The following is a 42388-nucleotide window of genomic DNA, read 5'->3' on the forward strand; positions in this document are numbered from 1 at the left end:
CCCCCCCCGGGGGGGGGGCCCCCCGGCCCTCTTCGTTGCGCACGGCCTGCCGCGCGGCGGCCAGGGGTCAGTGCTTCTGCTGGTTGCGGTGCTTGCCCTTGCCGGCCGCCAGGGCGTCGTCCTCGGCGTCCTGGGCCACCTGGCCGGGGTCGGTGACCGGGGTGACGGCGGGCTCGCCGCGGTAGGCGTCCGCGCTCATCCCGGCGCTCGGCGGCATCGCGGTGCCCTCGTCGGACTTCCACTCCGCGGCGTCCGCCTTGCGCTGCCACCAGACCCAGCCGGCCACCGCGCCGATGGCCAGCGCCAGGATCAGCACCAGGACGTTCTTGCGGGCCTTGTGCTGCTTCTTCTTGACGATCTTCGCCATCTCGGCGGACGTCACATCGCCGCGCAGCGCCATGACGGCCGCCTCGGCGCGCGAGCGGGCCTCGGCCACGACCGGCTCGCCGGCCTCCTTGGCGGCCAGGGCGGCGTGGTTGACGCGCGGCATCACGTCGTCCTGCATGCGCTGCTTCGCCGAGTCCATGGCCTGGTGGGCGCGCGGGCCCACGGCGGGTGCCACGGTGTCCCGGCCGAACGCGGCCAGCTTCAGCCGGGCGGCCTCCAGCGCGGGCATGACGCGGTTGCGCGTGGTGTCCGCGGCCTGCACCCGCACCACGGCCAGGCGGTGTTCCAGGCGCGGTGCCGCCCAGTCCCGGGCGTCCGCGGCGTAATGCACCGCGGCATCCCGTGCGTGCGCGGCGCGTGGTGCGATCCAGACCACGGTCCGGCCACCAGCATCGCGTGCCTGCTCCAAGCGGGTCACGACAGCCTCCTCCTCGGCGGGTTACATCCGCTATGTGTTCCCGAGGCGGCGTGGATCATGCCTGGATTGTCATCTCATATCCTCTTGGTCCATTCCTGGGGGCGTCGGCCCGGGACCGAGGCGGAGGACATGGCCGTTGCTGCCGCGGGCATTTGGGCGGCGGGCCCGCGGCCATGCGAGGATTCCGGGGACCTCGTCACACACGAGACAGTCCGAACGACCGTCATGACCGCAGGGAAGGTTCATCCGTGGCCGAGAAGCTGTACGCCACCCTCAAGACCAACCACGGGGACATCGTGGTCGAGCTGTTCCCGAACCACGCCCCCAAGACGGTGGCGAGCTTCGTGGGGCTGTCCGACGGCACCCGTGAGTGGATCGACCCGGCGACCGGCGAGCCCGGCCAGGGACCGCTGTACAACGGCGTCGTCTTCCACCGGGTGATCAGCGGCTTCATGATCCAGGGCGGCGACCCGACCGGCACCGGCCGCGGCGGCCCGGGCTACAAGTTCGCCGACGAGTTCCACCCGGACCTGGCGTTCAACAAGCCCTTCCTGCTGGCGATGGCCAACTCGGGCCCCGGCACCAACGGCTCGCAGTTCTTCATCACGGTCGGCGAGACGCCGCACCTGAACCGCCGGCACACCATCTTCGGCGAGGTCGCCGACGAGGCGAGCCGCCAGGTCGTGAAGGCCATCGCGGCGACCGAGACGGGTCCCCTGAACCGCCCGGTGAACGACGTGGTCATCGACGAGATCGCCATCGAGAAGCGCTGACGCCGCGTTGAACTCCATCCACGGCGACGGACCGGCCGGATCCCCGCAGGGGCCGGCCGGTCCTCCGGTGTGCTACCGGCACCCGGGTCGCGAGACGCACATCCGCTGCACCCGGTGCGAACGCCCGGTGTGCACGGACTGCATGGTGAGCGCGTCGGTCGGCTTCCAGTGCCCGGACTGCGTCCAGGCCGGCGGCCGCACGGTGCGCGAGGCGCGCACCATAGCGGGCGCCCGGGTGCGCAACACCGACGGCAGCGCCGGCGCCACGGGCGCGGTCGTCACCAAGACGCTGATCGGCCTCAATCTGGCCGTGTGGATCCTCGTGCTGGTGGTCGGCGACAAGGTCGTGGACCGCTTCATACTGCTCGGCCGCGCGGTGGTCGGCGGGCAGTGGGCCGGCATCGCGGAAGGCGAGTGGTACCGGCTGTTCACCGCGGCGTTCCTGCACCAGGAGCCGTGGCACATCCTCTTCAACATGTTCGGGCTGTGGATGCTCGGCCCGCCGCTCGAGGCGATGCTGGGCCGGGTCCGCTTCCTGACCGTCTACCTGGTCTCCGCCCTCGGCGGCAGCGCGCTGTCGTACCTGATCGCGGCGCAGAACCAGGGTTCGCTGGGCGCGTCCGGCGCGGTCTTCGGGCTGTTCGGCGCGGCGCTCGTGGTGGGCCGGCGGATGAACGCGGACCTGCGGCCGCTGATCGCGCTGCTGGTGATCAACCTGGTGATCACGTTCCTGAACGTGAGCCGGATCGACTGGCGCGCACATGTCGGCGGCCTGGTGGTCGGCGCCCTGGCCGCGGCGTGCATGGTGCACGCTCCCAAGAACCACCGGGTGGCGTTCCAGGTGCTCTCGATCGCGGGCATCGTCGCGGTGCTCGTGGGGATCGTGCTGTTCCGGACGTCCCAGCTCAGCTGATCGGTTACACTGAGGATATGCGGATTGACCCAGCGTGATGAATTGCTGGTGAGGGGCGTTTCGAACGCCCGCGTCGGGGGCCTGGCGCGCTAGAGTTATCCACAGGCTTTGCCTCGTTATCCCCATTGTGGATAACTCTGTGGATGCCGCCGTGGAAAACGCGCGCAGGCGCCCCGCCGACCGGGTCGGATCCCTGCTCCCGCAAGGGGAGAAGCACTACTGGTGCCGCCGTGCGTCTAGAGCTGCAGCACTACTTCCACTGCGTGGAGACACCGAAGCCGGCGGCGATGAAGCCGAAGCCGACCACGATGTTCCAGTTGCCCATCGACTCGACGGGGAAGTCGCCGTTGGTCACGTAGTAGACGACGATCCACAGCAGGCCGATCAGGAACAGCGCCAGCATGAACGGCGCGATCCAGCGGCGCGTGTCCAGCTTTATCGCCGTCTTCTTGTCCGGCGGCGGCGTGAAGTCGGACTTCTTGCGAATCCGGGACTTCGGCACGAGAGTCTCTCCTGTCGATGCTGCCCTGGGCCTACTGCTTCCGGCGCCGAGCACCGGGCTTCGGCGCCCCTGCCGTCGGCGGGGAGTGTAGGGACGCGACACGACCTGCGACGTGTCGGTTAGCGTAGTCGCTGTCAGGTCCGGATGGAGGGTACGACAACGTGCGTTTGCCCGGTGTGCGCTTGCCTGGTTCCCCGGAGGGAGCTGCCGGCCGATCCGGATCGGCCTGGCGAGCGATCGTACCCCGCTCACTGGCTCTTGTGGTCTTCGGTCTTGCCGGTCTCCTCTTCTGGATCAGCGCCAATACCTCGCACGGCACCAACCTGCGCAACGACAGCCAGTCGATGGAGTACCGGGACCTGGTCCGCAAGCAGGGCCAGCACAACGCCGAGGTCGACCGCGAGGTCATCGAACTGGGCGACGAGGTCGACGCGCTGCGCCGCGCGCAGGTGGACGACCCGGCCGCGCAGGCCCGCATCGACGCGCTCAACGGCCCGGCCGGGCTGGCCCCGCTGAGCGGCGCCGGGCTGACCGTCACGCTCACCGACGCCCCGCCGGACGCCACCGCGCGCATCCCCGGCATCCGCGAACCCACCGCCGACGACCTGGTGGTGCACCAGCAGGACATCCAGGGCGTGGTCAACGCCCTGTGGGCGGGCGGCGCGCAGGGCATCCAGATCATGGACCAGCGGCTGGTGGCCACCAGCGCGGTGCGCTGTGTCGGCAACACCCTGATCCTGCACGGCCGGGTGTACTCGCCGCCGTACGTCATCACCGCGGTCGGCAATGTGGACAACCTGCGCCGGGCCCTGGACGACAGCGACGCGGTCTACAACTACACGACGTACGTCGACGCCTACGGGCTCGGCTACAAGGTGGAGGACCGCAAGCAGGTGAATCTCCCCGGGTACACGGGCCCTCTCGATCTGCAGTATGCGAAAGTCTCCTGAGCCGCCCACCGACCGCCGCCGCCTGCTGCCGAGCGACCGGCCACGAACGCAAGACAGTGAATAAGAGGGGAGCCGGGAGACCGTGCGCACCGCGATCCGCGGACTTGGTGAGGCGTTCATCACGCTCGGCGTGCTGATCCTGCTCTTCGTGGTCTACCAGCTCTACTGGACCGGCGTGCTGGCCCGCGAGGCCCGGGCCGGCGAGCTGGACGAGCTCGACAAGAAGATGAAGCAGAACCTCGCCGCCCCGGCCCAGCCGGGTGCGCCGGTGGCACCGCAGGTCCCCGGCCCGCCGCCGGAGTACAAGGACGGCAAGAGCTTCGCGGTCATGTACATCCCGCGCTTCGGCTCGGGCTGGAAGTGGACCGTGCTGGCGGGCACCGCGACGGACACCCTCAAGAAGGGCCTGGGCTGGTACGACACGTCCGCCAAGGCCGGCCAGGAGGGCAACTTCGCGGTGGCCGGGCACCGCAAGACCTACGGCGACCCGATGCTGCACTTCCCGAGCCTGCGGGTGGGCGACAAAGTGGTCATCAACGACACGGTCAACTGGTACGTGTATACGCTCGACAAGCCCCTCGTGAACGGTGCCGCCGACAAGGCGGTATACAAGACGCTCCCGGAAGATGTCGGGGTCGTCGCACCGGTCCCGGCCAAGGCGTACGACAAGCCCGGCAAGTACCTGACTCTCACCACCTGCGACCCCGAGTACGGCAGTTCGCACCGACTGATCGCCTGGGGTCACCTCGAATCGGTCCAGCCGTTGTCCGCCGGCGAGCCCGCGGCGCTGAAGGGAGCCTCCTGATGTACGCCTTTATCTGGCGCCATCTGCCGGGCAACGTGTGGGTACGCATCGCCATTTCGCTCGTGCTCGTGCTGGCGATCGTCTACGCGCTGTTCAACTGGATCTTCCCGTGGGCCGAGCCGATGCTGCCGTTCGGCGACGTGACCGTCGACCAGGGCAACGTCCAGGACGTCCAGCCCAGCGGAGGACTGCCCGGATGACCGCCCGGATCCTTGTCGTGGACAACTACGACAGCTTCGTCTTCAACCTCGTCCAGTACCTCTACCAGCTCGGTGCGACGTGCGATGTGCGGCGCAACGACGCGGTGACGGTGGAGGACGCGCTCGGCTACGACGGCGTGCTGCTGTCGCCCGGACCCGGCACTCCGGAAGAAGCCGGGGTGTGCGTGGACATGGTGCGGCACGGGGCCGGCCGGGTGCCGGTATTCGGCGTGTGTCTGGGGATGCAGTCAATTGCCGTCGCCTACGGCGCTACGGTTGGCCGGGCACCGGAACTTCTGCACGGCAAGACGAGTTTGGTCGAGCACAAGGGTGGCGGCGTCTTCTCCGGACTCCCGTCGCCCTTCACCGCGACGCGCTACCACTCGCTCGCGGTTGACCCGGATACGGTGCCGGCCGAATTGGAGGTGACCGGATGGACGGAGAGCGGCGTGATCATGGGGATGCGCCACCGCGACCTTCCGGTCGAAGGCGTGCAGTTCCACCCGGAGTCGGTGCTGACCCAGGACGGCCATCTGATGCTGGCGAACTGGCTGGGGACCTGCGGGTTCCCGGAGGCCGCCGGGCGCGCCGCCGGGCTGGCGCCGGTGGTGGGCCGGTCGGGGATGGGGGCATAGCCGGCCCGGCTCGGATAGCCGGCGGTCCGGAGTCCGAGCAGGCCCGCGAGGACGTGTTCGATCCCGGCTTCGGGGACCGGACCGCGGAGTTGGTGGTGCCGTCCCGGGCCGACCTGGACCGCAGGGCGGCCCGGCGGGCCGCTCGGGAAGCCGCTCCGGCCGCCCTCGCCCTGCCCGCCGGGGGCTCTTCGGGCCCCTCGGGCGCTTCGGACGGCGACGCGGACCCGCCCGCACCCGGCGGCCGCGCGGCCCGCCGCAAGGCCCTTCAGGAGCAGCAGAAGTCCGCTCGGCGGCGCGGTGCAAAGCCCGGTGCCAAGCCTGGCGCCGCAGTGCCCGAGGGAGCGGGCCGCGCGGCCCGCCGCAAGGCCGCCAAGCCGTCGACGCGCTCCCGGGTGCTCACCGCGGTCGCCACCGGCGTCGGCGAAGTCGCCATGACGCTGGGCCTGGTGCTGGTCCTGTTCGTCGTCTACACGCAGTGGTGGACGAACGTGGTCGGGGACCGCAATGCCGCCCGCGAGACCAAGCAGCTCCAGGAGCAGTGGGACAAGGGCCAGACGGGCGAGGCGCCGCTGCCCGCGCCCGACCCGCGCCAGCCGGACGGCTTCGCGCCGGGCATCGGGTTCGCGGTGCTCTACATACCCAAGCTGAGCGTGAAGGTCCCGGTCGCCCAGGGCACCGACAAGTACAAGGTCCTCGACAAGGGCCTGGCCGGCCACTACACCGACCCGAAGACCGCGATGCCGTGGGACAAGCAGGGCAACTTCGCGGTGGCCGGGCACCGCAACACCCACGGCGAGCCGTTCCGCTACATCAACAAGCTGGGCAAGGGCGACTCGATCGTCGTCGAGACCGCGACCATGTACTACACGTACGCGGTCACCTCCCAGCTCCCGGAGACCTCGCCGAAGAACATCGGGGTGATCGACCCGATCCCCAAGCAGAGCGGTTTCAAGAAGCCCGGCCGCTACATCACGCTCACCACCTGCACCCCGGACGGCGCCTCGACCTACCGGCTGATCGTGTGGGGCGAACTGGTCGAGGAGCGGCAGCGCAAGGACGGCAAGCCGGATGCATTGGTCGCTCCGGGGTCCTGACCCAGGAGCTTGCTTGTGCCAAGCTGTCGACCCATGGGCGTCGTGCGCAAGGTCATCCGCGGCACTGCGGAGATCGTCTTCACCATAGGCCTGGTCGGACTGCTGCTGTGCGTCCACCAGTTGTGGTGGACCAACATCGAGGGCCGCGCCGCGGCGCAGGAGAGCCTCGAGGAGCTGTACGAGTCCTGGGAGCAGGAGCCGACCGCCGACGAACCGGCTCCGGAGGCCTCGCCGATCGCCGGCATCCCGGAGGACGAAGGACCCCAGGACGTCGGCACCGACGGGCAGAAGGACGGCACCGCGGCCGCGCCCGGCGGGGCGATCCGCGGCGAGGCGTTCGCGGCGCTGTACATCCCGCGGCTCGGCAGCGGCTACAAGAAGCCGATCGTCGAGGGCACCAGCGCGCAGTCGCTCCGCAAGGGGGTCGGGCACTACACGTACGCCCCGTACACCGCGCCCGGCCAGGTCGGGAACTTCGGTATCGCGGCGCACCGCAACGGCAACGGCGAGCCCTTCCGGCACCTGAACAAGCTGGTGGCAGGCGACTTCGTGGTGGTCCAGACGAAGACCGAGTGGTACACGTACCAGATCGTGCGCGGGCCCTTCATCACGAAGCCGGACAACGGCGAGGTGCTGGCCTCCAACCCGCCCATGCTGGGACTGCCGGGCGGCCAGCGGCTCATCACGCTGACCACGTGCGATCCGGAGTTCACCTCGAAGAACCGGATGATCTACTGGGGCACTCTGGTGGCCACCGACGTGAGCCGGCCCGGGTTCGTGCCCGCGGCGCTGAAGAAGTAGCCGGACGTACCAAGAGGCTGCCGGACGTTCGAAGAAGCAGCCCGGGCGCACCGGAAAGACCGAGGGCCTGGCCCGGATCAGTGATCCGGGCCAGGCCCTAGAACGTTGCGCGTGCGCCCTGCGGGCGACCGGGCCGGCCCGGGGCCGGCCGCGGCGTCACCAGTTGCGCGGGTCGAACGGATTCGCCTCGTCGTCGTTGCTGCCCGGGCGGTTGTTGCCGCCGTTGCCGCCGTTCGACTGGCCCGTCGGGCTGCCCGTGGGGCTCCCGGTGGGCTGCTGCGTGGTCGGCGGCTGCTGCGTGGTCGGCGCCGGGGACGGGCCCTGCGAGACCGTCAGCTGGACCGAGTTGCCCTCGATGACCTGGTCGCCCTTGGGCACGCTCTGCGCGATGACGATGTTGGCCGGCTTGTCCGGGCTGTACTCGAACTTCGCGGTGACCTTGACCTTGAGCTCGGCCTCGAGCCGGCTCTTCGCCTCGGCATAGGTCTTGCCCACCACGTCGATCATCTCGGCGGACGGCTTGCCACTGTTGATCTTGAGGACGACCTCGGAGTTCAGCGGCAGCTCGGTGTTCGCCACCGGGTCCGTCGCGCAGACCGTGTCCTTCTCGCACTTGTGGTCGGTGCTGCGGTCGGGCCGGGCCTTGAAGCCGGCCTCGGTGATGAGCTTCGTCGCCTGGTCTTCCTTCATCTTCGCGACGTTGGGGACCTTGCCGAGCGCGGGACCCGAGGACAGCACGACGGTGACGTTGCTGTCCTTCTCGACCTTGGTGCCCTCGGCCGGGGTCTGCGTGCAGACCGTGTCCTTGGGCTGCTCGCAGGCCTTCTTCTCCGGCGACACGGTCAGCTTGAGCGTGCTGGAGTCGATCATCTGCTGGGCCTGCGCCTGGGTCTTGCCGACCAGGTTCGGGACGCTCTTGAGGTCGCCCTTGGCATCGTCGCCGCCGAGCAGCGTCTTGCCCACGAAGAAGGCCGCGACCAGGACCGCGACGCATGCCACCGCGAGCAGCGCCCACGCCCAGCCGCGCTGCCGGGGCGGCTCGTCGTCGTCGTAGTCGTCGTCCGGGCCCAGGTCGTACTGCTGCTGGCCGTGCTGGGTGCCGTACGCCGAGGACGCCTGGGTGGACGGCCCGGGCGTCGGCGGCAGGTACTGGGTGGCCGCCTCCATGGGCGCCATCACGGCCGGCGCCGCGATCGGCATGCCGTGCAGGGCACGCTCCAGGTCGGCGCGCATCTCGTCGGCGCTCTGGTACCGGTTGTCCGGGTGCTTGGCGAGCGACTTCAGCACGATGGCGTCGATCGTCGGCGAGACCTCGGGGTCGTACGCGCTCGGCGGCAGCGGGTCCTCGCGGACGTGCTGGTAGGCCACCGCGACCGGCGAGTCGCCGACGAAGGGCGGGCGCTCGGTCAGGAGTTCGTAGAGCAGGCAGCCGGTCGAGTACAGGTCCGAGCGGGCGTCGACGGTCTCGCCGCGGGCCTGCTCGGGGGAGAGGTACTGCGCGGTGCCGATGACCGCGGCGGTCTGCGTCATCGTCATGCCGTTGTCGGCCATGGCGCGCGCGATGCCGAAGTCCATCACCTTGACGGTGCCCTGCCGGGTCAGCATGACGTTGGCGGGCTTGATGTCGCGGTGGATGATGCCGTTGCGGTGGCTGTACTCCAGCGCCTGCAGGACGCCCGCGGTCATCTCCATGGCGCGCTCGGGCAGCAGCCGCCGCCCGGAGTGCAGAAGCTCGCGCAGCGTGGACCCGTCGACGTACTCCATCACGATGTACGGGATGGAGATCCCGTTGATGTAGTCCTCGCCGGTGTCGTAGACCGCGACGATCGCCGGATGGTTCAGCGATGCGGCGGACTGCGCCTCGCGCCGGAACCGGGCCTGGAACGACGGATCGCGGGCCAGGTCGGCACGGAGCGTCTTGACCGCGACGGTACGCCCGAGACGGATGTCACGGCCCAGGTACACCTCGGCCATGCCGCCGCGGCCGAGGACCGCACCGAGCTCGTACCGGTCGCCGAGGCGACGCGGCTCTTCCATAGCTTCCAGCCTTTCCCTTACCGGTCCTCGACCCTGAACGTCCTCGGACACGGTACCCGGGCCGAGGCATGCGCGGTTGTCACGGACTGATCAAGTCTGCGCGGCCCGATCTGTGGGTTCTCACTTGCCGAGCACCGCCTTCATGATGGCGACGGCGGTGGGGGCGGCGGTCTTGCATCCGCTGATGTCGTTCCGCTCGACGTCCGCTTCGGTGTCCTCGACGACCACGGCGACCGCGACCTTCTTGCCGTCCAACTCCGCGAACGACACGAACCAGGCATACGGCCGCTTGTCGTTCGCGAAGCCGCGCTGCGCGGTGCCGGTCTTGCCGCCGACCTTGACTCCCGGGATCTTCGCGGACTGGCAGGAGCCTTCCTCGACCACGCCGACCATCATGTCCTGCAACTGGCCGGCGACGTTCGGCTCGACCGCCTGGCTGAGCTTCTTGGCGCTGGTCTGCTCTATGGTCTCCAGGCTCTGCGAGCGCAGCGAGTCGACCAGGTACGGCTCCATCAGGGTGCCGTTGTTGGCGATCGCCGCGGCCACCATCGCCATCTGCAGCGGTGTGGAGGTCACGCTCTGCTGGCCGATCGCGGCGCGCATGGTGGCGCCGCCCTCGTCGTTGGCCGGGAAGTTGCTTGCGTTGACGCGGGTCGGGATGTCCAGGTTGTTCTTGGTGTCCGAGCCGCCCTTGGTGAAGTCGTACTTGCCGAAGTCGTTGAAGCCGAACTTCTCGGCCTGCGCCTTGATCGCGGCGTCGCCGAGCTCCATGGCGATGCCCGCGAAGACCGTGTTGCAGGACTTCTCCAGCGCGACCTTGAGGGTGCTGCCCTGGCAGGCGGCGGGGCCGGCCTGGTCCTTGAGGCCCAGCAGCGAGTTCGGGTAGGGCATCGGCGACGGGAAGTTCGTCACCGTGTCCCAGTTGTACTTGCCACTGGCGATCGCGGCCGCGGCGGTGACGAGCTTGAACGTCGAACCGGGCGCGTAGGTGTAGCGGATGACCCGGTTGTCCATCGGCTTGGTCGGATCCTCGTTGAGCGCCTTCCAGGTCGCGTCCTGGGCCTTCTTGTCGTTGACCGCGAGCTGGGCCGGGTCGTACGACGGCGTCGACACCATCGCCAGGATCTGGCCGGTCGTCGGGTCGATCGCGGCCGCCGCACCGGTCTTGCCGTTCAGTCCCTTGAAGGCGGCCTCCTGGGCCTTGGCGTTCAGCGTCAGGTCGACGTTGCCGCCGCGCCGCTCCTTGCCGGTGACCACGTCGATGACGCGGCGCACGAACAGCCGGGAGTCGTCGCCGCTGAGGATGTCCTCCTCGACGTTCTCCAGCAGGTTGCTGCCGTAGAACTGCGACTTGAAGCCGGTGACCGGGGCGTACATCGGGCCGTTGAGGTAGGTCCGCTGGTACTCGAACTTCTTGCTGTCGGTCTTCTCCGAGCCGGTGATCGGCTTGTCGTCGACCAGGAAGTCGCCGCGGGGGTGGGAGTACGACTCGTACATCGCGCGCTTGTTCTCGGGGTGGTCCGCGTACTCGTCGGCCTTGACGACCTGGATCCAGTTGGCGCGCAGCATCAGTGCGGCGACCAGGACCAGGCAGAAGATGGACACCTTGCGCAGGGGCTTGTTCACTTCCGACCAATCCTCACTGGCTGTGTCCTCTCGGTCCCGCCGGTCCGCCCGGCCCGCTCGCTCCTCCTGCGCCGCCGCCCGGCGGCGGTCCGGCCGGTCCGGGCGGGGTGCCCGGCCGCGGCGGCACGCCCGGCACTCCGCCGGGCACCGTCAACGCGTCCGGGGGCGACGAGGGTTCCGCGGGCGTGCCCGCGGAAGCGATCGGGGTGAACTCGGTGGCGGCGTCCGCATCGACGCGCGGCCGGTCCGGCACATGGCCGCCGGACAGGTCGCCCAGCGGCGAGCCCTGCACCGGCGTCGGCTCGGCCAGCTCGTCGGCGTCCGCGGCGTCCAGCGCCTGGTCCTCGAAGCCGGTGCGCCGGGCGCGGCGGCCGCCCCGGCTGTTCTGCGTCGCGGAGACCTCGCCGGCCACCGCGGGCGGCGCGGGGCGCCGGGCGGTGTGGCTGACCACGATGAGTATGGCGACCAGGATCCAGTTGGTGATGACCGACGAACCGCCCTGGGCGAGGAACGGCATGGTCATACCGGTCAGCGGGATCAGGCCGGTGACGCCGCCGGCGACCACGAACACCTGCAGCGCCATGACGACCGAGAGGCCGGCTGCGAGCAGCTTGCCGAAGGGGTCGCGGGCCGCCAGCGCGGTACGCAGGCCGCGCTCGATGAGCAGCGCGTACACCATGAAGATCGCCATCATCCCGGCCAGGCCCAGCTCTTCGCCGACCGTGGTGAGGATGAAGTCGCTGCGCGCCGCGAAGCCGATCTCGTTCGGGAAGCCCTGGTTGAGGCCCTTGCCGAGCAGGCCGCCGTCGCCGTAGCCCATCAGGGCCTGGGCGAGCTGCTCGGAGCCGCCGCGCGGCGGGTTCGTGCCGTAGATCGCCATCGGGTCGAGCCACGCGTCCACGCGGCCCTTGACGTGCGGTTCGACGGAGCCGACCAGGGCCGCGCCGCCGATCGCCATGACGAGGCCGAAGATCAGCCAGCTGACCCGCTCGGTGGCGATGTAGAGCATCACCACGAACATGCCGAAGAACAGCAGCGAGGTGCCCAGGTCGCGTTCGAAGACCAGGATCATCAGGCTGAGCAGCCACACCACCACGATGGGGAAGATGTCCCGGCCGCGCGGCAGGTACAGGCCCATGACCTTGCGGCTGGCCAGCGCGAGCGCATCGCGCTTGACCATCAGGTAGCCCGCGAAGAACACGGTCAGCACGATCTTGGTGAACTCGCCCGGCTGGATCGAGAACGGGCCCAGCCGGATCCAGATCTTGGCGCCGTAGGTGTCGCCCGGGAACGGGATGGGGGAGACCAGCAGCACGAGGGCGACGAGCATCGCGATGTACGTATAGCGCTGCAGCAGCCGGTGGTCGCGCAGGAACACCACGACGCCGACGAAGAGCGCGACGCCCATCGCGGTGTACATCAGCTGGGTGGGCGCCGCCTTGCGGGTGAGGTCCAGGTCCAGGCGGTAGATCAGGACCAGGCCCATGCCGTTGAGGAACGTGGCCAGCGGCAGCAGCAGCGGGTCCGCGTACGGCGTGAACTTGCGGACCACCAGGTGCGCGATGCCGGCCATGAAGCCGAGACCCAGGCCGTAGGAGACCAGTCCGGCCGGCAGCCGGCCGTCGCCGGCCAGGCCTACGTTGGCGTACGCCAGCACCGGTACCAGGACCGCGAACCCGAGCATCATCAGCTCGGTGTTGCGGCGGTTCGGAGCGGATTGCGGGGTGATCGTCGTGTTACTCATGCCACCGCCTCGCTACGCTCGGCGGCGCATTCGCAAAACGCATCCCCCTTATTGGTTCGCTCGCTGCGCTCGCTCACGGCGTTCCCCCTCCTCAACTCGAGCCGACGGGCTGTACATCGCACTTGGCGATGAGCGGGGTGTCCTCGCCGAGGTCGATGGCCGGACCTGCCGTCGGAGTCGTGGTGGGTGCCGCGGTCGGCTGCGCCGCCGCCGGGGGACTGGCCGCGGGCTGGCCGGTGCCGGGTGCGCCGGTGGCCGGGCGCTGTGCGGCGCCGGTCGTCTTGACCGGGTCGGGCGTGGCGCGCTTGGTGGAGCGCGAGACCGAGTCGGTGCCCGGACGGCCGCTCGCGGTCGCGGTCGGGGTGGGCGTGCGCATGGGCGCAGCCTGCACCGACGCGGGCGTGGTCACGTTCTCGCCTCCCGGGCTGCCGGTACCCGGGGTCTGCGGTTGCTCCGGGGTCTGCGGTACCGAAGGAGAGACGGTGGGCGGGTGCTCCTGGTTCCAGGCCAGCACCTGGCTGCACACCGTGGCCTGGCGCTGCAGCTTGTCCACGTAGTCGCGCGCGTCCGAGAGGCTGGCCGCGTCGTAGCGGACGTCCAGGCTCTTGCGGTACTCGGCGCCGATCAGGTCGGTCTTGACCGCGCTGTACTGCTTGTACGGGCTGGACAGCGAGATGCCGAAGATCTGCGCGTCGATGCCGCGGTAGATCGCGACGTGGTCGCCGTCGCGCGCCACGTAGTACTGCGTCTGGGTCCACCAGTACGCGCCGCCGAGGGCGGCCAGCACCAGCACGGCCGGTCCCCAGACCGGGAGCGTGCGGCGCCAGGCGGGCTTGGGGCGGCGCCGGCTCGGCGGCGCCGCGGCCTCCGGCACCAGCGCTTCATTCTCGTATTCGCCCGCGGTCAGTTCGCGGGCCCGGGAGGCCGGCGTGGTGGGCAGCGTGGCGGTCTCGCCGGCGAAGTCGTCGGCGACCGCGCCGACCACCACGGGGATGTCGGACGGTGTCTCGTCGACGTCCACGATGTCCGCGACGATGCAGGTGATGTTGTCCGGGCCGCCGCCGCGCAGCGCGAGCTGGATCAGCTCCTGCACCGCGTCGCGCGGGTCGGCGAGGGCGAGCAGGGTGTCCTGCATCGTCTCCCGGCTGACCACGCCGGACAGGCCGTCGCTGCAGACGAGGTAGCGGTCTCCGGCGCGGGCCTCGCGGACCGCCAGGTCCGGCTCGACCTGGCCGCGGCCGTCGAGTGCGCGCATCAGCAGGGAGCGCTGCGGGTGGTGCCCGGCCTCCTCCTCGGTGATGCGGCCCTCGTCGACCAGGCGCTGCACCCAGGTGTGGTCCTGGGTGATCTGGTCCAGGACGCCGTCCCGCAGCAGGTAGGCGCGCGAGTCGCCGACGTGCACCAGGCCGAGGCCGTTGCCGGTCCACAGCAGCGCGGTGAGCGTCGTCCCCATGCCCTCGAGGCCGGGGTCGTCGTCGATCATCACGCGCAGCCGGTCGTTGGCGCGGTCCACCGCGAGGCGGAGGGTGTCGCGCAGGTCGGCCCCGGGCAGGTCCTCGTCGAGTTCGACGATGGTGGACAGGACCTCGGAGCTGGCCACTTCGCCCGCGGCGGCGCCGCCCATGCCGTCGGCGACCGCGAGCAATCGGGGGCCGGCGTAGCCGGAGTCCTCGTTGCCCTCGCGGATCATGCCTTTGTGCGATCCGGCGGCGAAGCGGAGAGAGAGGCTCATTCAGGCTACCTGCGCAGCTCGATAACGGTCTTGCCGATGCGGATCGGCGCTCCGAGGGGTACGGGGGTCGGTCCGGTCAAGCGCGTGCGGTCCAGGTACGTGCCGTTGGTCGAGCCCAGGTCCTCGACGATCCAGCTGCCGTCCGGGGCCGGGTAGATGCGCGCGTGCCGGCTCGACGCGTAGTCGTCGTCGAGCACGATCGTCGAGTCGTGCGCCCGGCCGATGGTGATCTGCTGGTCCGTCAGATTCATCGTGGTGCCGGTGAGCGAGCCTCCGGTGATCACCAGCTTGGACGGCGCACTGCGCGGCGCGGACGCGCGGCGCGGGCCGCGGGCCTGCGGGGGAGGCGCCTGCTGGGCGACCGGCGGAGGCACCGCTGCTGCGGGGGCTGCGGCCGCGGCCGGCGCACTGCGCCGGCGCATCGGCCGCTGGGTGACGCGCGTGCCGAACAGATCGCTGCGGATCACCTGGACCGCGACGATCACGAACAGCCACAGCACGGCGAGGAAGCCCAGCCGCATGACGGTGAGGGTCAGCTCAGACATGCGCCCGATGTCACCCCTCGGTTTGACGGAACACGACAGTGGTACTGCCCAGCACGATCCTCGACCCGTCGCGGAGAGCGGCACGCTGGCAGTGCTGCCCGTCCACGACGATCCCGTTCGTCGAGCCGAGGTCGGCGATCGACGCCGGGGGGCCGATCTTGATCTCGGCATGGTGCCGCGACACGCTCGGGTCGTCGACCCGCACGTCCGCGTCGGTGCTCCGGCCCAGTTTGGCGGCCGAGGCGGTGAGTTCGTGGCGCATTCCGTTGACCTCGACCCACGTGCGCAGTGCCGCCGGGGGGCGGTACGGCGCGGGGGCCGGGCCGGGCGGGGGGCCCGGCGGACGCGGCGGCAGGCCGGCACCCGGTCCCGGGGGACCGGCGGGCGGCATGCCACCCGCCTGCGGGTAAGCGGGCGGGCTGTGGAACTGGGGCGCGGGGCCTTGGGGCGGTTGCCCGGGCTGCGCGTACTTCGGGTCCGGGTAATGCGGATGCGCCGACGCTACAGGTTCGGGCGGCCCGTACCCAGGGGCACCCTGGGACTGGCTGCCGGCCAGCGCCTGGCTGCGCACCCGGTAGAGCCCGGTGTCCAGATCGTCGGCCTGCTCGAAGTGCACCTCGACGGGCCCGATGAACGAGTAGCGCTGCTGCTGTGCGTAGTCGCGCACCATCGTGGACAGCTCGGCACCGAGCTGCTGGGCGTAGGGGCTGAGCCGCTCGTAGTCGTGCGAGCCCAGTTCCACCACGAAGTCGTTGGGGACCATGGTGCGGTCCCGGTTCCAGATGGTCGCGTTGCTGTCGCACTCGCGTTTGAGCGCGCTGGCGATCTCGACAGGCTGGACATCGGACTTGAACGCCTTGGCGAAGGCGCCGTTGACCAGGCCCTCAAGTCGTTGCTCGAACTTCTTCAGGACACCCATGGGCACCTCCTTCCCTGTCAAGCGTCGCCGTCGTCGCCCGGGGCACGGGCGAGCCGAACCGGGCATGCTCCGGTCCGGCCGGTCCTACAGTCAGCTCACTGATCGTATCCACGCTCGGGAAACGGCCATGGTTCCCCGCCATGGTCACTGTAGGGAGTGTTGGCTCTCACAAGGACTCCTACACCCCGGCCCCTCGTTCCTGGCTCGCTTGTCGTAGTTGTGGTGTGACCAGGTGCGTCTACCCCGCAGTTGCCCCGTCCTATCCGGGCGGCGCAGGTCAAGCATGCCGGAGAGGACGGGGCGGCGGGGATGGCCCGGCACAAAGAAGAATCGGCTGGGTACTCGGGCCGGTACAGAGTGTGCACATCCGCGTGCTTTGAGTGTGGCGCGGACCACTGCCGGGTATTGATTTCAGTCGGCCCCGGATCGCGTGCTAACCTTCAGTCATTGCTCGCGCGGGTGGCGGAATAGGCAGACGCGCTGGATTCAGGTTCCAGTGCCCGAAAGGGCGTGGGGGTTCAACTCCCCCCTCGCGCACCGAGCAAGAGGCCCCAGGTCATCGACCTGGGGCCTCTTCTTTTATGTCCGCGGCCTTGGGGCCGGCGGCCTGTCGGGGTCAGGCGCGGGCGTCCAGGAAAGCGGCGACCAGCGGCGCGATCTCGGGGAGTTTGTCCTCCAGGGCGAAGTGGCCGGTGTCGAGGATGTGGAGTTCGGCGTCGGGCAGGTCGCGCAGGTAGGCGCGGGCGCCCGGCTCGGGGAAGAAGGGGTCGTTGCGGCCCCAGACGATGAGCGTCGGCGGCCGGTGCGTGCGCAGCCACTCCTGCCAGTCCGGGTACAGCGCGAGGTTGGCGTGGTAGTCGAGGGCGAGGTCGATCTGGATCCGGTCGCGGCCGGGCAGGTCGAGGAAGTGCTGGTCGGCGGTCCAGCCGTCGGGGGCGACGAGTTCGGGGTCGGCGGTGCCGCCTTCGTACTGGCTGCGGGTGACGGGGAGGGTGAGGATGCCGCGCACCGCGTCCACTGCGCCGGGCACGCCGGGCTTGTAGGACGTCATGGTGCGGGCCGCGTCGGAAAGGCCTTCGAGGTAGGCGTTGCCGTTCTGGACGACCAGGCCCTCGATCCACTCGGGGTGCCGGGTGGCGATGCGGAAGCCGACGGGTGCGCCGAAGTCGAAGACATATAGGGAGAAGCGGTCCAGGCCGATGGCGAGCAGGAAGCGCTCGATCACGTCGGCGAGGCCGTCGAAGGTATAGGTGAAGGCGTCCGGTGCCGGGGCGTCGCTGTGCCCGAAGCCGGGGTAGTCCGGGGCGACCAGGTGGTAGTCGGTGCCGAGTGCGTCGATCAGCCGGGCGAACTGCCGGGAGCTGGACGGGAAGCCGTGCAGCAGGAGGAGCGTGGGGGCGTCCGCCGGGCCGGCCTCGCGGTAGAAGATGCGCAGGCCGTCGACATCGACGTGGCGGTGCCGGACCTGGGGGAGCGCGAGCGCGGGCATGGCGGACCTCTTTCACGGGAGGTGGGGGAGCGGGCGGTGCACTTCAGAGACTAATGGATTAATCACTTGGGATCCATTAGTTCTTGGAAGGGAATCGCCTTCCTGCGCATCCCGGGTGCGGGCGGGTCTGCCGCCTAGGATCGCTTTGTCCTGATTCATGACGTACATGACGTACATGGCATGCATGACGTGCATGGTTCGCATGGCGATACGAAGGAGCCCGGTGGTCTCGGTCGTCGTGGTGCTCGCACTCGTGGTGTCCTGGTACGCGCTGCGCGGCCTCGCGCCGGTGTGGCGCCCGGCGGACCGGCTGGTCGGGCGGCTTGCTCCGTGGACCGTGCGGCTGCGGGCCTGGGTGCTGTCCGCCCCGGCGGCCTTCACCTACATCGTGCTGTTCACCGCGGGCACTTTCGTGCAGAAGACCGCGCCGCCCAAGCTGATCGACCTGCTCACCAAGGTCGACAGCACGAACCTCTACCGGCTCGCCGACGACCCGGCGACGGTGCTGGTCACCAGCGCTCTGTGGGTGGCGGAGCGCGGGTCGGGCCTCACGCTCTATGTCGCGGTCTTCGCCACCGTCGTGGCGTGGGCCGAACGCCGGTACGGCACTCCGCGGTTGATCACCATCGCGGTGACCGCCCACGTGCTCGGCTCGCTCTGCACCGCTCGGGTGCTGCGCTGGGCGATCGACACCGGACGTGCGCCGCACAAGATGGTGGCGGCCACGGACGTCGGCGTCAGCTACATCATGGTCGGCTGCTGCGCGGCGGCCGTACTGGTCATGGCCGGACTGATGCGCTGGGCCGGGGTCGCGGCGCTCGTGCTGGTCGTGGTCGTCCCGGTGGTGGTGAGCCACACCATCTGGGACCTCGGGCACCTGTTCGCGACGCTGTTCGGGCTGGCCGCCGCCGTACTGGTCCGCCTCGCGGCGCCGATGCGGACCCCGCCGCCGCTGACCGAGCCGTGGCCGCGGGCGCCCGCCGTACCGGGATGATGCCGCGCCGCTTCGGCCCGGCGCCCGGTCAGCAGGCGCACGAGACACCGGAAACGGGCGCGGTCAGCGCGTCCGGCGCGGTGCGGGTGCGCACGCCGGCACCGTCCTCGACCTCGAAGCCCTCGCGGATCCAGTACTCGATGCCGCCGATCATCTCCTTGACGGAGTAGCCGAGCCGGGCGAACTCCAGGGCGGCGCGGGTGGCGCCGTTGCAGCCGGGGCCCCAGCAGTAGGTCACGACCGTGACGTCCTTGCCGATCAGCTGCGGGGCGAGTTCGGCGATCCGCGCCGTGGGGATGTGCACGGCGCCCGGGATGTGGGCCTGGTCCCAGCCGACCTGGCGGCGCGAGTCGACCACCACGATGCCGGGGGCGCCGGAGGCGAGGTCGGTGTGCACGTCCGAGACGTCGGCCTCGAAGGCGAGGCGGGCGGCGTAGTGCGCGGCGGCGGCCTCCGGGGTGGCGGCGGGCACGGTGTTGACGGCGGACTCGATGACGAACTCGGCGGCGGCGGACATCTGTTGCTCCTCGTGTGTGCGGTTCGCGGGGCTGTTCCCTGCTGACGAGAAGAATCCTGTCGCGGGACCCCCAGCCCTCGACAGTGGCGGCAACGACCCCTACCGCTAAGATCCCGCCATGCCTGTCATCGAGCTTTCGCCCCCGACCCTGCAGCCCGAGCCGCACTGCGGGACGGTCGCCGTTTTGGCCTTCGACGGCATGGCCCCGTTCGAGATGAGCTCGGTCGTGGAGATCTTCGGGATCCCCCGTCCGGAGCTAGGCATCCCCTGGTACAAGCTCTTCGTCTGCGGCGAGACGCGCGAACCGATGCGCATGGTGGGCGGCTTCTCGGTGCTGGTCGAGCACGGTCTCGACGTGCTGGCCGCGGCCGACACCGTGATCGTCACGGCGGTCCCGGACGTGCGCGGCGACATGTCGCCCGCGCTGGCCGAGGCGCTGCGCAGCGCGCACGCGCGCGGGGCGCGCATCGTCTCGATCTGCTCGGGGGCGTTCGCCCTGGCCGGCGCCGGACTGCTGGACGGCCGCACCGCCACCACCCACTGGAAGTACGCCGACCTGCTCGCCGAGCGCTTCCCCGGGGTCACCGTCGACCCCGATGTGCTGTACGTCGACGACGGGCAGATCCTCACCAGCGCGGGCAGCGCCGCCGGCCTGGACCTGTGCCTGCACCTGGTGCGCAAGGACCACGGCGCCAAGGTGGCCAACTCGGTGGCCCGACGCCTCGTCATCCCCCCGCACCGGGAAGGCGGCCAGGCGCAGTTCATCCAGGCCGCGGTCGGCGAGGTGGACGGCGACGACGGCATCGCCCGCTCGATGGCGTGGGCCCTGGAGCACCTGGCCGAGCCGATCACGGTGGCCGACCTGGCCGCGCAGGCGCTCGTCTCGCAGCGCACCTATCTGCGCAAGTTCTCCGCGCAGACCGGCACCAGCCCCGTGCGGTGGGTGCTCGCGCAGCGCATCGCGGCCAGCCTGGCCCTGCTGGAGGAGACCGCGGCCTCGGTGGAAGAGGTCGGCGCCGCCGTCGGCTTCGAGAGCCCGGTGACGTTCCGGCACCACTTCGGGCGCGCGATGGGCACCTCGCCGTCCGCGTACCGCAGGACCTTCCGTACGTCCGTGGCCTAGCGCGCGCCCGACCGTCGCGCCCGACCGTCGCGTCAGGCCCACCGGGGCGGTACCTTCGGGACGCTCCGCCGCACGGCGGGACGAAGGAGGTCGGTGGCCATGGCGTTCGCAGCTTCGTCCGAGGCCCCGGCCGCTCCGGAATCCGGGGCGGCCGCGGGCGGTTCCGACCCGTCCGGCGAAGAGCCCATGACGGGACGCGACTTCGCGGTGCCCGGGTTCTGCTCGCGGGGGGACCGGCCGGCTCGGGCCCAGGGCAAGGACCTGCGCAAGCAGGTTTCCCGCGCGGACCACGACCGGTTCGCGCCGGCCGCCGACCGTCCTGCGGTGATCGACGTGGTCGAGCAGGCGAACGAAGGCCGCCTGCCGCACCTGGTGCCGCTGCGCATCGGGCGCATGGTCGCCACCCCGTTCGCGTTCCTGCGCGGTTCGGCCGGGCTGATGGCCGCCGACCTCGCGAACACCCCGGTCACCGGCGTGCACGCGCAGATCTGCGGCGATGCGCACGCGGGCAACTTCGGCCTGTTCGGCAGCGCCGACGGGCGCCTGGTGATGGACGTCAACGACTTCGACGAGACCGTGCCGGGCCCGTGGGAGTGGGACCTGAAGCGGCTGGCCGCCAGCCTGGTCGTGGCCGGCCGGGTCGGCGGCGCGGCCGAGGACGTCTGCCGGGCGGCCGCCCGGGACGCCGCCGAGACGTACCGGCGCACGCTCGCGCTGCTGGCCGGGATGCCGGTGCTGCAGGCCTGGCAGGCGATCGCCGACGAGTCGCTGGTGTGGCATGCCGAAGCGCACGACCTGACCGGGCACTTGGAGCAGGTCTCCGCCAAGGCGCGGAAGAACACCAGCGCCAAGGTCGCGGCCCGGTCCACTGTCGAACTCGAGGACGGCCGCCGCCGGTTCGTGCCCGACCCGCCGGTGCTGACCACGGTCGACGACGCCACCGCGGAGGCGGTCGCGCAGTCCCTCGCCGGGTACGTGCAGACGCTGTCGCCGGACCGCCGCCCGATGTTCGGGCGGTTCGTGGTCGAGGACGTGGCGTTCCGCGTGGTGGGCACCGGAAGCGTCGGCCTGCGCGCGTACGTCGTGATGCTCGAAGGCAGCGGCGACGAGCCCCTCGTACTGCAGGTGAAGGAGTCGCGGCGCTCGGCGCTGGCTCCGTACCTCGGGATAGGGGACGCCGAGCACGAAGGCCGCCGCGTGGTCTTCGGCCAGAAGGTGATGCAGGCCGTCACCGACACCCTGCTGGGCTGGACCACGGTCGGCGACCGGCACTTCATGGTGCGGCAGTTCCGCAACATGAAGGGCAGCATCGACGCGAGCACCCTGCCCGCCGAGCAGCTCGACGACTACGGGCGCATGACCGGCGCGCTGCTGGCCCGGGCGCACAGCCACTCGGTCGACCCGAAGCTGCTGGCCGGCTACTGCGGCAAGAGCACCAAGCTCGACGAGGCGGTGGCCGCGTTCGCGGTGGCCTACGCCGACCAGACCGAACGCGACCACGAGGAGCTGGTCGCCGCGGTCAAGGCCGGGCGCCTGCCCGCCGAGACGGGAGTCTGAGCCGCGGCCCGGCCGGGGAGTTCACCACCGGTCGGGCACGATGCGGAAGCGCAGCGCGCTGCCCGGCGCGGCCTGGGCGGCGTGCGGCAGGTCCGCCGGGTGCACGCACCCGATGACCGGATAGCCGCCGGTCGTCGGGTGGTCGGCGAGGAAGAGCACCGGCAGGCCGTTGGGCGGGACTTGCAGCGCGCCGGGCACCATGCCTTCGCTGGGCAGTGCGTCGCCGCCGGTACGCGGCAGCGCCGGGCCGTCGAGGCGCACCCCGATGCGGTTGCTCGCGGGCAGCACGGTCCATGCGTGCGCGCGCAGCAACTCCCAGGCGGCGGGCGGGAAGAAGCCGCTCCGCGGGCCGGGCGTGACGCGCAGCACCGGGCCGCGGGCCAGTCCCGGCGGCGGCGCCCCGGTGGCGTCCGGCGCAGCTGCGGCGGGACCGAGCGGCAGGACGGCGCCCGCGGCAAGCGGTGCGGGGCCGAGCCCGGACATCAGGTCGGTGGCCCGGCTGCCCAGCACTTCCGGTACCGCGATGCCGCCGCCGACGGCGAGGTACGAGCGGACCCCGGCGACCACCGGGCCCAGTTCGACGGTCTCGCCGGCGCGTACGAGGAACGGCGCGCCGAACGGCACCGCGCGGCCGCCCGCGGCGACCGGGCAGGGGGCGCCCGCGACCGCGAACCACCGGTCGGCGTCGGTGCGCACCGCGCAGCCGACCACGGTGGTCTCCAGCGTGGCGGCCGACTCCGGGTTGCCGACCAGCCGGTTCGCGAAGGCGTGCGAGCGCCGGTCGGCGGCGCCGGACCTCGGCACGCCGAGGTGCGCCTGGCCGGCCCGGCCGAGGTCCTGCACGGTGGTGAGTGCACCGGGCCGCACGACGGCCAGGTGCGCGGGCGCGGCGGGGAGCCCGGTCATGTGTCCGCCTCCCGGAAACGTACGCGGGTGCCCGGGGCCAGCAGTGCGGCCGGGGTCCGGGCGATGTCGAAGAGCACCGCATCGGTGGTGCCGATGATCTGCCAGCCGCCGGGGGAGCTGCGCGGGTAGACGCCGCAGTACTCGCCGCCGAGGCCGACGGCTCCGGCGGGGACGGACGTGCGCGGCTCGGCGCGGCGCGGGACCTGCAACTCCTCGGGCAATCCGGTCAAATAGCCGAAACCCGGGGCGAAACCGCAGAAAGCCACCGTGAATTCGGTGCCGCTGTGCCGCTCGGCCACCTCGCGGGCGGACCGCCCGCACAGCTCGGCGACCTCGGCGAGGTCGGGGCCGTCGTAGCGGATCGGGAGCTCGACGAGCGGGCCCGGGGCTCCGCCGCCGTCGGCCGCGGGGCGGAGGGTCGGCAGAAGAGCGGCGATGCGGCTGCGGGCTTTGGCCCCGGCGGCGGACTGACGGAATGTCACCAGCACGGTGCGGGCGGCCGGGACGACATCTTCGATGTCCGGTTCGTCGGCCCGGATGCCCTGCAAGGCGGCGTCCAGGGCGCGCACCTCGGCGGCCGAGGCGAGCTCCGCGAGGATGCCGAACGGCCCGGCGGCCAAGAGGTTCACCGGGCGGCCGGTTCGGTGCGTTGCGAGGACGCGCTGGATCGGCCTGCGCGCAGCGGCGTCATGCGAAGGGCTCCACCGCGACGCCGGCCTCCAGGAGCGCGGCCCGGACGGACGCGGCGAGCGCGGCGGCCCCCGGGGTGTCGCCGTGCACACACAGCGAGCGCGCGGCGATCCTGACCTCGGTGCCATCCGCCGCGGTCACCGCGCCGTCGCGGGCGATGCGGACCGAACGGGTCCGGACGTGCTCCGCATCGTGCACGACGGCGTGCGGTTCGCGGCGCGGCACCAGGGTGCCGGCCGCGGTATAGGCGCGGTCCGCGAACGCCTCGGGGACTGTGGCGAGTCCCCGTTCCCCTGCGATGCGGAGCACGGCCGAGCCGGGGAGGCCGAGGAGCGGCAGTGCCGGGTCGTACCGGCATACCGCCTCGACGACCGCCGCGGCCTGCACGTCGTCGTGCACGATGCGGTTGTACAAGGCGCCGTGCGGTTTGACGTACCGCACGCGGTCGCCCGCGGTCCGCGCGAACGCGTCCAGGGCTCCCAGTTGATAGAGCAGGTCGTCGGTCAGTTCGGCCGGCGCGTACTCGATGTCGCGCCGGCCGAAGCCGACCAGATCGCGGTAGCCGACCTGGGCGCCGATACGCACGCCCTTGGCGACCGCGGTGTCGCAGGTCCGCCGCATCGTCGAGGGATCCCCCGCGTGGAACCCGCACGCGACGTTGGCACTGGTGATGACGTCCATCAGTGCCTCGTCGTCGCCCAGGCGCCACTGCCCGAAGCCCTCGCCGAGGTCGGCGTTGAGGTCGATCCTGTGCTGCATCCCTGGAGTCCCGATGGCCGGTTCCGTCTTACGGAGGTGACGCTACCGGCCTTCGACGTGTCGCGGTGCCGCTCAGGCCTGCGGCTGTTTCACCGCGGCTATGGACTGGCGGGTGAATTCGACCAGGTGCTCCCGGCGGCGGGCCTGGGCCTGTTCGGACTCGGTCTCGGTGCCCAGGATGATGCGGGCCATCTGGGGCATCGTGGACTGCCAGGCGGCGACGCCGATGAGCGAGAACAGGAGCTGAGCCACGTCGGGGGTGGGCTGCACGCCGAGCTGCTCGGCGAACTCCTGCAGTTTGACGGCGTAGCTGGTGGCCCGCCGGTCCTCGTCGGGGATCGGCTCGTGACCGTAGTACAGCGCCTCCCAGAGGAGGAGCCGCAGCAGCTCGGGACGTGCGCAGTAGAAGTCGTAGATCTGCGCGACGTACTCGGCCGGGTCGTCACTGGACATCGTGACGACCGCGGTCAGCTCCTGCAGGGACTCGCTGAGGACGTGCTGGAACAGTTGTTCCTTGTTCCCGAAATACGCATAAATGCGCTCCTTGTTCACCCCGGCGCGCAGGGCGATGCGGTCGACGCGGGCGCCGGCGATGCCGTGCTCGGCGAACTCCGCTCGGGCGGCGTCGAGAAGTTTGGCTCGGGTGCGTGCGGTGTCGGGCGGCATGGCTGGATCTTATCCCCTCTAGCCAACTGCTTGGTTGGATCGACTGGCCAGGGACGGCCTGACCATGCTGCCCTAACACTTAGGCTGGCGTGGGCTGTTGTGCGTGATTTGATCTTCTCGACACCTAACGGTTTGTGCGGTGCGCCCCTGCCCGGCCGCCCGGCGATGCCGCCGAACCGACGGAAGAGGTCTGTGATGAACGACGGCATGGCGCCGGCAATGTGGACGGATCCGCAGGTCAGCGCCCTGGAGACCCAGGTCGCCGCGGTCGAGGCCGCCTTGTTGGACGCCGAGGTGGATGTCACCACGTTGCGCGTCGAACTGGACAATCTTGCGATCGTGCACCATCGCCGCCTCGGACCGCTCTACGAGCGCCTCGACGAGCTCGATGCGCTGGTCGCGGAGGCCGTCGCGGCGCGCAGCGGCGATGCCGACGACATCAGGCGTGCGCTGGAGGCCCGGGCCATCGTGGACCCGATGCCGGACATCGACGATCTCCTCGATGCGTTCGGGGGAGCCGAGGCCGGTGCGGCGCCCGAGGCGGAAGTGCGGCGGGTGAAGCCGAGTGACGAGGCCCGCCGCCTCTACCGCGAGCTGGCCCGCCGCGCGCACCCCGACCTCGCGCAGGACCCGGCGGAAAAGGACCGGCGCAGCGGCTTCATCGTGCGGGTCAATGCCGCCTACGCGGCCGGCGACGTGGCGACGCTGATGGCGCTCGACGAGGAGTGGGCGGCCGGTCCCGGGACCGCGCCGGCCGCGGCGGTGCCGGACCGCCTGGAGTGGCTGCGGACCCGGCTCGCGCTGCTGGACGCCCGGCGCACGCAGCTGGCCGCCGAGCGCGAAGCGCTGCTGGACAGTCCGATGGGCCAGCTCCTGGCGCTCGCCCCGGACGACCCGGACGGCCTGCTGGAGCACCTGGCCGAGCAGCTGCTGTCCCGCATCGACGACCGCGAGAAGGAACTCGCGGGCCTGCTGGGGTGAGCCGCACGCCGGGCCGCGCCTCGGCTACTCGTGGGGCTGCTTGCCGGGCCGCACATGGGGCCGGCCCGGTCCGGCCGGATGGGCGTCGGCCGGACCAGGCCGGGTCGGTGGGCCGAACCGCCTCGCGCGTGCGCCGGGTCGTTCAGCGATGAATCACAAGATCTACCTGCAATTCAGGCATATCAACGATTTTGCCCGCGTGTTGCCGCACGCGACCCGTTCAGCGCGCCCCGGCTGGGCCGATCGGGGGCTTTCCGCCGGGCGCCTGGGCCGATCGGCGGACCTTCCGGTTGCGGCGGGCCGCGGCGGCGGATGCCGGACAATGGCCGTCGGGCGCTCGGGGATCTCCCCGAGTCCCGTACCTGCTCCGCACGACTTCCCTGGAGAACCGATGCACATGTCGCCCCCGGCCGTCGGCGCCGCCGAGGTCCCCGCCGACGCTTTCGTGCTCGACGTCCGCGAGGACGACGAGTGGCAGGCCGGGCACGTGGACGGCGCCGTGCACATCCCGATGGGCACGCTGCTGGGCCGCCTGGAGGAGCTGCCGCAGGACACCCGCATGTACGTGATGTGCCGGGTCGGCGGCCGCTCGGGCCAGGTCGTGCAGTACCTCGGTGCGCGCGGCTGGGACGTCGTCAACATCGACGGCGGCATGATGGCGTGGGACGCCGCGGGCCGTCCGATGGTCTCCGACCTGGGCGGCGACCCGTTCGTGGCCTGACCCTCGGGCCGGCTCCGCGCGGGCGCCGCCGTGCGGTCAGCTCTGCGGGGCCGGCCCCGCGGCCGGCGCGCGGTCGGTCACGAAGACCGCGGTGGCCTCCGCGGTCACCACGCCGCCGGCCCGGATCTCCGCGGTGGCGAACGTCTTGCGTCCCACCCGCCGGTCGAAGCGCGCCGCGAGTTCGAGCGGCACGTCGTACGGCGTCGCCTTCCGGTACCTGATCTCCAGGCCCACGGTGAAGCCCGCGGGGCCGCTCGCCGATGCCGCGACGCCGAGGATCTGGTCCAGCACCGTGGCCACCACGCCGCCGTGCACCCGCCCGGGCGGCCCGCCGTGCTGCGCGGTCAGCGTCACGCGGCCGCGGATCTCGACCGGCTCGGGCGTCTCGCCCGGTTCCGGCGGCGTGGGCAGGTTCAGGTACTCCACGCGCGGGGCCTGCGGGTTGAGGCGGCCCGAGCCGGCCTGGGTGAGGTGCTCGTAGCGGCCGTTCGGGTGCCGGACGAGCTGGACGACCGAGTCCTTGGCGCGCTGCGCGGCGCGGAGGTCCTCGGTGACCTGCGCGATGCGCGCCGCCGCGGCGGCCCGGGCGGCCGGGTCGACATCGGTCAGCACCACGGCCTCGACCAGGTCGCGGACGCGTTCGGCCAGCTCGTAGGCCTCCGGGGCGATGTCCTCGGCGGCCGGCATGTCGGCACCGAGCAGGGCGGCGAGGGTCGAGGCGGACGGACCCGAGAGGGTCGGCGCGGTGGGCTCCGGACTCATCCAGGCTCCTCGTCTTGTGCGGGTCTTGTGCGGGCGTGCAGGTGTGCCCTGCGGGCGCGTGGCGCCGCCGGACTGAACGCGTGTCAGTTGACAGTGTCAACCATGCGGACACAATTCATCTGACGGTGTATCAGGAATCGGTCGAGGGAGCACATCCATGGTCACGATCGCCGAGCTGGTCCACGCCCAGGTGGGCGACCACCGCACCGGTCTGATGTTCGAGGACCGGACCTGGACGCACGACCAGGTCGCCCGGGCCGCCGCCGCGCGGGCCGCGCTGCTGGCCGACCTGCTGCCGGCCGGTGCCGCACCGCACGTCGGCGTCCTGCTCGACAACGTGCCCGAGTTCCCGATGTGGCTCGAAGGCATCGCCGTCGGCGGCAGCACCCTGGTCGGCATCAACTCGACCCGGCGCGGCGCCGAACTGACACGTGACATCACGCACGCCGACTGCTCCGTGGTGGTCACCGAGCGGGCGCATCTGCCGCTGCTCGAAGGCCTGGACCTGGGCCTCCCCGCCGAGCGCATACTCGTGGTGGACGACCCGGCGTACGAAGAGCTGCTCGCCCCCTACGCGGACGCGGCGCTGCCGGACCTCGACGTCGACGCCGCCACCCGGCTCCTCATCGTCTTCACCTCCGGCTCGACCGGCGCCCCCAAGGGCGTCATCTGCTCGCAGGGCCGCCTGGCCGGCGCCGGCACCGCGCTCACCGACCAGTTCGGCTTCGACCAGGACAGCGTCAACTACATCTGCATGCCGATGTTCCACGGCAACGCGCTGATGGCCAACTGGGCGCCGGCGATGCGGGCGCGCGGCGCGGTCGCGCTGCGCCGCAAGTTCTCCGCGTCCGGCTTCCTCGACGACGTCCGCAAGTTCGACGCCACTTACTTCACCTACGTGGGCCGGGCCATCTCGTACCTGCTGGCCACCCCCGAGCAGCCCGACGACGCCGACAACCCGCTGCGCAACGGCTTCGGCACCGAGGCCGGCACCGTGGACATGCGCCGCTTCGAGGCCCGCTTCGGCGCCAAGCTCACCGAGGGGTACGGAAGCTCCGAGGGCGGCATGAACGTCAACTGGCGGCCCGGCACCCCGGACCGTGCGGTCGGCCCCTGCCCGCCGAACGCCGCGCTGCTCGACCCGGAGACCGGCAAGGAGTGCCCGCGCGCGGTCTTCGACGCGGCCGGCCGCCTGCTCAACGGCGACGAGGCGATCGGCGAGCTGGTCAACCTCGGCCGCAACGGCTTCGAGGGCTACTGGCGCAACGAGGCCGCCAACGCCGCGCGTTCGCGGGACGGCCAGTACTGGACCGGCGACCACTTCTACCAGGATGCGGACGGATACCTCTATTTCGCCGCCCGGTCCGACGACAAGCTCCGGGTGGACAGCGAGAACCTGTCGGTCGCCACGATCGAGAACATCCTCTCCCGGTTCGACCCGGTCGAGACGGTCATCGTGTACGGCGTGCCCGACCCGGTCTCCGGCGACCAGGTGATGGCCGCGCTGCAGCTGCGCGCCGGCGCCGAGTTCGATGCGGAGGCCTTTGCCGCCTTCCTCGCCGGGCAGGAGGACCTCGGCACCAAGATGGCACCGCGCTTCGTGCGCATCGCCGAACGCATCCCGGTCACCGCCACCAACAAGGTCAACAAGGTCGGGCTGCGCCGCGAGGGGTTCCGCACCGCGGAGCCGGTGTGGTGGCAGTCCGAGCGCGGCGCGGCGTACCGACCGTTCGGTGCGGACGACCGCACCGCGCTGCTCGGCGTCTACGCAGCGCACGGCCGCGAGAACGCCCTCGACCTGTAGGCCGGGTCCGCCGGATCCGGGCCGACGTCCCCGTTCGGGCGGCGAAGCGGGTAGCGTGCGGCTGCCGCAACAAGGACGGGGAGGGGCATGCCTGCACAGGACAGCCCGGACATCGGGGTCGAACCGGAGACCGGCAGCGGTTCCGCCGGGGGGCCGGCCGCGGTTCCGGGACCGGCGCCGGCACCTGGATCGGCGCCCGCGCCGGGAACCGCGCCGATGCCGCCCGCCCCGGTCGCCGCGATCGATCCGGAGGACCCTGCCGCCCGCTCGACGCGCGTGCAGATGGCCGCCGCCGTGGTGGCCATGCTGATGCTCGTCGGCGTCGGCTTCCATCTGCTCTTCGTGACCTTGCACGTGGCACCCCCGAACCAGGCCTCGCGCAAGTACGCGGACGCCACCGACAGCTGGATCTACCCGCTGTTCGAGCAGAACTGGCGGCTGTTCGCGCCGGACCCGCTCAACATCAACGTGCGGGTCAACGCGCGGGTCCAGTACAAGGCGGCGGACGGCACCCGCACCGAGTCGGCGTGGTTCGACCTGACCGGCGACGACGTGGACCACATCCGCGGCAACCCGTTCCCCAGCAAGGCCGACCAGAACCTGCTGCGCCGCGCCTGGGACTTCTACAACTCGCATCACGCCGACGACGGGACGCGGACCGGCGGGCACGCCCTGCTGTCCGAGCAGTACCTGCGCCGGATCGTGATCGGCCGGCTGCAGGACGCGGGCCGGGCGGACGGCATCGTCGCGGTCCAGGTGCGCGCGGTGTCCACGCAGATCGCGCCGCCCGGCCAGGGGCCGATCGAGCCGACCGTGCGCGAACTCGTCTGGTGGGAGGCGAGCCCCGATGACTTCCGTTGAGTCGACACCCGGTACCCCCGGCGGGACGCAGGCCGCGGCGGTCCCGGGCCCGGCGCCCGGGCCGCAGAGCGGACCGGTGCCGCTCGGCAAGGCCCCCGCGGCGCGGCGCGTCCCGCTGGACGTCCGGATCGCCGACGGCCTTCTCGCGTTCCTCGGCCGGATCACCGGCCGGATGCGCGGCACCTACCAGGCCGCGCTGCTGCGCATCGGCTTCGGCTCGGTGTTCCTGGCCACGCTGCTGCGCGAGTTCCTGAACCGCCGGGAGATCTGGGGCGACCAGTCGCCCTGGTCCCCGGGCATGGCCCGGCAGCTGCTCAGCGGCATCGACGGCGTCAGCATCCTGCTGGTGCGCGACGACCGCTGGTGGTTCGAGCTCATGTACGTGCTCGCCGTCGCGGCCACCGCGATGTTCGTGCTGGGCTGGCACACCCGGGCGACCAGTGTGCTGTTCTGCGTGATGGTCGTGTCGTTCAACAGCCGGTCGATACTGATGACCGACGGCGGCGACACCGTCCTGCTGCTGATGTCCTTCTACTTGATGTTCACCGCGTCCGGCCGCGTGTGGTCGCTGGACGCCCGCCGGGCCCGGCGCACCGGTCTGGGCCGCTCGCCCGGCCCCGGCCAGGAGCTCGGCGTCTTCGTGGCGCTGTTCGCGGTGGTCGCGGTCGGCCTGCTGCTGCCCTGGTGGTACTCGCTGATCGGCGCCGCGGTGGTGCTCCTCGGCCTGTGGCGGCTGCCCCTCGAACTGGAGCAACTGCGCGTCGCAGTGGTCGCCGCGATGCACCACTGCGCGCTGTTCGTGATCGCCGCCCAGGTGTGCGTCGTGTACGCGGCGGCCGGGCTGTTCAAGGTGCAGGGCTCGCGGTGGCAGGACGGCACCGCGATGCACTACGCACTGAACCTGGAGTACTTCCAGCCCTGGCCGGTGCTGTCCGGGATCGCCGACGGCGGTGCCATCTGGGGCACGTTCATCGCCTACCTGACGGTGTTCACCCAGGTCGGCTTCATGTTCCTGGTGTTCGCCAAGAAGGCGAAGTACGTCGTCATCGCGATCCTGCTGGGCATGCACATGGGCATCGCGGTGCTCCTCGGGCTGCCCGCGTTCTCCGCTTCGATGGCGCTCGGCGACCTGGTGTTCCTGCCCACCGCCTTCCTGCTGTTCGTGCAGGCGCAGGGCGCAAGGCTCCGCCCGCGTACCCTCGACAGGTGATCGAGGAGCAGACCGACCCGCGCGGCGACGCGGCCGAACCCGAGCGCGAGGTGGGGGTGGGCCCCCACCCGGCGCCGTGGCCCGACGACCCGCGCTTCGACCCGGAGCTGCTCGCCGCCGGCGACCGCCGCAACGTCGTGGACCGGTACCGGTACTGGACGCACGACGCGATCGTGGCCGACCTGGACACGCGCCGGCACGACTTCCACGTCGCGGTGGAGAACTGGCAGCACGACTTCAACATCGGCTCGGTGGTCCGCACCGCCAATGCGTTCCTGGCCCGCGAGGTGCACATCGTCGGCAAGCGCCGGTGGAACCGCCGCGGCGCGATGGTGACCGACCGGTACCAGCACGTGCGCAACCACTCCTCGGTCGCCGAACTGGCCGCATGGGCGGCCGAGGAGGGCCTGCCGGTCATCGGGATCGACAACCTGCCCGGCGCGGTCCCGCTGGAGACCACGCAGCTGCCGCGGCGCTGCGTGCTGCTCTTCGGCCAGGAGGGCCCGGGGCTGACCGAGGAGGCCTGGGCGGCGTCGTCGCTGGTCTGCTCGATCGCGCAGTTCGGGTCGACCCGGTCGATGAACGCGGGTGCCGCGGCCGCGATCGCGATGCACACCTGGATCACGCAGCACGTGGCCGCCGAGGACCTGCCGCCGAGCGGGGTGTGACGCGGCGATGCGATTCGATGCGATCGTGGCGGCCGGCGGCGCGGCGCGGCGCCTGGGCGGCCGCGACAAGCCCGCGCTGCTGGTCGGCGGGCGCACGCTGCTGGACCGCGCGGTCGAGGCCTGCGCGGGAGCGGAGCGCGTGGTCGTGGTCGGACCGCGGCGGCGCACCGCGCAGCCGGTGCACTGGGTCCGCGAAGACCCGCCCGGCGGCGGACCGGTCGCGGCGCTGGCCGCCGGCCTGGCTGCCGTGGAGGCCCCGGTCGTGCTGGTGCTCGCCGCCGATCTGCCGTTCGTCACCGCCTCGGTGACGGACCGCCTGCTCGCCGCGCTGACCGGCGGAAACGATCCGGCGGACGGCGTGCTGCTGGTGGACGCGGACGGCCGCGACCAGCCGCTGCTGGCCGCGTACCGCACCGAGGCCCTCCGCTCCGCGCTCGCCGGACTCGGCGATCCGCACGGCGCGGCCCTGCGGGCCCTGCTCGCGCCGCTCGCGCTGCGGCGCCTGCCGGACACCTCGGACGCGGCGTTCGATTGCGACACCTGGCCTCAAGTACGTGCGGCCAGACACCGTTCCGGGAGTATGGAAACCGTGCTGGACGACTGGATCGAGGCCGTGAAGGCCGAACTGGGTGTGGACCTCGACGTCGACGTCGCAGGGCTGCTCGACATGACCAAGGTGGCGGCGCACAACGTCGTGCGCCCGGCCGCCCCGCTGACCGCGTTCCTGGTCGGCTACGCCGCGGCCCAGGCGGGCGGCGGCGCGGCGGCGGTCGCGGACGCACTGCGCCGCGCCGAGGCATTGGCCGCGGCGTACGAACGCCCCGCCGACGACAGCGCCGAGGGTGCCGGACCGTGACCGCAGACCACCACGATCTTCCGTGGCCGGACGCCCGTGCCCGCGCCCGGGCCGCGGGGCGTCCGCTGCCCGCGGTCTCGCGCACGCTGCACCATGCGCGCGACCACGTCCTGGCCCGGCCGCTGACCGCGCTGACCGACCTGCCGCCGTTCGACACCTCGGCGATGGACGGCTGGGCGGTGGCCGGTCCGGGCCCGTGGCGGGTCCGCGGCCGGCTGCTGGCCGGCGACGACGGCACCGGGATTGGCCCGCTGCGGGACGGCGACGCGGTGCAGATCGCCACCGGCGCCCGGCTGCCGCACGGCGCGACCGGCGTGCTGCGCAGCGAGCGCAGCAAGGTCGACGACCGGATGCTGTTCGGCGACGTGCAGCAGGGCGGCGACATCCGCCCGCAGGGCCAGGAGTGCCGTACCGGCGACGAACTGCTGCCCGCGGGCACTGTGGTCACGCCGGGCGTCGCGGGCCTGGCCGCGGCCGCGGGCTACGACGAACTGGTCGTGGTGGACCGGCCGCGTGTCGAGGTCCTGGTGCTCGGCGACGAACTCCTCGACTCCGGGCCGCCGCGGGACGGCCGGGTGCGGGACGCGCTCGGCCCGCTGCTCACCCCGTGGCTGCGCATGCTGGGCGCCGACGTGCGCCGGGTGCGCCGGATCGGCGACGACCTGCCGGCGCTGCGCCGCGCGGTCGACGGCTCGCAGGCCGACGTGCTGATCACCACCGGCGGCACGGCCGGCGGGCCGGTCGACCACGTGCACCCGCTGCTGCGCGACCTGCGCGCCGAACTCCTGGTGGACGGTGTCGCGGTGCGCCCCGGGCATCCGATGGTGCTCGCCCACCTGCCTGGCGACCGGCCGGGCAGCGGGCGGTTCCTGGTCGCCCTGCCGGGCAACCCGCTGGCCGCGGTGACCGGCATGCTCACGCTCGCGGTGCCGCTGCTGCGCCGGCTCTCCGGGCGTCCCGAACCCCGGCCGCGCCGGGTGCGGCTGGCCGCCGCGGTGACCGGGCATCCGCGCGACACCCGAATCGTGCCGCTGGTCGGCGATGCGCCGCTGCACTTCTCCGGGCCGGCGATGCTGCGCGGGTTCGCGGTGGCCGACGCGATGGCGGTGGTGCCGCCGGGCGGACTGGGCGCCGGGGACCGTGCCGAGGTGCTGCAGGTGCCGCGATGAAGACCGTGCGCACGCCGGACGACCAGCCGTCCGACCGCCGCGGGCCGATGGGTGCGCTGGCCCGGCCGATGCCGGAGATAAAGCGCCGGCCGGTCGACGACTCGGTCGGTCCGGGCGCGGCCGCGATCAGCATCCCGCGCGACCGGCCGGGACCGCTCAAGCAGGTGCTGCGGCGCTTCGCGATGGCGCTGGGCGTGCTGTTCCTGACCGTCGTGATCGTCTACCTGGACCGGGCCGGCTACAAGGACAACACCGGCTCCGAGCTGTCGTTCCTGGATGCCGCCTACTACGCGACCGTCACGCTCTCGACCACCGGCTACGGCGACATCGTCCCGGCCAGCGAGTCGGCCCGGCTGATCAACATCCTGGTCATCACCCCGCTGCGGGTGGTCTTCCTGATCATCTTGGTCGGCACCACCCTGGAAGTCCTCACCGAACGCACCCGGGAGCAGTGGCGGCTGTCCCGCTGGAGGTCCACGTTGCGAGACCACACCGTCGTCGTCGGCTTCGGCACCACGGGCTACAGCGCGATCCACACGCTGCTCGCGCAAGGCGTGCCCAAGGAGCGGATCGTGGTGGTCGACCCCGACCCGGAGGCCGCGGCGTACGCCTCCGAGCAGGACGGCCTGGTGGTGGTCACCGGCGACGCGACCCGCACCGAGGTGCTGCGCCGCGCGGAGTTCGAGCGGGCCCGCAACCTGATCGTCTCGGTGAACCGCGACGACACCGCCGCGCTGGTCACCCTGACCGCGCGCCAGCTCAACCGCCGGGCGTGGATCGTGGTGGCGGTCCGCGAGGACGAGAACTCCCCGCTGATCCGGCAGAGCGGCGCCGACTCGGTGGTCACCACGGCGAGCGCGGCGGGCCGCCTGCTGGGCGTGTCGATGCTCAGCCCGAACGTCGGCGAAGTGGTCGAGGACCTGCTGCACTACGGCGACGGCATGGACCTGATCGAGCGGCCGGTGGACAAGCGCGAGACGGGCAAGTCGCCGGCCGAGTGCCGCGACCTGGTCGTCGCGGTGGTGCGCGGGCACCGCATGCTGCGGCACGACGACCCGGAGGCGTCCAAGCTGGCGTCCGGGGACCGGCTGGTGGTCATCCGCAGCATCGGCCCGCCCGGCACTGCGGTGTCCCGGCCCGAGCACCATTAGCAGCACCAGAAGGAGCGAGAACTCTTGTACGCGATCACGATCGATTCCCCGGGCGGGCCCGAGGCGCTGCGCTGGACCGAGGTGCCGGACGAGGAGCCGGGCCCCGGCGAGGTGCTGGTCGAGGTGGCGGCCACCGCGGTGAACCGGGCGGACCTGATGCAGCGCCAGGGGTTCTATCCGCCGCCGCCGGGGGCTTCGGAGTACCCGGGGCTCGAGGCGTCCGGGCGGATCGCGAAGCTGGGTGCCGGGGTCGCGGGCTGGGCGGTCGGCGACGAGGTGTGCGCGCTGCTCGCGGGCGGCGGGTACGCGCAGTATGTGCGGGTGCCGGTGGGCCAGTTGATGCCGGTGCCGGACGGGGTGGACCTGGTCGAGGCGGCCGCGCTGCCCGAGGTGGCCGCCACGGTGTGGTCCAACGTGTTCATGGTGGCGCACCTGCGGCCCGGCGAGTCGTTCCTGGTGCACGGCGGCTCCAGCGGCATCGGCACGATGGCGATCCAGCTGGCCAAGGCGGTCGGGGCGCGCATCTTCACGACCGCGGGCAGCGCGGAGAAGTTGGCCCGGTGCCGCGAGTTGGGGGCGGACGTCGCGATCAATTACCGCGACGAGGACTTCGTGGCCCGCATCGCCGAGGAGACCGGCGGGGCCGGGGTCGACGTGGTGCTGGACAACATGGGCGCCAAGTACCTGGCCCGCAACGTCGAGGCGCTCGCGGTGAACGGTCGGCTGGTGATCATCGGGCTGCAGGGCGGGCGCAAGGCCGAACTGGACCTGAACCAGCTGCTGGTCAAGCGGGCCGCGGTGGCGGCGACGTCGCTGCGCGGGCGGCCGCTCGCGGAGAAGTCGGCGATCGTCGCGGCGGTGCGCGAGCACGTGTGGCCGCTGATCGCGGCGGGCCGGGTGCGGCCGATCGTGGACCGCGTGCTGCCGGTCGCCGAGGCGGCCGAGGCGCACCGGATCCTGGAGGCGAGCACGCACATCGGCAAGATCGTCCTGGCGATGCCGAAGGAGTGACAGAAAACGATCGCCGGTCGAATCCGAATGTCGGTTATTGAACGTATAGTCCGCTTTTCTTAGTGTTTGTCGCATCGCCGGAACGGTCCGGTGCGTGGACGCTGGGAAGGGTGGCCGTGGCCGAGCGGAAGCGGATCCGGGGCGTCGCGGCCTGCCTCATGCTGACCTCGCTGGTGCTGCCGGCCCGGCCGGCCCAGGCGGTCCCGGTGCCGGCCGCCTCGACCGGGCCGGCCCAGGCCGGACCGGCCGAGCAGCCGGGCCCGCCGGCGCCGTCCGCCGGGCCGTCGCTCGGCATCGCGCCGCGTGCCGGGCTGCCGGGGCTGCGCCCCGATCCGGACCTGCACCCGTCGACCGCCCCGGGCGGCGCGGCGGCGGAGCACGGGCACGGGGTCCCGGGCCGGTCGGGCGCCGCGCAGCCGTCCCGCGAGGAGCGCGACGCGCTGCTGGCCCGGCTCGCGCCGTACGGTGTCCGCCCGGTGCTCGACGAGGCGGGCGCGCCGGCCCTCACCGCGGACCGCGAACTCGTGCTGGCCGGCGGCCCGGAGGCCCTGGCGGCGATGCAGGCCGCGGGCGTCGAGCTCGCGCCGGGTCCGCGCGCGGGCGTGAGCGCGGTGCGCTCCGGGGAGCGCATCGTCGGGTGGTACGTCCTGGACGATCCGGTTGCTCCTGCGCCGCCCAGCGCGCCGCCGAACGTGCCGCCTGTGCCGTCCGGGGTGCCCGGTCCGGTCCCGGCCCAACCGCCGGCCGCGCCCGTGCTCCCGAAGACCGGCCCGTCCGGCACCTTCCCGTTGGCGGCGTCCGGCGCGGTGCTGCTGGCCGCGGGTGCGGTGTTCGTCCGCATCGCGGCGCGGCGGCGGGCGCGCGGCTGACCCTCGCGGCGTTCCTGCGGCCGGACTTCGCACAACCGGGCGGCGCGGATCCCGAACCGGAACGAACCATCCCGGATCGAACCGGTGCGCCCGCGGATCCGTGTCACCGTCATGTCGCGGTCCGTCCGCGGACGGGCACCACTGCCGGCCTCCGCGCGGTGGCGTCTGGTGCAACTCCCGAGAACAGTGCAGTCTCATCAGTGGCCTTGCGCCCGACGAGCGTCGGCAAGGCGGACACATCGGAGACGGCGGCACCGGATTCGCGATAGTTTCCGGCAGTGCCGCCTCGATCCCGGCCAGTGGCCGGGAACCGACGGAGAGGCCCCTCCGGGCCGGATCCCCGGCCGGACGGGGAGTGTGGACCCCCGTCGAGCGGGGAAGGGAGGCCGGGTGCGCAGAGTACGCGACCTCATCCGGCGTGTTCCGGTCGGCCCGGTGGCGATCGCCCTTGTCATGGTCGGCGTGCTGGTCCTGGTGAACCTCTACGGCAGCAAGGGCGCGCAGGACCGCGCCGCCCCGTCCCAGCCGGTCGGCATACCCCCGCAACTGCCCGCCGAGGAGCACCCGGTGCCCTCGACCCCGGCCGCCACGGAACCGCCGGCCGCGACGCCGCCGAGCGGCGTGGAGACCTCGATGCCCGCCCCGGGCGCACCGCGCGGCAACCCGGTGCCGTCCACGCCCCGGCCCACCGCCGCGGCCACCGCGGGAGCGGCGCCGCCGGCCGCGCCCCTTCCCACCGCGACGACCAAGAAGGACGCCGGCGCGCAGGGCGTGCAGGGCGAATCCACCGGCGGGCAGGGCGGCAGCGGTTCGTCGGGCCGCTTCAAGGTCGTCGAAGTGGTGCTCAGCAGCGACCACGGGCCCGGCTCGTACGTCCGCTGCAACGACCGCGAGGAAGTGGTGCTCGCCGCGACCATCAAGGTGGACGGCGGCGAGGGCGACATCGTCTACCAGTGGTTCTTCGAGCAGACGAAGTCGTGGCCGCCGGACCAGCTGCACTTCACCGGCACCGGGAAGCGCCAGCAGAGCCTGACGATCCCGTACAAGATCCCGCTCAAGTACAGCGGCTACCGGATCAAGGGCACCGTGCAGCTGCGCATCCTGCAGCCCGCGGTCAACGCCCAGACCCAGAAGATCACCATCGACGTGATCTGCGCCTGACCGCTCGCGCGGGTTCACAGGTCGCCTCTTCGGCACCACCTCCTGGCCGGATCGCGTGGCCCTCTTGTGGAATCGAGCATACTCGGTATACATACTCAGTATGTCTATCAAGCACGGGCTGCTCGCGCTGCTCGACCAGGGGCCCCGCTACGGCTACCAGCTCAGAGCCGAGTTCGAGTCCCGGACCGGATCGACCTGGCCGCTGAACGTCGGCCAGGTGTACACGACGCTGGGCCGCCTGGACCGCGACGGGCTCGTGGTGCCGGACGGCGAGGACGGCGAAGGGCACGTCTTCTACAAGATCACCGACGAGGGCCGCCGCGAACTGCGCGAGTGGTTCGACGAGCCGGTCTCGCGGGCCGGCCGGCCGCGCGACGAACTCGCCATCAAGCTGGCCATGGCGGTCACCGTGCCCGGGGTGGATGTCGCCGCGGTCGTGCAGAGCCAGCGCGCCCACACCCTGCGCGCCCTGCAGGACTACACCCGCCTCAAGGCGCGCGCCGCCGAGGACGACCTGGCCTGGCAACTCGTCCTGGAGAGCCTGGTGTTCCAGGCCGAGGCCGAGGTCCGCTGGCTGGACCACTGCGAATCCCGGCTGGCCCGGCGCGACCTGGTCGCCCCCGCCCCCGCGCCGCTGCCCGCGGACGCCGGCGGCGGCGCCGTGCCGCCGGACACCGACGACGAACGATCCGACGACCGTGCCGCACCGCGGCGCGGCCGCATCCGACGGGGGAACCGATGAACGCACCCGTGCTGGAACTGCGCGGACTGGGAAGGACGTACGGCACCGGCGCGGCCCAGGTGCAGAGCCTGATCGGCGTCGACCTGACCGTCGACGCCGGCGAACTCCTGGCCGTCATGGGCCCGTCCGGCTCCGGCAAGTCCACCCTGCTCATGCTGGCCGGCGGACTCGACACCCCGACCACCGGCATGGTCCTGGTGGAGGGCAAGGAGATCACCGGCCTGCCGCGCCGCAAGCAGGCCGCACTGCGCCGCCGCAGCGTCGGCTACGTCTTCCAGGACCTCAACCTCATCCCCGCGCTCACCGCCGCGGAGAACGTCGCGCTGCCGCTCGAACTCGACGGCACCTCGGTGCGCAAGGCGCGTACCGCCGCGCACGCCGCGCTGGAGGAGGTCGGCGTACGGCAGCTCGCCGACCGGTTCCCCGACGAGATGTCCGGCGGTCAGCAGCAGCGCGTCGCGATCGCCCGCGCGCTGGTCGGCGACCGGCGCCTGGTGCTGGCCGACGAACCGACCGGCGCGCTCGACTCGGCGACCGGCGAGGCGGTGCTGCGCGTGCTGCGGGCCCGCTGCGATGCGGGCGCGGCCGCGGTCCTCGTCACCCACGAGGCCCGGCACGCCGCCTGGGCGGACCGCATCGTCTTCATCCGCGACGGCCGCCTGGTCGACGACACCGGCCGCCAGGAGGGCGCCGAGTCGCTGCTGGCCGCGGAAGGCACCCGATGAACCTGTCCGGCTGGCGGGCCGCGCTGCGCATCGCCCGCCGCGAGGCCTGGCGCGCCAAGGGCCGCAGCCTGCTCATCACGCTCATGGTGGCGCTCCCGGTGTTCGCCGCGACCGCCGCCGACATCACCTTCCGCAGCCAGCAGTTGGACACCGGCGAGCGGCTCTCGCGCGCAATCGGGAAGGCAGACGCGCTGGTCTGGGCCGGCATGGACAACGGCACGCCCCTGGTCCAGGCCCCCGAGGACGGCGAGAAATACACGGTCCGCGAAAACGTCATGCCGTCGGGACCCGGGGTCTCCGTGGACATGGGGAACGGCGTCACCGTCACCAGGAGCCCTGCCGGACCGCCGCCCACGCCGCCCGACGTGCGCGGCTCCATCCCGCCCGGCGCCCAAGTGCTGACCATCGCGGACGCCAGTGTGTCGATCCGCAGCAAGCACGGCCTGGCCGGCGCCGGATTCATCGAGTTCGACTACGCCGCGGCACTCGCCGAGGGCATGGTGACGCAGACCCGGGGCCGCGCCCCCAAGACCCTCGACGAAATCGCGCTCACCGAGAAGATGATGTCCATCAGCGGACTCCGGATCGGCGACACCACGACCGAGTTCGTCACCGGCAAGACCTTCACGATCGTCGGCGCCGTCGAGGTGCCCGACACGCTCCGGGCCCGGTACATCTACGCGCTGCCCGGCGCCCTGCTCGACAACCTGCGCCAGAAGGCCCCGGGGACGTTGGTGCGGACCCGCTTCCTCGTGGATGCGGAACCCGGCGCGTACCGCTGGGACCAGGTCCGCAAGCTCAACGACAAGGGCATCGTCGCCACCTCGCGCGAGGCCGTGTACCAGGACCTCCCGGACAGCGAAGTCCCTTACCGCTCGGTCGACTTCGAGGAGGAGCGGTTCAGCGAGATCGCGATCGCCATCGGCGTGGTCGTGATCGGCATGGCACTGCTGGAGATCGTGCTGCTGGCCGGCCCTGCGTTCGCGGTCGGCGCGCGGCGGCGGCGCCGCGACTTCGGCCTGGTGGGCGTGGTCGGCGGCGACCACCGGCACATCCGGACCATCGTGCTGGCCGATGGCGTGGTGCTGGGCCTGCTGGCCGGCATCACGGGCACCGCTGCGGGGCTCGCCGCGTCGTGGTTCACCCGCGACTGGTTCGCGGACATGACCGGCAAGCGGCTCGGCACTTACGACGTCCGCCCGCTCGAACTCCTCGGCGTGGCCGCGCTCGGACTCGTCATCGGCGTGGTCGCGGCGGCCGTGCCGGCCTTCCTGGCGGCCCGGGACAGCGTCGTCGATTCGCTGACCGGCCGGCGCGGCGTGCGGCACGGCTCCAAGATCCTCCCGGTGGCCGGCCTGGCGCTCGCGGCGCTCGGACTCGGGCTCGCCTACTACGGATCGAACGTCACACCGGACAATTGGGTGCTGCTGGGCGGCTGCGTGCTCGCGCAACTCGGCGTCATCGCCTGCTGCCCGGCGCTGCTCGGCCTGGCCGGCCGGCTCGGCCGGTTCCTGCCGCTGACGCCGCGCATCGCGCTGCGCGATGCGGCCCGCAACCGGCCGCGCACCGCGCCCGCGGTCGCGGCGATCATGGCGGCCATCGCGGGCGCCACCGCGGTGGTCGCCTTCTGGGCCGGCACCGACCACGACAAGCGCGCCGAATACCTGGCGTACACCCGGCCCGGTCAGGTCGCCGCGATGGGCGGCGGTGATGCGATCACGGACGTCGAGCGCCGGACCAAGGCGATCGAGGAGACCTTGCCGGTGACCGGACCGGGCGTCGTCGACGGCTACCCGTCGGGGTGCAGCGGCCCGCCGGGCACGGTCTGCGTCGGGGTCTCGCTCGAGGTGCCGGAGCAGAACCGCTGCCCGCTGTACAGCCGGATGTCCCTCGACGGGCCGCCTCCGCAGCCGACCCCGGAGCAACTGGCCGCCGCAAGCAACGATCCGCGCTGCGCGGTGTCCGGGAAGAACCAGATCTATCGCGCTGAACTCCCGGTCGGCGACGCCGAACTGGCCAAGCGCTACAACGGCATGGACGACTCCCGGATCGCCGAGGGGCTCAAGAACGGCGTGGTGGTCTTCGACAAGAGCCTGATCGCGGACGGCAAAGCCACCGTGACGGTTCGCACCATGACGATGTACGACACCTCCTTGGGCCCGCCCCCGGAGAGCGAGCGCCGCCCGCAGGAGCGGACCGTCCTGCTGCCGGCCGTGTATGTCGAGCCGAACGGCACCACGTTCGCCCGTGCCATCATCGGTCGGGAAGCGGCCCGGGTCATCGGCATCGAGCCCAAGCCGGTCCAACTCCTGTACGACACCTCCCGGATGCCCACCGAGGCGGAGGAACAGCGGGCCCGGGAGGCACTGTCCGCGCTGGGCGGTGGGTACCTGGAGGTGGAGCGCGGCTACCAGGGCCGGCCGGGTGCGCAGACGCTCCTGCTGGCCGCCGCGACCATCGTGACCGCGCTGGGTGCCGCAGGGGTGGCCACCGGGCTCGCGCTCGCCGACGGCCGCCGCGACCTGGCGACGCTCGGCGCGGTCGGCGCACCGCCGTACGTACGCCGGACTCTGTCGGCCGGCCAGAGCTGGGTGATCGCCCTGATCGGCACGGGCCTGGGCGTGGTGGTGGGGCTCCTGCCCGCCGCGGCGCTGCGCTGGCAGGCGCGGACCATAGCGGAGGAGGATGCGGAGAGGTTCCGGCAGATGGGCGCCCTGGAGGACTTCGGCATCGACGTCCCGGTCATCATCCCGTGGGCCGAGATGGGCATCGCGCTCGTCGTGATCCCGCTGCTGGCGGCAACCGTCGCGGCGGTGTTCACCCGGTCGCGCGACGGGCTCCGGCCCCGGAGCGGCTGAGCCGCTGCTCCTCCCGTCGGGGGGGGGGGGCCCGGGGGGGGGCCCGCGCCCCCGGGG

40 protein-coding genes, 1 tRNA gene and 1 pseudogene are annotated in these 42388 nt (G+C 72.1%); 27 read left to right on the forward strand and 15 right to left on the reverse strand.

Annotation, left to right across the window (positions count from 1 at the left end):
* Positions 1 to 67: 67 nt before the first annotated feature.
* Entirely contained in the window at positions 68 to 805 is a 738-nt protein-coding gene (locus LZ495_RS04085) for a DUF5324 family protein (protein ID WP_235050494.1), read from the reverse strand.
* Between the two features lie 248 nt (positions 806 to 1053).
* Between LZ495_RS04085 and LZ495_RS04090 the strand changes: the two genes are divergently transcribed.
* Together LZ495_RS04090 and LZ495_RS04095 are read left to right on the forward strand one after the other, a co-directional pair.
* Positions 1054 to 1578: a peptidylprolyl isomerase gene (locus LZ495_RS04090; RefSeq protein ID WP_235050495.1), complete on the forward strand. Its 525-nt coding sequence runs from the start codon at positions 1054 to 1056 to the stop codon at positions 1576 to 1578.
* A gap of 142 nt (positions 1579 to 1720) precedes the next feature.
* On the forward strand, positions 1721 to 2491 hold the full coding sequence (locus LZ495_RS04095; protein ID WP_372498519.1) for a rhomboid family intramembrane serine protease: 771 nt from the start codon (positions 1721 to 1723) through the stop codon (positions 2489 to 2491).
* Between the two features lie 250 nt (positions 2492 to 2741).
* On the opposite strand, the gene crgA is transcribed toward LZ495_RS04095, so the two are convergent.
* Positions 2742 to 2993: a cell division protein CrgA gene (crgA, locus tag LZ495_RS04100; RefSeq protein ID WP_235050496.1), complete on the reverse strand. Its 252-nt coding sequence runs from the start codon at positions 2991 to 2993 to the stop codon at positions 2742 to 2744.
* A gap of 251 nt (positions 2994 to 3244) precedes the next feature.
* Here crgA and LZ495_RS04105 point away from each other — a divergent pair, with 251 nt between their 5' ends.
* The 6 genes from LZ495_RS04105 (at position 3245) to LZ495_RS04130 (ending at position 7478) form a co-directional block, all read left to right on the forward strand.
* Entirely contained in the window at positions 3245 to 3943 is a 699-nt protein-coding gene (locus LZ495_RS04105; RefSeq protein ID WP_235051063.1) for a DUF881 domain-containing protein, read from the forward strand.
* Between the two features lie 82 nt (positions 3944 to 4025).
* Positions 4026 to 4748: a class E sortase gene (locus LZ495_RS04110; RefSeq protein WP_235050497.1), complete on the forward strand. Its 723-nt coding sequence runs from the start codon at positions 4026 to 4028 to the stop codon at positions 4746 to 4748.
* Positions 4748 to 4948 carry a hypothetical protein gene (locus tag LZ495_RS04115; RefSeq protein WP_235050498.1) on the forward strand — a complete coding sequence of 67 codons (201 nt, stop codon included), beginning with the start codon at positions 4748 to 4750 and terminating at the stop codon, positions 4946 to 4948. Before LZ495_RS04110 ends, LZ495_RS04115 begins: the two co-directional genes overlap by 1 nt.
* On the forward strand, positions 4945 to 5583 hold the full coding sequence (locus LZ495_RS04120) for an aminodeoxychorismate/anthranilate synthase component II (protein WP_235050499.1): 639 nt from the start codon (positions 4945 to 4947) through the stop codon (positions 5581 to 5583). The genes LZ495_RS04115 and LZ495_RS04120 overlap by 4 nt, the downstream gene beginning before the upstream one ends.
* 53 nt (positions 5584 to 5636) lie before the next feature.
* Positions 5637 to 6677, forward strand: coding sequence for a class E sortase (locus LZ495_RS04125; RefSeq protein WP_235050500.1), 1041 nt, complete (start codon positions 5637 to 5639; stop codon positions 6675 to 6677).
* A gap of 33 nt (positions 6678 to 6710) precedes the next feature.
* The gene (locus LZ495_RS04130; protein WP_235050501.1) at positions 6711 to 7478 is read left to right on the forward strand and encodes a class E sortase; all 768 of its coding nucleotides are present in this window, start codon (positions 6711 to 6713) and stop codon (positions 7476 to 7478) included.
* Between the two features lie 156 nt (positions 7479 to 7634).
* Here LZ495_RS04130 and pknB read toward each other — a convergent pair whose 3' ends face one another.
* The 6 genes and pseudogenes from pknB to LZ495_RS04160 form a co-directional block, all read right to left on the reverse strand.
* A complete protein-coding gene (gene pknB / locus LZ495_RS04135; RefSeq protein ID WP_235050502.1) occupies positions 7635 to 9515 on the reverse strand; it encodes a Stk1 family PASTA domain-containing Ser/Thr kinase in 1881 nt (626 codons plus the stop codon).
* A gap of 120 nt (positions 9516 to 9635) precedes the next feature.
* On the reverse strand, positions 9636 to 11141 hold the full coding sequence (locus LZ495_RS04140; protein ID WP_235050503.1) for a penicillin-binding transpeptidase domain-containing protein: 1506 nt from the start codon (positions 11139 to 11141) through the stop codon (positions 9636 to 9638).
* A gap of 385 nt (positions 11142 to 11526) precedes the next feature.
* Positions 11527 to 12885 (reverse strand): annotated as a pseudogene (locus LZ495_RS04145) (FtsW/RodA/SpoVE family cell cycle protein); the annotation flags it as partial.
* Between the two features lie 91 nt (positions 12886 to 12976).
* On the reverse strand, positions 12977 to 14617 hold the full coding sequence (locus LZ495_RS04150) for a PP2C family protein-serine/threonine phosphatase (protein ID WP_235050504.1): 1641 nt from the start codon (positions 14615 to 14617) through the stop codon (positions 12977 to 12979).
* A 5-nt stretch (positions 14618 to 14622) separates the two neighbouring features.
* Complete coding sequence (locus LZ495_RS04155) at positions 14623 to 15162, reverse strand: FHA domain-containing protein FhaB/FipA (RefSeq protein WP_235050505.1); 540 nt, start codon at positions 15160 to 15162, stop codon at positions 14623 to 14625.
* A gap of 10 nt (positions 15163 to 15172) precedes the next feature.
* Positions 15173 to 16081: an FHA domain-containing protein gene (locus LZ495_RS04160; RefSeq protein WP_235050506.1), complete on the reverse strand. Its 909-nt coding sequence runs from the start codon at positions 16079 to 16081 to the stop codon at positions 15173 to 15175.
* A 453-nt stretch (positions 16082 to 16534) separates the two neighbouring features.
* On the opposite strand from LZ495_RS04160, the gene LZ495_RS04165 reads away from it, so the two are divergent.
* A tRNA-Leu gene (locus tag LZ495_RS04165) sits at positions 16535 to 16618 on the forward strand.
* 79 nt (positions 16619 to 16697) lie between these two features.
* Here the strand turns inward: LZ495_RS04165 and LZ495_RS04170 are convergent.
* Positions 16698 to 17570: an alpha/beta fold hydrolase gene (locus LZ495_RS04170; RefSeq protein WP_235050507.1), complete on the reverse strand. Its 873-nt coding sequence runs from the start codon at positions 17568 to 17570 to the stop codon at positions 16698 to 16700.
* 202 nt (positions 17571 to 17772) lie between these two features.
* Here LZ495_RS04170 and LZ495_RS04175 point away from each other — a divergent pair, with 202 nt between their 5' ends.
* Positions 17773 to 18564, forward strand: coding sequence for a rhomboid-like protein (locus tag LZ495_RS04175; RefSeq protein ID WP_235050508.1), 792 nt, complete (start codon positions 17773 to 17775; stop codon positions 18562 to 18564).
* A gap of 28 nt (positions 18565 to 18592) precedes the next feature.
* Here the strand turns inward: LZ495_RS04175 and LZ495_RS04180 are convergent, their stop codons facing one another.
* Positions 18593 to 19081, reverse strand: coding sequence for a rhodanese-like domain-containing protein (locus LZ495_RS04180; protein ID WP_235050509.1), 489 nt, complete (start codon positions 19079 to 19081; stop codon positions 18593 to 18595).
* Positions 19082 to 19199: 118 nt separating this feature from the next.
* On the opposite strand from LZ495_RS04180, the gene LZ495_RS04185 reads away from it, so the two are divergent.
* Both LZ495_RS04185 and LZ495_RS04190 read left to right on the forward strand, forming a co-directional pair.
* A complete protein-coding gene (locus LZ495_RS04185; protein WP_235050510.1) occupies positions 19200 to 20204 on the forward strand; it encodes a helix-turn-helix domain-containing protein in 1005 nt (334 codons plus the stop codon).
* A gap of 99 nt (positions 20205 to 20303) precedes the next feature.
* Complete coding sequence (locus LZ495_RS04190; protein ID WP_372498520.1) at positions 20304 to 21761, forward strand: DUF2252 domain-containing protein; 1458 nt, start codon at positions 20304 to 20306, stop codon at positions 21759 to 21761.
* A gap of 21 nt (positions 21762 to 21782) precedes the next feature.
* On the opposite strand, the gene LZ495_RS04195 is transcribed toward LZ495_RS04190, so the two are convergent.
* The 4 genes from LZ495_RS04195 to LZ495_RS04210 form a co-directional block, all read right to left on the reverse strand.
* Positions 21783 to 22667, reverse strand: a complete 885-nt coding sequence (locus LZ495_RS04195; protein WP_235050511.1) for a 5-oxoprolinase subunit C family protein — start codon at positions 22665 to 22667, stop codon at positions 21783 to 21785.
* Positions 22664 to 23296, reverse strand: a complete 633-nt coding sequence (gene pxpB, locus LZ495_RS04200; RefSeq protein WP_235050512.1) for a 5-oxoprolinase subunit PxpB — start codon at positions 23294 to 23296, stop codon at positions 22664 to 22666. Before pxpB ends, LZ495_RS04195 begins: the two co-directional genes overlap by 4 nt.
* 58 nt (positions 23297 to 23354) lie before the next feature.
* Positions 23355 to 24116: a LamB/YcsF family protein gene (locus LZ495_RS04205; protein ID WP_235050513.1), complete on the reverse strand. Its 762-nt coding sequence runs from the start codon at positions 24114 to 24116 to the stop codon at positions 23355 to 23357.
* A 72-nt stretch (positions 24117 to 24188) separates the two neighbouring features.
* Complete coding sequence (locus LZ495_RS04210) at positions 24189 to 24782, reverse strand: TetR/AcrR family transcriptional regulator (protein ID WP_235050514.1); 594 nt, start codon at positions 24780 to 24782, stop codon at positions 24189 to 24191.
* Positions 24783 to 24977: 195 nt separating this feature from the next.
* Here LZ495_RS04210 and LZ495_RS04215 point away from each other — a divergent pair, with 195 nt between their 5' ends.
* Positions 24978 to 25763, forward strand: coding sequence for a hypothetical protein (locus LZ495_RS04215; protein ID WP_235050515.1), 786 nt, complete (start codon positions 24978 to 24980; stop codon positions 25761 to 25763).
* Positions 25764 to 26154: 391 nt separating this feature from the next.
* Entirely contained in the window at positions 26155 to 26484 is a 330-nt protein-coding gene (locus LZ495_RS04220; protein ID WP_235050516.1) for a rhodanese-like domain-containing protein, read from the forward strand.
* A 36-nt stretch (positions 26485 to 26520) separates the two neighbouring features.
* Here LZ495_RS04220 and LZ495_RS04225 read toward each other — a convergent pair whose 3' ends face one another.
* Positions 26521 to 27246 (reverse strand): PaaI family thioesterase, encoded by a 726-nt coding sequence (locus LZ495_RS04225; RefSeq protein ID WP_235050517.1) that lies wholly within the window; start codon positions 27244 to 27246, stop codon positions 26521 to 26523.
* 157 nt (positions 27247 to 27403) lie between these two features.
* On the opposite strand from LZ495_RS04225, the gene LZ495_RS04230 reads away from it, so the two are divergent.
* From LZ495_RS04230 to LZ495_RS04290, 13 genes are all read left to right on the forward strand, one after another.
* Positions 27404 to 29050 carry an AMP-binding protein gene (locus LZ495_RS04230; protein WP_235050518.1) on the forward strand — a complete coding sequence of 549 codons (1647 nt, stop codon included), beginning with the start codon at positions 27404 to 27406 and terminating at the stop codon, positions 29048 to 29050.
* 87 nt (positions 29051 to 29137) lie between these two features.
* Positions 29138 to 29911: a DUF5819 family protein gene (locus LZ495_RS04235; protein ID WP_235050519.1), complete on the forward strand. Its 774-nt coding sequence runs from the start codon at positions 29138 to 29140 to the stop codon at positions 29909 to 29911.
* Positions 29898 to 31121 carry an HTTM domain-containing protein gene (locus LZ495_RS04240; protein ID WP_235050520.1) on the forward strand — a complete coding sequence of 408 codons (1224 nt, stop codon included), beginning with the start codon at positions 29898 to 29900 and terminating at the stop codon, positions 31119 to 31121. Before LZ495_RS04235 ends, LZ495_RS04240 begins: the two co-directional genes overlap by 14 nt.
* A complete protein-coding gene (locus LZ495_RS04245) occupies positions 31118 to 31789 on the forward strand; it encodes a TrmH family RNA methyltransferase (protein WP_235050521.1) in 672 nt (223 codons plus the stop codon). Before LZ495_RS04240 ends, LZ495_RS04245 begins: the two co-directional genes overlap by 4 nt.
* A 7-nt stretch (positions 31790 to 31796) precedes the next feature.
* Positions 31797 to 32645: an NTP transferase domain-containing protein gene (locus LZ495_RS04250; RefSeq protein ID WP_235050522.1), complete on the forward strand. Its 849-nt coding sequence runs from the start codon at positions 31797 to 31799 to the stop codon at positions 32643 to 32645.
* Complete coding sequence (locus LZ495_RS04255) at positions 32642 to 33814, forward strand: molybdopterin molybdotransferase MoeA (protein ID WP_235050523.1); 1173 nt, start codon at positions 32642 to 32644, stop codon at positions 33812 to 33814. The genes LZ495_RS04250 and LZ495_RS04255 overlap by 4 nt, the downstream gene beginning before the upstream one ends.
* Positions 33811 to 34965, forward strand: a complete 1155-nt coding sequence (locus LZ495_RS04260) for a potassium channel family protein (protein WP_235050524.1) — start codon at positions 33811 to 33813, stop codon at positions 34963 to 34965. The genes LZ495_RS04255 and LZ495_RS04260 overlap by 4 nt, the downstream gene beginning before the upstream one ends.
* Before the next feature lie 24 nt (positions 34966 to 34989).
* Complete coding sequence (locus LZ495_RS04265; RefSeq protein ID WP_235050525.1) at positions 34990 to 35976, forward strand: NAD(P)H-quinone oxidoreductase; 987 nt, start codon at positions 34990 to 34992, stop codon at positions 35974 to 35976.
* Positions 35977 to 36092: 116 nt separating this feature from the next.
* The gene (locus tag LZ495_RS44650) at positions 36093 to 36845 is read left to right on the forward strand and encodes an LPXTG cell wall anchor domain-containing protein (protein WP_235050526.1); all 753 of its coding nucleotides are present in this window, start codon (positions 36093 to 36095) and stop codon (positions 36843 to 36845) included.
* A gap of 390 nt (positions 36846 to 37235) precedes the next feature.
* Positions 37236 to 38006: a hypothetical protein gene (locus LZ495_RS04275; RefSeq protein ID WP_235050527.1), complete on the forward strand. Its 771-nt coding sequence runs from the start codon at positions 37236 to 37238 to the stop codon at positions 38004 to 38006.
* A 100-nt stretch (positions 38007 to 38106) separates the two neighbouring features.
* Positions 38107 to 38748, forward strand: coding sequence for a PadR family transcriptional regulator (locus tag LZ495_RS04280; RefSeq protein WP_235050528.1), 642 nt, complete (start codon positions 38107 to 38109; stop codon positions 38746 to 38748).
* A complete protein-coding gene (locus LZ495_RS04285; RefSeq protein WP_235050529.1) occupies positions 38745 to 39473 on the forward strand; it encodes an ABC transporter ATP-binding protein in 729 nt (242 codons plus the stop codon). Before LZ495_RS04280 ends, LZ495_RS04285 begins: the two co-directional genes overlap by 4 nt.
* Positions 39470 to 42331 carry an FtsX-like permease family protein gene (locus LZ495_RS04290; protein WP_235050530.1) on the forward strand — a complete coding sequence of 954 codons (2862 nt, stop codon included), beginning with the start codon at positions 39470 to 39472 and terminating at the stop codon, positions 42329 to 42331. The genes LZ495_RS04285 and LZ495_RS04290 overlap by 4 nt, the downstream gene beginning before the upstream one ends.
* Positions 42332 to 42388: the final 57 nt, after the last annotated feature.

Origin of the sequence: Yinghuangia soli (assembly GCF_021502675.1) — a bacterium.
Classification (GTDB): domain Bacteria; phylum Actinomycetota; class Actinomycetes; order Streptomycetales; family Streptomycetaceae; genus Yinghuangia; species Yinghuangia soli.

Bases quoted from the DNA above. Each gene is read 5' to 3' on its own strand.
- LZ495_RS04095 (WP_372498519.1), top strand. From the start codon at position 1,721: ATGGTGAGCGCGTCGGTCGGCTTCCAGTGCCCGGACTGCGTCCAGGCC.
- LZ495_RS04115 (WP_235050498.1), top strand. From the start codon at position 4,748: ATGTACGCCTTTATCTGGCGCCATCTGCCGGGCAACGTGTGGGTACGC.
- LZ495_RS04120 (WP_235050499.1), top strand. From the start codon at position 4,945: ATGACCGCCCGGATCCTTGTCGTGGACAACTACGACAGCTTCGTCTTC.
- LZ495_RS04130 (WP_235050501.1), top strand. From the start codon at position 6,711: ATGGGCGTCGTGCGCAAGGTCATCCGCGGCACTGCGGAGATCGTCTTC.
- pknB (WP_235050502.1), bottom strand. From the start codon at position 9,515: ATGGAAGAGCCGCGTCGCCTCGGCGACCGGTACGAGCTCGGTGCGGTC.
- LZ495_RS04150 (WP_235050504.1), bottom strand. From the start codon at position 14,617: ATGAGCCTCTCTCTCCGCTTCGCCGCCGGATCGCACAAAGGCATGATC.
- LZ495_RS04155 (WP_235050505.1), bottom strand. From the start codon at position 15,162: ATGTCTGAGCTGACCCTCACCGTCATGCGGCTGGGCTTCCTCGCCGTG.
- LZ495_RS04160 (WP_235050506.1), bottom strand. From the start codon at position 16,081: ATGGGTGTCCTGAAGAAGTTCGAGCAACGACTTGAGGGCCTGGTCAAC.
- LZ495_RS04170 (WP_235050507.1), bottom strand. From the start codon at position 17,570: ATGCCCGCGCTCGCGCTCCCCCAGGTCCGGCACCGCCACGTCGATGTC.
- LZ495_RS04175 (WP_235050508.1), top strand. From the start codon at position 17,773: ATGGCGATACGAAGGAGCCCGGTGGTCTCGGTCGTCGTGGTGCTCGCA.
- LZ495_RS04180 (WP_235050509.1), bottom strand. From the start codon at position 19,081: ATGTCCGCCGCCGCCGAGTTCGTCATCGAGTCCGCCGTCAACACCGTG.
- LZ495_RS04185 (WP_235050510.1), top strand. From the start codon at position 19,200: ATGCCTGTCATCGAGCTTTCGCCCCCGACCCTGCAGCCCGAGCCGCAC.
- LZ495_RS04190 (WP_372498520.1), top strand. From the start codon at position 20,304: ATGGCGTTCGCAGCTTCGTCCGAGGCCCCGGCCGCTCCGGAATCCGGG.
- LZ495_RS04195 (WP_235050511.1), bottom strand. From the start codon at position 22,667: ATGACCGGGCTCCCCGCCGCGCCCGCGCACCTGGCCGTCGTGCGGCCC.
- LZ495_RS04205 (WP_235050513.1), bottom strand. From the start codon at position 24,116: ATGCAGCACAGGATCGACCTCAACGCCGACCTCGGCGAGGGCTTCGGG.
- LZ495_RS04210 (WP_235050514.1), bottom strand. From the start codon at position 24,782: ATGCCGCCCGACACCGCACGCACCCGAGCCAAACTTCTCGACGCCGCC.
- LZ495_RS04215 (WP_235050515.1), top strand. From the start codon at position 24,978: ATGAACGACGGCATGGCGCCGGCAATGTGGACGGATCCGCAGGTCAGC.
- LZ495_RS04220 (WP_235050516.1), top strand. From the start codon at position 26,155: ATGCACATGTCGCCCCCGGCCGTCGGCGCCGCCGAGGTCCCCGCCGAC.
- LZ495_RS04225 (WP_235050517.1), bottom strand. From the start codon at position 27,246: ATGAGTCCGGAGCCCACCGCGCCGACCCTCTCGGGTCCGTCCGCCTCG.
- LZ495_RS04230 (WP_235050518.1), top strand. From the start codon at position 27,404: ATGGTCACGATCGCCGAGCTGGTCCACGCCCAGGTGGGCGACCACCGC.
- LZ495_RS04235 (WP_235050519.1), top strand. From the start codon at position 29,138: ATGCCTGCACAGGACAGCCCGGACATCGGGGTCGAACCGGAGACCGGC.
- LZ495_RS04240 (WP_235050520.1), top strand. From the start codon at position 29,898: ATGACTTCCGTTGAGTCGACACCCGGTACCCCCGGCGGGACGCAGGCC.
- LZ495_RS04250 (WP_235050522.1), top strand. From the start codon at position 31,797: ATGCGATTCGATGCGATCGTGGCGGCCGGCGGCGCGGCGCGGCGCCTG.
- LZ495_RS04260 (WP_235050524.1), top strand. From the start codon at position 33,811: ATGAAGACCGTGCGCACGCCGGACGACCAGCCGTCCGACCGCCGCGGG.
- LZ495_RS04280 (WP_235050528.1), top strand. From the start codon at position 38,107: ATGTCTATCAAGCACGGGCTGCTCGCGCTGCTCGACCAGGGGCCCCGC.
- LZ495_RS04285 (WP_235050529.1), top strand. From the start codon at position 38,745: ATGAACGCACCCGTGCTGGAACTGCGCGGACTGGGAAGGACGTACGGC.
- LZ495_RS04290 (WP_235050530.1), top strand. From the start codon at position 39,470: ATGAACCTGTCCGGCTGGCGGGCCGCGCTGCGCATCGCCCGCCGCGAG.